Genomic DNA, 55,681 nt, shown 5'->3' on the forward strand with positions numbered 1-55,681 from the left:
CCACCCCGAACACCACCGGCACGATGGGTCGCCCCCAGCGCGCGCACAGATAGCTGCCCTCCGCTCGCGTGAACAAAGCCCCGATCTGATCCGCGTCCATATCCACCCCCGTCTGCTGCCCCGCCCTTAGCGCCGCCCGCCGGTCCTGACAACGCCCCGGCTTTGCACCTTTCCAAAATACTCCTGCCAGAGGCATCCCTACGGCCACACCCCGCGCTGGACTCGGCACACCGAAGACCCGATATAGTACCCATGTCCCTGCCACCCGGATTCCTCGATGAATTGCGCACCCGGATCTCGCTCTCACAGATCGTGGGGCGCAAGGTCACCTGGGACATGCGCAAATCCAACATGGCCAAGGGCGACTGGTGGGCCCCCTGCCCGTTCCATCAGGAAAAATCCGCCAGCTTCCATGTCGATGACCGCAAGGGGTTTTACTATTGCTTCGGCTGCCATGCCAAAGGCGATGTGCTGACCTTCATCAAAGAGTCGGAAAACACCGGCTTCATGGAGGCGGTAGAGCTTCTGGCGCGTGAAGCCGGCATGCCGATGCCCGCCCGCGACCCGAAAGCGGCGGAAAAGCAGGATCACCGCACCCAGCTGGTCCAGGTGATGGAAGAGGCGGTGAAATGGTTCCGCCTGCAACTGAAAACCGGGGCCGCAGCAGACGCCCGCGCCTATATTGCGAAGCGCGGGCTGTCCGATGCGGCGGTCGACCGCTGGGAAATCGGCTTTGCCCCCGATGCCCGGCAATCCCTGTTAACCGCCCTGATCCAGAAAGGCTTCGTCGCCGACCTGATCGTGGCCTCCGGCGTCTGCGCCAAGGCGGATGACGGGTCGATCTACGACCGGTTCCGCGGTCGCATCATCTTCCCGATCCGCGACGCGCGCGGCCGTGCCATCAGCCTTGGCGGCCGCGCGATGGACCCGAACGCCCGGGCCAAATACCTCAACGGGCCAGAGACCGACCTTTTTGACAAAGGCCGCAACCTCTACAACCACGCCCCGGCGCGCGAAGCGGCGGGCAAGGGCCAGCCGCTGATTGTGGCCGAAGGCTATATGGATGTGATCGCCCTGTCCGAGGCCGGGTTTCAGGCCACCGTGGCCCCCCTCGGCACCGCCGTCACCGAAGACCAGCTGCGCCTGATGTGGCGCATCGCGGATGAGCCGGTGATCGCACTCGATGGCGACACGGCGGGCATCCGCGCCGCGCTCCGCGTCATCGACCTCGCCCTGCCGCTCTTGGAGGCCGGCAAGGGCCTGCGCTTTGCCGTGCTGCCGCCGGGGCTGGACCCGGATGATCTGATCAAGAGCCAAGGCGCGCCCGCCATGCAAAAGGTGATCGACACCGCTCAGCCAATGGTCAGCCTGCTGTGGCAACGTGAAACAGAGGGGAAGGTTTTCACTTCGCCAGAAACCCAAGCCGCCCTCGAAGCCAGACTCGAGGCGCTAACCGCGCAGATTCGCGACAGGCTGATTAAGCAGCGATACAAAAAAGTACTCGGTAGACTGACCAGCGATCTATTCTGGTCACAGAATGGCAAAAAATCAAAAACTCCCAAGAAAAAGGGCGCTTGGTCTATCAAGGACGAAAACGGCCCGCCCATGGCCAGCACCAAGCAATCCCTGCTCGCCACCCCCGAAGGTCAGGTGCAGGACACCTTGCGCGAAGCGGTGGTGCTTGCCGCCTGCATCCATCACCCCGGCCTGATCGCCCGCTTCGAGTCGGCGTTGGAGCGGTTGGATTTCGTCGGCCATGGCCATGACACCCTGCGCAGCCTGATCCTCTATCACCAGTCCGCCCCCGATCTGCATGCCGTGTTGATGGAACAGGCCCCGCTGCCCACCGAAACCGTCCTGCTGCACCCCCATGTGCGCATCACCGCCGCCATCAGCGCCAGTGCCCCGGATGACGCCGCCGAACACTGTCTGGCCGAGGCGCTGGCCCGCCTGCAGGCAGATCGCGCGCACAGGCTTGAAATCAGCGAGGCTGAAGACGATGTAACAGGGGTGGCCGATGAAGGGCTGACCTGGCGCGTGTCCAAAGCCGCCGAGGCCCGCCACTCAGCCGCGCGCGGCCCGCAGGATGCCAAGGGCGAATCAGTCATCGCCCCGAACGGCATCGAACTGGACCGGGACGAGCTGAACCGCGCCCGTTCGCTGCACCAATCGATCGATTTCACCCGGGGTGGACGAGGTGGTAAGCAATGAGTAACCCTTTTCCCGACCTATCGGGCAAGAAAAGCCACCTTACGACCTGTAATCCGGTGTGATTCGCGGTATTGATTCGAAAACGAGCGCACCGATTCGCCCTTCGCGCCCTCAAGGAGCACCCATGGCCCTGAAAGACACCGACGACGGCAAACCCGAAGCAGACGAGGCCGATGTCTCCCTCGACATGAGCCAGGCCGCCGTCAAGAAGATGATCGCCGACGCACGCGAGCGTGGGTACATCACTTACGAACAGCTCAATCAGGTCATGCCGCCCGAACAGGTGTCGTCGGAACAGATCGAAGACGTCATGTCGATGCTGTCCGAAATGGGCATCAATGTGATCGAGGATGACGAGGTCGAAGACGGCGAACCGGCTCTGGGCGGCGCTCTGGTCGAAACCTCCTCCAGCTCGCGCGACGTGGCCGTCGCCGGCTCCACCACCGAAACGCTGGACCGCACCGATGACCCGGTCCGCATGTACCTGCGCGAAATGGGCTCGGTGGAACTGCTGTCGCGCGAAGGCGAAATCGCCATCGCCAAGCGGATCGAGGCCGGACGCAACACCATGATCCTCGGGCTTTGCGAAAGCCCGCTGACCTTTCAGGCCATCACCATCTGGCGCGACGAACTTCTGAACGAAGACATCCTCCTGCGCGATGTGATCGACCTTGAAGCCACCTTTGGCCGCAGCCTTGATGGCGAAGAAGACATGGATGGCCCCATCGGCGCCCCCGATCTGGAAGGCGTCGATGTCACCGCCGCCACGGCCCCGCGCCGCGCCGAGTCGTCGGAACCGGAACTGGACGCCGACGGCAACCCGCTCATGCGCAGCGATGACGATGACGATGATGACGAAGCGTCCAACATGTCGCTCGCCGCGATGGAAGCGGCGCTCAAGCCCAAAGTGCTGGAAACGCTTGCCATCATCGCCCGCGACTACGTCAAGCTGGCCGATATGCAGGAAGCGCGGATGACCGCCACCCTGTCGGAAAAGGCCCGCTTTTCTTCGACGGATGAGGCCGCGTACCAGAAACTGCGCTCCGAAATCGTGGTGATGGTGAATGAGCTGCACCTGCACAACAACCGGATCGAAGCGCTGATCGACCAGTTGTACGGCATCAACCGCAAGATCATGACCATCAACTCCGGCATGGTCAAACTCGCCGATGCCGCCCGCATCAACCGCCGCGAATTCATCGACGAATACCAAGGCTACGAGCTGGACCCAAGCTGGTGCGACCGCATGGCCGCCAAGGGCGGTCGCGGCTGGCAGGCGCTGATGGAACGCTCACGCGACAAGGTCGAAGAGCTGCGGGCCGAAATGGCCGTGGTCGGCCAGTATATCGGCGTCGACATTTCCGAATTCCGCCGCATCGTCAATCAGGTGCAAAAGGGCGAGAAAGAGGCACGTCAGGCCAAGAAGGAAATGGTCGAGGCCAACCTGCGTCTGGTCATCTCCATCGCCAAGAAATACACCAACCGCGGTCTGCAATTCCTTGATCTTATTCAGGAAGGCAACATTGGCCTGATGAAGGCCGTGGACAAGTTCGAATACCGCCGCGGCTATAAATTCTCCACCTACGCCACCTGGTGGATCAGGCAGGCCATCACCCGATCGATCGCCGATCAGGCCCGCACCATCCGTATCCCGGTGCACATGATCGAGACGATCAACAAACTGGTCCGCACCGGCCGCCAGATGCTGCACGAAATCGGCCGCGAGCCAACGCCGGAAGAATTGGCCGAAAAGCTGCAGATGCCGCTGGAAAAGGTTCGCAAGGTGATGAAGATTGCCAAGGAACCGATCAGCCTCGAAACCCCGATTGGCGACGAGGAAGACAGCCAGCTTGGCGACTTCATCGAAGACAAGAACGCCATCCTGCCGCTGGATTCTGCCATTCAAGAAAACCTGAAAGAAACCACCACACGCGTTCTGGCCTCCCTCACCCCCCGCGAAGAACGCGTGTTGCGCATGCGCTTCGGCATCGGCATGAACACCGATCACACGCTGGAAGAAGTCGGCCAGCAGTTCTCGGTGACCCGCGAACGCATCCGTCAGATCGAAGCGAAGGCGCTGCGCAAACTGAAGCACCCGAGCCGGTCTCGGAAGCTGCGGAGTTTCTTGGATCAGTGAGCATGCAACGCAAAGTCTCTGCACTCACGAAAGAACGTGCCTTTGCGACAATTAAAATAGTCGCGAAGGCATCGTTAGCTGGTGAACTGGCCCTTACCTATTCCGAACTGGCGCGCAGACTTGGCATGTCGAAAGTCAATGGCCAAGGACTCAGCAGCTATCTAAACGAAGCAGCAGCGCTGTGTGCCGAACACGGGCACCCAAATGTCTCCGTGCTGGTCGTGTCAAAGGATAGCCTCGATAGTGGTGCGCCAATGCCGTCAGAGGGTTCATTCGCTGACGGATTTTACGCCAGCACTGGGCTAACCAGAGATGACATCCCCGCAGAGCAAGATCGCGTCAGAGCATATGATTGGCGGTCTGTCAGATCACTGAACCTCGACTAACTGGCCTGTCAGTGGGTTTTCGGTTGACCAATGTTCACCCTTCCGTAGGGCGGGGTTCACCCCGCCTTTGGTCGCGTGCGGCGGGGTGAACCCCGCCCTACCGCTTTTTGCCCGGCAGCGCCGATTGGGGCAAGGCTGCCGCGCCCGCCCTTGCCTCGCCGTGCAAAACCGACCATTCTTGCCCGACACGCTCGGAGCCGTCACATGACCTCATTTCTCTCCCGCCTGCTCGGCAAATCCGCCGCCACTCCCCCGGCGGCCCCCGAGCCCATCCTGCACAACGATTTCCGCATCTTTCCCGACCCGATCAAAGAGGGCAGCACCTTCCGCATCGCCGCCCGCATCGAGAAAACCATCGCGGGCGAGGTGAAAACCCACCGGCTGATCCGCGCCGACACCCGCGCCACGTTGGACGAAGCGACCGAGGCGTCGGTCACCAAGGCCAAACAGGCCATAGACCAGCTGGGCGACACGCTGTTCGGCTGACCCTGTCAAGGCACGCTGTGGGCTCGCCCGCAACAGACGCACCCGGCACCTGAAACCGGCCAGCCCCCCCCGCCATGCTCACGCCGGGTCGCCCTCCACCACCTCCCAGGCCTCTCCCATCGCCACGATACAGGCCCGCCCGTCGGTGTAGCTTTGCACCAGCGTCCAGTCGCCGCGCGGCGTGGTCCAGACCTCCATCACCATCTCAAGGTTGCGCACCCCCTGCCCGGCCAACTGCGCGCCATAGGTCAGGGTCAGGCGCTGCAACATCTCGGCACGCGGCGCGCAGATCACCTCGGCAATCGGCGACCCGGCAGCCCCGGACGCAGGCAGCACAACCTGCCAAAGCAGGGACAGGCAGACCACAGCGGGGATGATTCTGCTGCTCATGCAGAAAATTGTAACACAGGAATGACGCATACCAAGCATCCTGCCAGCCTGCGCTTAATCTTGTCTTGCCGTCGCGCGCGCCGGTCCCCGGCGCAGCCCGCCGGCGCACAAACGTCATGCGCAAAGCCATACGTCCGCCATACGCAAACCCGACGCACATCAGCCCCCCTGAGTCCGCGCCGCCACACATCCCCCCCCAGATCATGTGCCCACAACTTCGCCCTAGCCCAGATCGCTGGCTTGCCCCTATAGTCTGTGCATATCAACCCGGAGCATACCGGGACCAGAGGCAGGCATATCAACGAACAAGCGAGGAGGGAGCCAATGCGCTGCCCATTCTGCGGCAATATCGACACCCAGGTGAAGGACTCGCGCCCGGCCGAGGATCATGTCGCCATCCGGCGCCGGCGCTTCTGCCCGGCCTGCGGCGGGCGCTTCACCACCTATGAACGCGTGCAATTGCGCGATCTTGTGGTCATCAAATCCAGCGGCAAACGCGAGGATTTCGACCGCGACAAGCTGGAACGCGCCATCCGCATCTCGATGCAAAAGCGCCCGATCGACCCCGAACGGATCGACCAGATGATCAGCGGAATCGTGCGCCGGCTGGAATCCATCGGCGATACCGACATCCCGTCGCGCACCATCGGTGACATCGTGATGGAAAGCCTCGCCCGGATCGACACCGTGGCCTATGTGCGTTTTGCCAGCGTTTACAAGAACTTCCAGGCCGCCGACGATTTTGACAAATTCGTCAGCGAACTCCGCCCGGGTGAGAAACCCGAAGAGTGAGCGCCACCGACGAAGACCATATGGCACACGCCCTCGCGCTTGCCGCGCGGGGGCTGGGCCGCACCTGGCCCAACCCGGCCGTCGGCTGTGTGATCACCCGCAAGGGCCGCATCATTGGCTGTGGCTGGACCCAGCCCGGAGGCCGCCCGCACGCCGAACGCCGCGCGCTGGATCAGGCGGGCGATGCGCGCGGTGCCACCGCATACGTGACGCTGGAACCCTGCGCCCACCACGGCCACACCCCCCCCTGTGCCGGGGCGCTGATCGCGGCGGGCGTCGCCCGCGTGGTAACGGCCCTGACCGACCCCGACCCCCGCGTGTCGGGCAAGGGCCACGCCATGCTGCGCGCGGCGGGCATCGCAGTCACCGAAAATATCCTTGCAGAACAAGCCACTCGCCTGAACGCAGGCTTCCTCAAACGCGTGACCCAAGGCCTGCCCTTCGTCACCCTGAAACTCGCCACCACTCTCGACGGGCGCATCGCAACCGCCAGTGGTGAATCGCGCTGGATCACCGGCCCGCAGGCCCGGCGCTATGTCCACGGACTGCGGCTGACCCATGATGCCGTGATGGTCGGTTCCGGCACTGCGCGCGCCGATGACCCCGACCTCACCGCGCGCGACATCGGGGCCACGCATCAACCGGTCCGCATCCTGCTGGACCGGACCCTCAGCCATTCCCCCGAAAGCCGCCTCGGCCTGACCGCGCAGCAGCATCCGGTCTGGGTTTTGCACAGCCCCGACGCCCTGCCGCAGGCGCAAGCCGCATGGTCAGCCACCGGGGCGCGACTGCTGCCCTGCCCCTTGGCACACGGCCATCTGGACCTGACAGCCGCCCTGAAAATCCTTGCCGCGCAAGGCATTACCCGCATCTTGAGCGAAGGCGGCGGCACCGTCGCTGCCGCGCTGATCGCAGCCGGACTTGTCGATGACCTGATCCACCTGACCGCCGGCAGACTTATCGGCGCCGATGGCACCGCAGCGCTCGGCCCGCTCGCCCTGCCTCGTCTGGCCGACGCCCCCGCCTTCCGGCTGATCGCGCAGCAAAGCCTCGGCCCCGATACGCTGACCCAGTGGTCGCGCCCTTAAGTCATTGCACCTGCTGCAAATACTCCCAGCGGAGTGGCCCCCGCTGCAGGTTCACTGTCGCGCCATCACCTTGGCGATGGCCGCCGGCATCATACCGGTCTGATCGCCGAAAACCCGCACACCCTTGCCTTTCTCCCACAACGCCACCAGCAGCCAGTCGCGGTACATCGCGATAGCCCCTTCCGTGATGTCGCAGGCGTGCGGCTGGCAGCCGCTGGCCACCACCCAATCGCCCACCGTCTCGAAGGTGGTCGCAACCGAGATGATCCGCTGGGCATCCAGCAACCCCTCCGCACCCATCTGAGCCAGCAGCCGCCCGCGTTGCTCGGGGGCCGACAGGAACTCGCCGGGATGGCGGCCCAGCCAGGCCGCTGGCGGCGCGGTCGCCGGGATGCCGCTCGGCGGCTGCGGCAGCGCAACCTCACGGATGGCCGCCGCTTTCCCGTCCCAATGAAACGCCACCGGCCCCTCACCCGGGCGCATCGACGGCAGGGTCACGATCACCGACTCGGCGTCCCAACTGACCTCGGCAAGGTCCGAACAGGTGCCAAACCGGTCGGTTATCCGAACCTTACCCGGCCTTGTGTCCAGCCAGACAAATTCCGCCGGGCAGGCAGAGCCGCCAGAGGAGACGGACAGCAGCACCACATCGCCAAGCCGCTCGCCAAAGGACACATAGGGCATCCCTTCAAACACAAAGCCCTGCCCGCCGATGGTCAGCACAGAATCGACCCCCTGCTGCGTGAGTGTCGCCGTGCCCGACGGCGTCTCGATCCGGTTATAGGTATCTTGCGCCTGCACAGGCCCCGCGACACAGGCCATCAGGCCCAGAACAGGCATACGCATGATCATCCCTACCCTTCTGCAAACAAATCACTTTGTCCCGGTGCCCGTGGTGCCTCCAGCCCCAGATGCCGCCAGGCCTTGGCCCCCAGCATCCGCCCGCGCGGGGTGCGCAGGATCAGGCCCTGCTGCAACAGATACGGCTCGATCACCTCTTCAATGGCATCGCGCGGCTCGCTCAGGGCCGCGGCAATCGTCTCCACGCCCACCGGGCCGCCGCCGTAATTCTCGGCCAGCAGCACCAGATAGCGGCGGTCGGCCCCGTCAAGGCCAAGGTGATCCACCCCAAGCCGCGTCAGCGCCCGGTCGGCCAGCGCCCGGCTGATCCGCCCGCCCTCTTCCACCAGCGCGAAATCCACCACCCGGCGGAGCAGGCGCCCGGCAATGCGCGGCGTCCCGCGCGCGCGCCGCGCAATCTCGCGGCAGCCCTCCGGCTCGGCCTGCACGCCCAGCAGCCGTGCACCCCGGGTCACGATCTCGAACAACTCGGCCTCGGTATAGAATTCCAGCCGTGTCGGAATGCCGAACCGGTCGCGCAAGGGCGTGGTCAAAAGCCCCAGCCGCGTGGTGGCCCCCACCAGCGTAAAGGGCTGCAACTCAATACGAACCGTCCGCGCCGCAGGCCCCTCGCCGATCACCAGATCCAGCGCAAAATCCTCCAGCGCCGGATACAGCACTTCCTCCACCACCGGAGACAAGCGGTGGATCTCGTCGATGAACAGCACATCGCGCGGTTCCAGATTGGTGAGGATCGCCGCAAGATCGCCCGGTTTGGCCAACACCGGGCCAGAGGTCATGCGAAACCCCACCCCCAGCTCGCGCGCCATGATCTGCGCCAGCGTGGTCTTGCCCAAGCCCGGTGGGCCGTGAAACAGCGTGTGGTCCATCGCCGTGCCGCGCATCTTCGCGGCCTCGATGAACACGCGCAGATTGGCACGCGCATCTTGCTGGCCGATGAATTCGTCCAGCCCCTGCGGGCGCAGGGCGCGGTCAGTGTCTTCGGGCAGGCGCTCGGGGCGCAGGGCGGGGTCTGGCTGCAACATGGCAGAACAATCCCCGAACGCCGGGGGTTTTGCAAGCTGTCAGATCAGACCCAAGGACCGGACCTGGGTGCTGATCCAGACATGGGCCGCCCGCCCACACGCGGGATCGAAGACCGTGCCACCGGCTGGCGCGTCACCCGCATCTTCTCCAGCGCGGCAATCCGGTTGGCGGTGTTGGGGTGGGTGGAAAACAGCTTGTCATGCGCATGGGCATGCAAGGGGTTGATGATAAACATATGCGCAATCGCCGGGTTGCGTTCCGCCGCATTGTTGTCGATCCCCTTGGCAAAGCTCTCGATCTTGTGCAGCGCCGATGCCAGCCACGACGGCTCACCACAGATCTCGGCCCCGACCCGGTCGGCCTCATACTCGCGCGACCGCGAGATCGCCATCTGCACCAGCGCCGCCGCAAGTGGCGCAAGGATCATCAGGGCAATCGTCCCGATCATGCCGCCGGGCCGCTCCCGGTCGCCGCCAAAGAACAGGGCGAAATTGGCCAGCATGGAAATCGCACCGGCAAAGGTCGCGGTAACCGTCATGATCAGCGTGTCATGATTGCGGATATGGGCCAGCTCATGCGCCATCACCGCCGCCACTTCCTCATCCGTCAGCCGCCGCAAAAGCCCGGTGGTCGCCGCCACCGCCGCATTCTGCGGGTTGCGCCCGGTGGCAAAGGCATTGGGCTGGTCGGTGTCGATCACATAGACCTTGGGGCGCGGCATCCCTGCCCCGTCGGCCAGCCCGTTGACCATCCGCACCAGACCCGGCGCGCTGGTCTCGTCCACCGCCTTGGCCCCGGTCATCGACAGCACAGCCTTATCAGAATTCCAATAGGCAAACAGGTTCATCGCCGCCGCTACCGCCAGCGCGATCACAGCCCCGCTCGTCCCGCCCAGCATGGCGCCCAACCCCATGAACAGCGCCGTCAGCGCCGCCATCAGCATGAATGTCTTGACGTAGCCGCCCATCGGTCCCCTCACGTTTGCTGCAAAATATATGGGAAACCCACGCCCACTTGAAAAGAGCAACGGGTCAATTCGTCCTGTGAAATACAGCTTTTCCAAATGCTCAGGGGGGAAGCCGCCGGCGGGGGGCAGCGCCCCCTACTTCGGTGCCAGCAGACGCAACGCCTGACGGATGATCGTCGCTGTCTCGGCCTCGGGCTCTTCCCCGGCCACCGTCGCCACCGCCTGCGCGGCGTCGCCATGGCCATAGCCAAGGTTCAGCAGCGCCGACAGCGCATCGGCAGTGGCCCCGGCGCGCCGGGCCGGGCCCGCGTCGGGTTTTGTCGCCTTCTTCGGGGCCGGAACCGGGGCCATATCCTCGATCACAGACTCGTCCGCCTCGGCCCGCGCCGACAGGCTGACGCCTGCGGCCATCACCGCCGGGGCCTTGGCCTTCAGCTCCAGTATCACCCGCTGCGCCAGTTTCGGCCCCACACCCGGTGCCGCCTGTACCGCCCGCGCATCGCCCAGCGTGATGGCCCGCGCCACACCTTCGGCCCCCAATGCGCCCAGAATCGACAGCGCGGCCTTGGCCCCCACACCCTGCACCGTCACCAGCAGCCGGTGCCATTCCTTTTCCAGCATGGTGGGAAAGCCGAACAATTGCAGCAGATCCTCGCGCACCAGCAGCTCGGTATACAGCGACACCGGCTCCCCCAGCAGCGGCAGGCTGGCCATGGTGCGGTCAGACACATGCACGATGTATCCCACGCCGCGCACGTCGATCAGCACTTCGCCCGTACCGCGCCAGTCCAGCCGGCCCGAGATTTTCCCGATCATCCTGCCGCCCTTTTCAATGCCGACTCCAGCCGCCCTGCCGATTGCAGATGATGCGCATGGCAGATCGCAATGGCCAGCGCATCCGCCGCGTCCGGCCCGGCAATCACCACGCCGGGCAGTTGCAGCCGCACCATATGGTCGACCTGCACCTTGGCGGCATGGCCCACACCCACCACGCATTTCTTCACCGCATTGGGGGCGTATTCCCCCACCTCCAGCCCGAACTGCGCAGGCACCAGCAGCGCGATGCCCCGAGCCTGCCCCAGTTTCAGCGTGGCCACCGCATCCTTGTTCACAAAGGTATGTTCGACCGCCGCCGCCTCGGGTTGCCAGAGCTTGATCACCTCGGTCAGTTGCGCGTGCAGACTGCGCAGGCGTTCGGCCAGCGACCCCTCTGCCCCATCGGAATGACAGATGCCATTGGCGACATGCGTGAGGCGCGCGCCGGCCACGTCGATCACGCCCCAGCCAAGGTTTCGCAACCCCGGATCGATTCCCACAACCCGCATCCCTGCCCGCATCCCTGTTTTCCGGTCTGTCTGTTTTGCAAGGGCTAGCACGAAAGGGGAACATTCGCCAAGCCAATTCCCCACGCAGGTCACAATCGGCCCCTTCATCGGGCCCCCGGTTACAGCGCCGTTACACTTCGGGCCTGATTGCGACACCTCGCGTGCGAAAGACGACGACTTGCGCCAAATCCTTAAAATAAAGGCAAAAATTGGCCGATCGCCCATGCGTTTGCTGCATGGCAGCCATGCCAAGCCGTCCTCTTGCTTTGCACATGCAGCATTGTTATCTGGCAAAGCGAGGGCAAAAATGCCTCTCAGTTACGCAGTTTAAAAAGGATCACCGCAATGGCCGCCTATGAGACGACCCGCACGGCGCCGTTCGGCGCCATCTCGATTTTCCGCGCCGTTCAGGGCGTCGGCAGCATGTTCGCCGCCGTTTCCGCCTGGAACGATGCCCGTATTACCCGCAAAGCCCTGTCCAAATTGTCGGACCGTGAGCTTGACGATATCGGCCTGTGCCGCGGCGACATCGAGACCCTGACCCGCTGAACCGGACCCCGGCCCAGGTGCCGCACCGGTCCCGCATAAGGATCAGCCGAATGACATAAGGCCGCCGTGCAACGCTCTGGCGGCTTTCTTGTTGGTCCGCATCGATAACGCTAACCGTCAGCCGTCCAGCCGCCCGAACAGCGAAATCTGCCGCGCAATCGCCGTGGTGACAGGATCGGCCTGCATCAGCCAGCCGCCGATGCGATCAACCCCTTGCCCCGCCATCAGATCGGCCACCCGATCAGCATAGGCCACGCTTCCCAGTTGATACAGGAAGGCCGCCTTCATCAGGGTGCCGACGAAGACCGCGATCAAAAGCGGGCGCAGCACCGGCACATGCATCCGCACCCTGCGTCGGTATCGGGGGTGGGACCGGGTGTAGAACGAACGTCCAAGCGCGCCCTCGGCCTCGAACCCATAGCCAGTGGCATGGGCCTTATGAATGCGCGCAATACGGGTCTTGAATTCAGCGATGCCTGGATCAGACATGACAGTCTCCACACTCAACGCCCCACCCAAGTAACATAGGGCGGAAATGTGGCAGCTTCGGGGCAATAAAGGCGGCTTCCCGGCGACAATCGCCCGGCTTTGTCTCACAAACGCCGCATAACCAGCGTGGACCATTCGCCGTTGTCTTCACGCCCGGCCAAAGCAAACCCGGCGGCGACATAGGCCGCCGTCACAGTCTCGGCCTGCACCACCAGCAGGCCAGACAGAATGCACAGCCCCCCCGGCACCAGATGCGCCGCCATCGGCGGGGCCAGTTCGATCAGCGGGCCTTTCAGGATATTGGCAAAGACCAGATCAAAGGGGGCCACTTCGGCCAGACGCGGATGGGCAAAGCCCGCCGCCTCCATACACTCGATCCGGCCCTCCAGGCGATTGATCGCCACATTGGCGCGGGCCACATCCACCGCCACCTGATCAATGTCACTGGCCAGCACCAGCGCATCGGGCAGTACCGCCGCCGCCGCCATGGCCAGAACGGCAGTGCCACAGCCGATATCGGCCACCTTTGCCGGCGCAAACCCATCGCTGAACAGCCGGTCAAAGGCGCGCAGACAGCCCAGCGTGGTGCCATGATGCCCGGTGCCGAAGGCCACCGTCGCCTCAATCTGCAACGCCACCCGGTCCCGATCCAACGCCGCGACACGGTCTGCATCATGGCTGCCGAACACAAAGAACCGCCCGGCCTCGACCGGGGCCAGCTCGCGCCGCACCTTGGCCACCCAGTCAATTTCCGGCAGTTCCGAAATGGCAAAGGGCTTGGCCCCATGCGCGGTCCCCAAAGCGTCCAGCATCCCGGCATCGGGTGCCTCAAGAAAATACGATCCCACCTCCCACAGCCCGGACTCGTCTTCGATCTCGAACGCACCCACACCGTAGGGGGCCGGTTCCATCGTCTCAATCGCCTCGGCAAGCGCCTTGGCCGCCGCCTCGCCCGGCAGGGTGGTCAGCGCGGTAAAGGTGTGCTGCGCAGTTTCGGTCACCGTGAAGGGGGTCGCGCTAAATGCCTCGGCCAGCACGTCAAGCAGCGTGGCGTCGGGGGCCTTTGCAAACAAGGCAACAACCCGGGCCAGATCCGGCACTTCGGGGTCGTCGTAGATTTCCACTTCCAGCGGTTCGGGCTGCATCCGCTCCAACGCCTGCGCCAGACTTTCGGCGGCGTCTTCGCCTGCAATGGTGGTAAGGGCGGTGAATGTGGGCATGGCGAAAACCTCTGGCAGCTGCGCCATTGGCCCTAGCCGCCGCCGCCGGTGGCGTCAAGGCGACTGGCGGGCGGTGATCGCGTCACCACCGCCCGCCAACGCCGGATCAGGCCGAAACGCCGGTCCCGATCGGGCAGGTCACGCCGGTGCCGCCAATCCCGCAATAGCCGTTGGGGTTCTTTTGCAGGTATTGCTGGTGATAGTCTTCGGCAAAGAAGAATTCCGGCACCGGCACGATCTCGGTCGTGATCTCCCCTTTGCCGGCCTCGCTCAGCGCCGTCTGATACACCGCCTTCGATGCCGCCGCCGCCGCCGCCTGTGCGTCCGTGTAGGTGTAGATCCCCGAACGGTAGGTCGAGCCCACATCATTGCCCTGCCGCATGCCTTGGGTCGGGTCATGCCCTTCCCAGAACAGCTTCAAGAGCTGCTCATAGCTGATCACCGACGGGTCATAAATCACCCGCACCACTTCGTTATGGCCGGTCAGCTGGGTGCAGGTTTCCTTGTAGGTCGGGTTCGGCGTGTAGCCGCCCGCATACCCCACCATGGTCAGCCAGACGCCGGGGGTCTGCCAGAACTTGCGCTCCACCCCCCAGAAACAGCCCATGCCGAACATTGCCTCTGCCATGCCCTCGGGCACCGGCGATTTCAGCGGGATACCGGAAATGAAATGCGTCTCGGCGGTCGGCAGTGGTGTCGTCCGGCCCGGCAGCGCGTCTTTCGGGTCAACCATCTGCGATTTGGCGCGGTTCATGAAGAACATCTTGAAACTCCCCTGAGGTCAGACAGGATATATAGGCGGGCTTGCCCAAATCACCACTCACTCCGCAGGCTGTGGCAGGCCCCGGGCGAAAATCGTCTCATACCCCGGCACCGGGTGGCGCGGGATCAACAGCACCAGCCCCAATGCAATCAAGGCCATCCCGGCCCCCAGCAGGAACACATAGTCCGGCGAGGTCGCCCACAGATACCCCATTCCGGCGGGCAGGAACACCGCTGCGATATGGTTGATGGTGAAGGCCACCGCCGCCGTGGGGGCAATGTCTGCCGGATCGGCGATCTTCTGGAAATAGGTGCGCAGCGCAAAGGACAGGGCAAAGAACATCTGGTCGGCGATATAGAGCGCGCCCGCAATCACCAGCCCCCAGCCGAACCAGTAGATCCCGCCATAGAACAGAAACACCAGCGTCAGCCCGACATATTCGAACGCCATCACCGACCGCTCGCCAAACCGGCCCAAAGCGCGGCCCATGGCGGGGGCGGCCACCATCTGCAGCACATAGTTGATCAGCAACAGCGCCGTCATCTCCGACACTTTCATGCCAAAGCGTTCCACCATCATGAATCCGGCAAAGACCACAAAGATCTGCCGCCGCGATCCCGCCATGAATTGCAGCGCATAGAACAGCCAGTAACGGCGGCGCAGCACGATGGTGTTGCGTTGCTTGATCGGGTTCACAAACTGCGGATAGGCCACAGCGGCAAACACCGTCAGCGCAATCGTGGCCCCACCCGCCACCATATACACCGTGTCATAGGTGAGTTGCCAGCGGTCCCACAGCAGCATCAGCAGCCCGTAGGCCAGCAACGATGCCCCCGACCCCACCGCCACGATCCGCCCCAGCACCTGCGGCGCGCGGGATTTTTCCACCCATTGCAGTTGCAACGACTGGTTCACCGTCTCGAAATAATGAAACCCGATCGATGACAGCAACGTCACGATCAGCAACCCGCCAAAGCTGGGAAACCAGGCGGTAATCACCGTGGCCACCCCCAGCAGCAGCAGGCTGCACAGCGCCAGCATCTGTTCGCGGAACACCAGCAGCAGCGCAATCACCCCCACCGCCAGCAGCCCCGGAATCTCGCGCACCGTGTGCAGCCAGCCGATCTCCACCCCGGTGAACCCGGCCATCTCGATCACGAAATTGTTCAAGACCGCCGACCATGTGGCAAAGGCCAGCGGCATCGCGGCGGCCATCACGTACAGCAGCGCCTCGGGCCTGCGCCAGCGGGGCAAGGTGTGGGCGTCATCAAGGGACATGCGCTCGAACATGCAAATGTCCTACACGCAGATCTGCGGTTCAGCCAGCACGCGATTGTGACCGATACAGCAGCCCGAAACCGGGGCTAGCGCAGACCCGGACGTTCCGGCAGAACCTGCTGCGCGATCCCGGCAAAAGTCAGGTAAAGCGACGTGATGATCAGCCCCCAATGCGCCCAGGAGGCCGGGTGAAAGTCAACAAAAGCCGCCCATCCGGCAAACACCACCCACAGCAATGACATCGGCAGCGACACGCTGCGCCAGCGTTTGGTGCGGGTGGGGTGAATAAACTTCAGGTTGCAGAACATCGCCACTGTCAGCGCGATCACAATCGCCAGCACCATGGCCGTGCCCGGGGCCACGGCAAACAGCACCAGCACCACCATGTTCCAGCAGGCCGGAAAGCCGGCAAAGGACTTGTCCTTGGTTTTCATGCGGGTATCGGCAAAATAGATCACCGACCCATAAACGATCACGATGATCGCAATCCACCCGGTCCAGCCCGGCAACAGCCCGGATTTGAACAGCGCATAGGCCGGAATGAACACATAGGTCAGAAAGTCGATGATCAGGTCCAGCAACACGCCGTCATAATTCGGCCAGTTCTTGTCCACCTCGTAGCGGCGCGCCAATGGCCCGTCGATGCCATCGACGATCAGCGCGAACACCAGCCAAAGGAACATCAGGCTCCACTTTTCCTCGACGGCGGCCAGCATGGCAAACATCGACAAGACCGCACCGGTGGCGGTCAGCAGATGAACGGACAGGGCTTTGTAACGAAGTTGCATCGGGTTTTGATGGCGCAAACCGCCGGTCAGTGCAACCGGTCAGGCGCGCGGATGCGCCTTTTCATAGACTTCCATAAGCCGGGCGGCATCAACTGCCGTATAAACCTGCGTTGTCGACAGCGACGCATGGCCCAGCAATTCCTGTATCGCGCGCAGGTCGCCCCCGGCCGACAGCAGATGCGTGGCAAAGCTGTGGCGCATCGCATGCGGTGTCGCGGTCGCGGGAAGGCCCAGCTGCATCCGCGCCTTTTCCATCACGGCGGATATCAGCCTTGGGTTCAGTGGCCCGCCGCGCGCGCCGCGAAACAGGGCCTGACCGGCGTCCAGATCAAACGGGCACAGCCGCACATAATCCGCCACCGCCGCCCGCGCCACCGGCAGCACCGGCACCAACCGCGTCTTGTTGCCCTTGCCGGTGATGCGCAACACCTCCGGCAACGGATGCGCCGTCCCGGTCAGGCCAAGCGCCTCGGATATCCGCAAGCCGCAGCCGTACAGCAGCGTCACCACCGCCCGGTCGCGCGCGCCCACCCAGTCTTCGCGCCCCTGATCGGCCACCGTGTCGATCATGTCCTGCGCGCCGCTCACCGACAGCGGGCGCGGCAGCTTGCGCTTGAAGCGTGGTGCGCGGGCCGACAACACGGTGGTCGCATCCACGCCCGCGCGGTCCGCCACCCATGCGGTGAAGCTTTTCACCGAACTCAGCGCCCGCGCCAGCGACCGCGCCGACACCCCGCGCGCCCGTTCATGCGCCATCCAGGCCCGCAAGTCCCCCTGCGGCAGGCTGGCAAGCCCCGCCAGCCCTTCGGTCCCGCCGCGATGGATCGCCAGAAACTGCAGATAACCGGTCACATCGCGCAGGTAGGCGGTCACCGTGTTCTGCGCCGCGCCATGGATTGCTGACAACTGCTGGCTCCAGGTCGCCAAAGCCTCACGCACCTGCGGCGAAATCGCGGTCATGCCTGCAAGCTCACGACAACCAGCGGCGCATCGTCCGCTCGAACACGCCCGCGAAATGCGCCAGCAGATCGGTGCCATGGGTCGGCTTGAACTGGTGCGGGTCTTCCGCGCCCAGCACCAGCATACCCGGCAGCCGCCCCTTGCCGAAATCCAGTTTCAGCAGCGCCTCGGACCTTATCCACCCCGCCCGGTCGCCGTAGATCAGGTCCGATGTGGGAATCGTCTGGCGCAGGGTCACCGGGCGCAGCGGCACATTGCGCCCACCCGTCAGATACTCCCCCACAAACCCCGGCTCGGCCACAAACAGCACCTCGCCCAGCTTGCGCAGCGCCGGGTCTTCGGCATCCTGCACCGATTCCAGCACCAGCCGGATGCAGTCGACCCGGAGGGTGGCGGCCACATCGGTGGACAGGTTCTTCAGAAAATCCTCAAAGCTCAGCGGGTCCAGCATCTGCAGAATCGCCCGGTGCACCTGATTGGTCCCGGCAAGGTTTTCATAGGCCGCTGCAATCACCGTGCGGTGGGTGTCTTCCAGCCGGTCCAGCCGGCTTTCCAGCCGCTCCATCGCGATGCCGCGCAGATCGACGATATTGCTGCCCATCGCCCGCTCGTTCGCCCCGATCAGCGCCGCCATCAGATCGCGGTCTTCCAGAATCGTCTCGGGTTGCGCAATGATGCGGTCACGCAGGTCTTGCTCGATCATGGTCACTCTGCCCGGTTCTTTTTTGGTGATTTGGCACTGATGATAGCGGAAAGGGCAATGCAGGGGGAAGGATTTCCACCTGCGTCCTGTGCGCCTGCCCGCATTCCGCTGCGGCCCTGTATCTGATATGTCGCGCCGATGACATGCGCGGGACGTCCATAATGACCAGCCTTCTGATCCTTTACACCGGCGGCACCATCGGCATGGTGCCCGGCCCGGGCGGCCTGCAACCGGGAACCGGCGTGCTCGAGTCCGCGCTCCCCGCGCTGACCCCGGCGGGTGTGACCTTTACGGTCGAACACTTCTCCCCCCTGATCGACAGCGCCAATATCCGCCCCGCCGACTGGAACCACATGCTGGACCGTGTTGAGGCATGGCAGGGTCAGGCGGTGATCATCGTGCACGGCACCGACACGATGGCCTATACGGGGGCGGCCCTGTCCGGCGCGCTGCCCGACCTGCGCCTGCCCGTTATTCTGTGCGGGTCGATGGCGCCGCTGCACACCGGTGGCGATGCCGAAGGCAACCTTGGCCTCGCGCTCACCTCTGCCCTGACTGCCCCGCCCGGTGTGTGGCTGGCCTTTGCCGGCCGCCTGTTGCCCGCCGCCGGGCTGGTCAAGCAGGACAGCCACGCCGCCGACGCCTTCCGCAGCATCGCGCAAACCACCCAACCATCCGCCGCCCGCCGCTTTGCCGACCGCAGGGTGGCCATTCTGTCGCTATCGCCCGGCCTGCCCGCCGCCGCCCTGCGCGGGGCACTGCATGAACTCGACGGCGCGGTGCTGCGGGTCTACGGCGCCGGCACCATGATGAACGACCCCGCGATCATCGACGCCCTGCACAGCGCCATCGCCCGCGGCTGTCGCCTGCGCGCGGTCAGCCAATGCGAAAACGGCGGGCTTGAACCCGCCGCCTATGCCGCCGGGGCGGCACTCTGGTCTGCCGGTGTGGAAAACGGCGGCAGCGAGACGGCCGAACTGGCACTTGCGCGCCTCTGGCTGGCCCTGTCCTGAACCGCCCCCCTCCCGGTGGGAGGGGGGCGGAACCTATCCCGAGATCACAGAATCTTCTGCCCGGTCTGCGCCCAGTCCTTGGTGAACTGATCCAGCCCCTTTTCGGTCAGCACATGGGTCGCCAGCGCCTTGATCACCGAAGGCGGCGCGGTCATCACATCGGCACCGATCAGCGCGCATTGCGTGACATGGTTGGCCGTGCGGATCGACGCGGCCAAAATCTGCGTGTCAAAACCGTAGTTGTCATAGATCTGGCGGATGTCGCTGATCAGCTCCAGACCATCCAGGTTGATGTCATCCAGCCGTCCGATGAACGGGCTGATGAACGTCGCCCCGGCCTTGGCGGCCAGCAGCGCCTGATTGGCAGAAAAGCACAGGGTCACGTTGACCATCAGACCATCATCCGACAGCACTTTGCAGGTTTTCAGCCCGTCCCAGGTCAACGGCACCTTGACGGCGATGTTCTCGGCAATATCGGCCAGCTTGCGGCCTTCGGCGATCATGTCTTCGGCCTTCAGGGCCACCACTTCGGCCGACACCGGGCCAGAGACCATGTCGCAGATCTCTTTGGTGACCTCCAGAATATTGCGGCCGGATTTCAGAATCAGCGACGGGTTGGTGGTGACACCATCGACCATGCCAAGGTCATTGAGCTCGGCAATCGCCGCAACATCGGCGGAATCTACGAAAAATCTCATGGGGCGCGTCCTTCGGGTAAGTGCCGCGGGGGGTTGCGACAGGTTCCGGGGGGGTTTACCCCAAGACCATCAAAAGCGAAAGACAGGTGATGGCGCAAACAGTCACAGACCGGACCTATGCGCCGGGTCAGACCGTGGGGGTGCTGATCACCGAGGCCTTGGGCCGGGCCGGCCCAGGCGTGCTCGACTACCGCGCGCCCGAGGGCGGTTGTGGCGATGGCGATCTGGTCGAGGTGCCGCTTGGCCCGCGCAAGATCCTCGGCGTGGTCTGGGGACCGGGGGAAGGCACCTATGACCCCGCCAAGTTGCGCGCCATTGCGCGCGTGCTCGATGCCCGCCCGATGCGGGCAGAGTTGCGGTCTTTCCTCACCCGCGCCGCCGATTACACCCTGACCCCCCTGCCCGCCATGCTGCGCCTTGCCACCCGCGCGCCGGGGCTGATGTCGGGGGCTGCCACCCGCCGCGTCTACCGGCTTGCAGGGCCCGTGCCCAACCAGCTGACCGACGCGCGCTTCCGCGTGATCGAGGCGCTGCGCGACTATGGCGGTGCCTCGGTAACCCTTGCCGAACTGACCGAAGCGGCAGGCTGCACGGCATCGGTGGTCAAGGGTCTGGTCGCCAAGGGCGTGCTGGCCGAAGAAGACGCACCCAAAGACACGCCCTACCCGCCCCTGAACGCCCATGCCGATGGCCGTCTGGCAGGCGACCAGATCGCCGCAGGCGATGCGCTGGTGGCGGCGGTCGACCGCAATGACTATTCCTGCACCCTGCTGAAGGGCGTGACCGGGTCGGGCAAGACCGAGGTTTACCTGGAGGCCGTTGCCGAATGCCTGCGCCAAAGGCGCCAGGCCCTTGTCCTGCTGCCCGAAATCGCCCTGACGGCCGATTTCCTCACCCGCGTGCAGGCCCGCTTCGGCGCGCGCCCCGCCGAGTGGCATTCCGGCGTGACCATGACCGAACGCCGCCGCCTGTGGCGCATGGTGGCGACAGGCGGCGCGTCCTTCGTCGTCGGTGCACGCTCCGCCCTGTTCCTGCCGTTTCAGGACCTTGGCCTGATCGTGGTGGATGAAGAACACGACACCTCCTACAAGCAAGAGGAAGGTGTCCTGTATAACGCCCGTGACATGGCGGTGCTGCGCGGCGCCATCGTGGGCTGCCCGGTGGTGCTGGCTTCGGCCACGCCAAGCTTGGAAAGCTGGGCCAATGCCGACGCGGGCAAATACCTGCGCCTGAACCTCAGCGCCCGTTTTGGCGCGGCAGAAATGCCCCAAATGCACGCCATCGACATGCGTGCCGAGGCGCTGACCAATGACCGTTTCATCTCCCCCAGCCTCGCCGCCGCCGTCACCGCCCGCGTGGCAAAGGGCGAGCAGTCGCTCTTGTTCCTCAACCGGCGCGGCTATGCCCCGATCACGCTCTGCCGCGCCTGTGGCCATCAGGTCGGCTGCGATGATTGCGACGCGCGCATGGTGGAACACCGCTTCCTCAAACGCCTTGTCTGCCACCAATGCGGGGCGACCAAACCCGTCCCTACCACCTGCCCCGCCTGCAAGGTAGAGGGCAAGATGGCCGCCGTCGGCCCCGGCGTGGAACGGCTGGCCGAAGAGGTCACCGCCCGTTTCCCGGGTGCCCGCGTGGCGGTGCTGTCGTCCGACCTGTTCGGATCGGCCCGCGCGCTGAAAGCGCAGATCGAGACCATTGCGGCGGGTGGGGCCGATATCATCATCGGCACCCAGATCGTGGCCAAAGGCCACAACTTCCCCCTCCTCACCCTCGTCGGCGTCATCGACGCCGACCTCGGGTTGCAGGGGTCAGACCTGCGGGCCGCCGAGCGTACCTTTCAGCTGATGCGGCAGGTCGCAGGCCGCGCCGGTCGCGCCGAGTTGCGCGGCACCGCCCTGCTGCAAACCCACCAGCCCGACCATCCGGTGATCCGCGCCATCCTTGGCGGCGATGAAGAGGCGTTCTGGAAGGCCGAAGCGGCTGAGCGCCAGGCCGCCGGCGTGCCGCCCTATGGCCGGATGGCGGGCATCATCCTGTCCGGCCCCGATGTGGCACAGGTGTTTGACGTGGGCGCCGACCTCGCCCGCCGCGACGCGCCCCTGCGCCGGATCGGCGCGCAGGTCTTCGGCCCCGCCCCCGCCCCCATCGCCCGCGTGCGCGGCCGCCACCGCGTGCGGCTGCTGATCAAGGCCGACAAAGGCACCAGCCTGCAAGCCGCGCTCACCGAATGGGTGGCACAGGTGAAACTGCCCGCCAACCTGCGGCTGGCCATCGACATCGACCCCCAGAGTTTCTACTAGACCGGCCCTTGCGCGGCCTGCACCGTCGGGGGGCCTCCGGCAAGATGCCCCCCTGCAGGATCAGCCCAGAACCGTGTCGCAGCGCTTGCAGACTCCGGGGTGCTTGTGGCTTCCGACATCCGGCAAAATCTGCCAGCAGCGCTGGCATTTCTGGCCCGACGCGGCGGCAAACGCCACGCCGACACCCGGCACATCGGGCAGGGTGAACGCGCCCGCCGGGGCAGACCCGGTTGACAGGGCAAGCGCCGAGGTAATGGCGACCTGTGCCATATCAACCTTGTTCAGCGCCGCCTGCAGCGCGGCAGAGTCGACATAGACCTGCGGCGCCGCCTCAAGCGACGACCCGATCACCTTGGCGGTGCGCTGCACCTCCAGCGCGGCCGTCACAACCCGGCGCACCTGCCGCACCTGCGCCCATTTGGCACCCAATGCATCGTTGCGCCAGCTGGCGGGGGTTTCCGGGAAATCGGTCAGGTGCACCGAAGAGTCCTCGCCGGGGAAACGCTCCAGCCAGACTTCCTCCATCGTGAACACCAGGATCGGCGCAAGCCAGCGCGTCAGCCGGTGATACAAAAGATCCAGCACGGTGCGCGCCGCGCGGCGGGTGACCGCGTCCGGGCCATCGCAATACAGCGTGTCCTTGATCACGTCGAAATAAAACGCCGAAAGGTCGGTGGTGGCAAAGGTGAACACCTCTCGGAACACGCCCTGGAAGTCATAGCGCGCGTAACCGCTCCGCACTTCGGCATCCAGTTCCGCCATCCGGTGCAGCACCCAGGCGTCCAGCTCGGGCATCTGCTCCATCGGCAGCCGTTCGGCTTGGTCAAAGCCATGCAGCGCGCCCAGCATATAGCGCATGGTGTTGCGCAGGCGGCGGTAGCTGTCTGCGACGCCTTTCAGGATCTCTTTGCCGATCCGCAGGTCAACCGTGTAGTCAGACTGCGCCACCCACAGCCGCAGGATATCGGCACCGTATTCGTCGATCACCTGCTGCGGGGCCACCGTGTTGCCCAGCGACTTGGACATTTTCATGCCCTTTTCGTCCAGCGTGAACCCGTGGGTCAGCACCCCCCGATAGGGCGCGCGGCCCTTGGTGCCACAGGCTTGCAGCATCGAGGAATGGAACCAGCCGCGATGCTGGTCGGTGCCTTCCAGATACAGGTCAGCAATGCCATCGCTGGCCCCGTCTTCCCGGTCGCGCAGGACGAAGGCGTGCGTGGAGCCGCTATCAAACCACACATCCAGCACATCGAAGACCTGTTCATAATCCAACGGATCGACGATGCCTTCCAGCACCCGTTCCTTGAATCCTTGCACATACCAGACATCTGCGCCGTCCGCCTCGAACGCGGCCTTGATGCGGGCGTTGACGTCGGCGTTGCGCAGCAGGAAATCGGGGGCAGTCGGCTTGGCCCCCTTTTTCACAAAGCAGGTCAGCGGCACGCCCCAGGCACGCTGGCGCGACAGCACCCAGTCGGGCCGCGCTTCGATCATCGAATGCAGCCGGTTGCGGCCGGTTTGCGGGGTCCATTGCACCAGCTGGTTGATCGAGGTCAGCGCGCGGGCGCGGATGCTCCCGCCATAGGTCGTCATCCCGTCGTCCAGCGGCTTGTCGATGGCGACAAACCACTGCGGCGTGTTGCGAAAAATCAGCGGTGCCTTGGACCGCCAGGAATGCGGGTAGGAATGCTTCAGCTTGCCCTTGGCAAGCAGCGCGCCCTGCGCATGCAGCGCCTTGATGTTGGACACATTGGCCGGGCCTTCCTTGCCCTCCGCCGTCAGGATCGCCTGGCCGCCGAACACCGGCAGATCGGTGCGATAGCTGCCATCGGCCTCAACGTTATAGGTCATGGCAAGGCCGAACTTGAGGCCCAGCTGATAGTCGTCATCGCCATGGCTGGGGGCCGTATGCACAAACCCTGTGCCCGCCTCGTCGGTGACATGGTCACCGGGCAGCATCGGCACGTCATAATCCCACTCGCCATTGCCCTCCGCGATGCCACGATAGGGGTGGGCGAGTGTCATTGAATTGAGTGCGTCACCAGATACATCCCGAACTTCGACCCAACTTGCAATCTTACCTGCAGTTTTCACTGTTTCGGCAAGCTTCTTGGCAACGATAACTCTTTCACCGATGCGAGCAGTACTGCCCTCGATCAGGGTTTCGATCAGATACATTGCATAGTCGATCCCTTGGCCATGGCCGTGCGCGACCGCACGGTTCTGCGGGATAGTCCAAGGTGTCGTTGTCCAGATGACGACGCTGGCACCTTTTAGGTCCATCGAGTTTCCGTCAGTTTTCGGATGGTCGTCCCATCCCTTCAGGACGGCGTCTTTCAGAGAGTCTTGCTCAACGCCGACAACTGGAAACCGCACCCAGATCGTATGGCTGGTGTGGTCGTGATACTCCACCTCGGCCTCAGCCAAAGCCGTCTTTTCCACCGGCGACCACATCACCGGCTTACTGCCCTGATACAGCGACCCGTTCATCACGAACTTCATGAACTCATCCGCGATCACCGCTTCGGCGTGGTAATCCATCGTCAGATAGGGGCGGTCCCATTTGCCGGTGATGCCAAGGCGCTTGAACTCGTCGCGCTGGATGTCGATCCAACCCTCGGCGAACCGGCGGCATTCCTGACGGAAGGTGACGATATCGACAGCGTCCTTGTCCAGACCCTTGGCGCGGTACTGTTCCTCGATCTTCCACTCGATCGGCAACCCGTGGCAATCCCAGCCCGGCACATAGCGGGCATCAAACCCCATCATCTGCTGGCTGCGCACCACCATGTCCTTCAGCACCTTGTTCAGCGCATGGCCGATGTGCAGGTGCCCGTTGGCGTAAGGGGGGCCATCGTGCAGCACAAACGGCGCGCGACCCTTGCCGGTTTCGCGCAGGCGGTCATAAACCCCCAGCCGCTCCCACCGTGCCAGCCACTCCGGCTCGCGCGCGGGCAGGCCCGCCCGCATCGCAAAGGTGGTGTCGGGCAGGAACACAGTGTCACGGTAATCGGGCAGGGCAGTATCAACGGCGGTGTCAGGCGTATCGGCACACATCGGCGAAATCCTTGGAAGGGGGCGTGGAGACAGCGGCCAAGACCGGCCGCGCGCAAGGCAAAGGGCGTCCCGGACGTTTCAACGAAGCCGTCAAAACGCCGGGCGGCTAATTCGCGCTATGATCCGGATCATCCACATGGCCGCCTTATACGCGCCGGATCGGCGGCGGTCCAGATCACCCCGTGCGATCACCGAACAGAGATTGAAGCCTGCGGCACTGCCGCGCGCTGTGCCGCAGGCACGCCCCCAAGCCCGGGGTGGACAGCCCCGCCCCACCGCCTATCATCGACAAAAAGGAACGCGCCATGAAAGAACCATCCGTAAACGTGCTCGGCGGCCCGCTGGAGCCGTGTTCCACCACGCCCATGACCGGGTTTTTCCGCAACGGCTGCTGCGACACCGGCCCGATGGACCGTGGCTTGCACACCGTTTGCGCGGTGATGACGGCGGAATTCCTCGCACTGTCGAAATACCTGGGCAACGACCTGTCCACCCCGCGCCCCGAATTCGGCTTTGCGGGCCTCAAACCCGGTGACCGCTGGTGCCTGTGCGCCGGGCGCTTCCTGCAGGCGCATGAAGAAGGCGCGGCCCCAAAGGTCAACCTTGCCGCCACCCATGCCATCACCCTGCAGGTTGTACCGCTCGATGTGTTGCAAACCTATGCCACCGGCCCCACGGCAGACTGACCGCTGCGACACTGCACAGCCTTGCCCCCGTGCCGGATCTGCGCGATCCCCTTATCATGATCCCCCCGCGCTTTGCCATCACCGCCGCCGCATGGTCGGCACTGGCCCATCGCATCGGGCGCGGCATGCAGATCGCGGTGCACGACCGCGACAGCGCAGGCCCGCCCAGTCTGGGTTAGGCAGCGTCCAGCGGCTGCTTGACCGGACGCACCGCCCCATCATCTCGCATCAGGTCTTCGATGAACAGGCTCAGCAGCTGTGAACGCCCGGTCACGCCGGCCTTGCGGTAGATCGCGTTGGTCTGCGCCTTGATCGTCCCCTCACTGGTGCCGCGCAGCGCCGAGATGTCGGCGGTCGACAAGCCCTTGATCGAAAACAGCGCAACATCGCGCTCGGCCGGGGTCAGGGACCATTCGTCGAACCGCTCGTTCAGCAAATCCATGAAGGCACCCGAAGCCCGACGCAGCCGCTCTTGCGCCTGATTGCGCTCTTGCAGGGTGCGGCGCAACAGCAGCCCGCCCAACCCGAGGCCCAGAAGCAGCCCCGCTGCCGCGCCAAGCTCCATCAACTCGCGCACTTTCCAGGCGACGGGGCCGCTGAAAAGCCCGACATAAGACGACAGGATATCGGCCACGACAAAAATCGCGCAAAGCGCCTGAATCAGCAGAACCGCAATGATGGCGCCCTGCCGTCCCAATACTCAGGCCGCCAGTGTCTGACCGGAACTAGTCATCATCGTCATCCCCATCGTCGTCGTCATCATCGTCGTCATCGTCATCGTCGTCGTCGTCGAGATCACCTGCTCCACCACCGGACTGTCCTGTGCCGCCACCACCGCCCCCCCGGTCATCCACGAGGTCTGCACCGCCCGAGCGGCCGTCTGCCGCAATCCAGAGGTCACGCAGGATTTCGCCGGTCTTGGGGTTCAGGACAACCTCGCGCAAGCCGCCGCCCCGGGTCGCCGTGATCCTGGTTCGGCCCAGCAGTGTTCTTGCAACGACAATGTTGCGATAGCCCTGGCGTCGCAACTGCCGGACCACCTTATCCGAAAACCCCGAGGCAAACGCAGGCAGGGCCGCTGCCAACCCGCCTGCCATCGTCAGAATGAACGCCCGCCGCTTCATGATGTGGTCCCGACCGCAAGGGTGCGGCATCTTTTATCCGTCAAATGCTGCGGCCCGGCAAGGCCGGACCGCAGCTGCCCCTCTGCTCCGTCGGGGGATCAGTCGTCATCCCCATCATCATCGTCGCCGTCGTCATCGTCATCGTCGCCGTCGTCATCATCATCGTCGTCGTCATCATCGTCATCATCGTCTTCATCATCCCGGTCATCATCCCGGTCGTCGTCGCGGTCGTCGTCGCGGTCGTCATCCCAGTCATCATCATTGCTCTGCCCGCCCCGGACAAAGTCCCGATCACGGTCTTCAACACGGACTCCGGTTCGCGTGGAGGGACGCTCAAGCCGGTCCCGGTCACGCTTCAGTACGGCCCCGGTGGAAATGTCATAGACGACCTCGATCTTTTCAGTGCGGCTCGTCGCCTCGACCTTGATCTGGGTCGGGCCACGCTTGACCTCGATCCGGGAATAGCCGGCCGCCTGATACTTCGAAATCAGCGCGTCAGAAGTGACCGCCCCATGGGCGATGCTGCCAGCGACGGCAATCGCTGCGGCAAGCAGTATCAGTCTTTTCTTCATGATCTGTCCTTTCAAAAACCTGAAGGGGTGCCGCCCTTGTGGGGACGACACCCCGGTTCTGTCGGCATTTTCCGCATCACACCATTGGCCGCAGGTTTATTTGAAAGGGTCTGGTCCGCCGGTTTAGCGGCATAAGCCTGAGTTTATGCCCTTGCCACCCTCCGGACAGCAAAAAGCCCCGGCGCATCTGCGCCGGGGCCCGGGGGCCGCGTGCAATCACGCGCCTCAGATCTTCATGTCAAAGCCCAGATGCTTGGCCACGGTAAAGATGTCCTTGTCGCCCCGGCCACACATGTTCATCACGATGATATGGTCCGCAGGCAAGCCGGGCGCGATCTTCATCACATGTGCCAGCGCGTGGCTTGGTTCCAGCGCCGGAATGATCCCCTCCAGCGCGCAGGACAGCTGGAACGCCTCCAGCGCCTCCATATCCGTGATGCTCACATATTTCGCCCGGCCCACATCATGCAGCCAGGCATGTTCCGGCCCGATGCCGGGATAATCAAGGCCCGCACTGATGCTGAACCCTTCCAGAATCTGCCCGTCCTCATCCTGCAACAGATAGGTGCGGTTTCCGTGCAGCACGCCGGGGCGCCCTCCGGTCAGGCTGGCGCAATGCTCCATCCGGTCGTCCACGCCCTTGCCGCCTGCTTCCACCCCGATGATCCCGACCGTCGGGTCATCCAGGAACGGATAGAACAGCCCCATCGCATTCGACCCGCCGCCGATGGCCGCGATCACGGTGTCGGGCAGGCGCCCTTCACCCTCCTGCTCGGCCAGCTGCCAGCGCACTTCCTTGCCGATGATGCTTTGGAAATCGCGCACCATCGCCGGGTATGGGTGCGGCCCCGCCACCGTGCCGATGCAATAGAACGTGTCGCGCACATTGGTCACCCAGTCCCGCAAGGCATCGTTCATCGCATCCTTCAGCGTGCCACGACCGGATGTCACCGGCACCACCTCGGCCCCCAGCAGACGCATGCGGAACACGTTGGGCGCCTGACGCTCCACATCATGCGCGCCCATGTAGACCACGCATTTCAGCCCGAACTTGGCACAGACCGTCGCCGTCGCCACCCCATGCTGCCCGGCACCCGTTTCCGCGATGATCCGGGTCTTGCCCATGCGCCGCGCCAGAATGATCTGCCCCAGCACATTGTTGATCTTGTGCGCGCCGGTGTGGTTCAGCTCGTCACGCTTCATGTAGATCTTGGCACCGCCCAGATGCTTCGTCATCCGTTCCGCATAATACAGCGGCGACGGGCGGCCCACGTAATGCGTCCACAGATCTTCCATCTCGGCCCAGAAATCCGGATCGGTCTTGGCGAACTCATAGCGCTCTTCCAGCTCAAGGATCAGCGGCATCAGCGTTTCCGACACAAAGCGCCCGCCAAAGATGCCAAAGCGCCCGGCCTCATCCGGCCCGGTCATAAAGCTGTTGATTCCGTCCTCGGCCATCGCACCCATCCCTCATATCCCCAGACCATCCCCGGCCTGACTGTTCCAGCCTACCTAGCGCGCTCCCCCGGTCTGGTAAAGCCGCGCGGCAGGCCCGTGATAACGCTTTCGTTATCAGGCCGCCTGAAACTTCACCCGAAATCCTTACGTATCCAGCCCGCAAAGGCCATCACGGCCACCCTGACAAAACGGAGTGACATCATGACACGCATCTTCACCGCCCTTCTGGCGACCGCCGCCCTGACTGCCCCGGCCTATGCCGAAACCGCGCTGGGCCTGACCGGCGACAAGACACTGGTGATGATCGACACGCAAACTGCCGCAGTGACCAACACGGTTGAAGTGCAGGGCGTCACCCGCCTGCACGGCATCGACTACCGCCCCGGCACCATGACCGTGATCGGCGTGACCGACGAACAGGCCATCGTGGTGATTGACCCGATGACCGGTGAAACCACGCCGCTGGCGACCATGAACACCATGATGGACATTGCCGATGGCGCGCCCGTCATCGTCGATGTGAACCCGGCGGCCGACCGTCTGCGCTTCATGTCGGGCACCACCAACCACCGCGTCAACATGGACACCGGCGAAGTCACCGTGGATGGGGCGCTGGCCTGGGACGCGGCGGATGCCAATGCCAGCACCGGGCTGATGGTGGCCGCAACCGCCTATACCAACAGCTACGGCAAGCCAGAGCAGACCGCGATGTACAATATCGACACCGGCATGTCGGCGCTGCTGCAGCAGACTGCCCCGAATGACGGTACAAATGCCACCATCGGCATGCTCGGCGTCACGCTTGAAGGCCCGGTCGCGCTGGATGTCTACACCACCGAAGACGGCACCAACACCGCTTGGCTGGCCGCAAACGGGGGCTTGCACACCGTCGACCTCGCCACTGGCGCGCTGACAGGCACCTGGGCGATCACCGGCACCGATCAGGCGCTGCGCGACCTGACCATCCTGCCCGCCATGTAAGGTTTCCATGCTGGGGAAGTCGAGGAAAGGGGGGCAATTCATTGCCCCCCTTTTCTGTCGGACCCACCTCATCCACCATGCCAGAAATGCTCCCGCAGGGGCACCCCGCTGCCGCCAGACCTCAGCGCAACATCGGCACCGCAGGCGCACGGGTCGCCGCGACAAAAGCCGCAATCTTGCTTGCGTCTTTCACCCCCGGCGATGCCTCAACCCCGGACGACACATCCACCTGCCGCGCATTGGTCAGCCGGATCGCCTGCGCCACGTTGTCAGGCGTCAGCCCCCCCGCCAGCATCCACGGCTTCAACCACCGCCGCTGCGCCACCAGCCGCCAGTCAAACGACAGCCCGTTGCCGCCGGGCAGATCGGCGTTCTTCGGCGGCTTGGCATCGACCAGAATCTGATCCGCCGCCAGCGAATAGTCCAGCACGGCGGCCAGATCGCCCTCGTCCGCCACCCCCACCGCCTTCATCACCGGCAGGCCATAGCGGGCGCGGACCTCGGCCACCCGCTCGGGGCTTTCATGGCCGTGCAGCTGCAACATATCCAGCGGCATCGCCTCGGTGATGGCGTCCAGCGCCGCGTCATCGGCGTCCACCACCAGCGCCACCTTGGCCAGCCCGACGGGTGCCGCCAGCGCCAGCACCCGCGCCTGCGCAATCGTCAGGTGCCGCGGGCTTTTGGGAAAGAACACGAACCCGGCATAGGCCGCACCCGCCGCCGCCACAGCCGCCACATCCTCCACCGTCCGCAGACCGCAGATCTTGACCCGGATATCCACCATAAGAATTCAGCCCGCCTTGCGCTGGTCCAGGATCGCCAGAACATCATCGCGCTGTTCCGGCTTGGTGTCGCGCATCACCGCCAGCTCCCGCTCCAGCTTGGACACTTCGCGGGACTTGGTGCTCATCTCGGCGCGGTACTTGTGCTCGCGGAACCATTCCCAGATGAACCCGATCAGCACCCCCGCCAGAATGCTGGCAAAGATCACCGCGTATAGCGGCAGGTCGATCTGCCAGCCAAAGCCCGCAAAGGCTGCAAGATCATCGGGCAAGGCGCGCAGCGTCACCGGGGCGCGGTTGGCCAACGCCACGGTCAGCAGGGTGATGGCAAGCAGGGCCAGCCACAAATAGCGCAAGTAACGGATCATCGACACACTCCCGGGTGGCAGGTCTGACGCCGAGTATCGGCGCTGGGGCCGCCCGGCGCAAGGGGCGCGCGTGTCACGCCTGCCGGCAGGGCCTCAGCCCTTGCCGTTCAGCCGGTCGCGCAAGAGCTTGCCGGTCTTGAAGAACGGCACCTTCTTGTCCTCGACCTCCACCGCCTCGCCGGTGCGGGGGTTACGACCCACGCGCGCATCGCGCGCCTTGACCGAGAACGCGCCAAAGCCGCGCAGCTCCACCCGGTCGCCCTTGGCAAGCGCCTCGATGATTTCTTCAAACACCGTGTTCACGATGCGCTCGACATGGCGCTGCGTCAGATGCGGATTTTCATCCGCAATTTTCTGGATCAGTTCCGAACGGATCATCCGAAGTGTCCCCCCTGTGGCCGGTTCGCGGTTCGATCACGCAAATGCTGCCGCCACGTTAATTATTGTGATCCGACTATAGGCAAAAAAAATCGCGCCACACAAACGAAAAGGCAGGAATCCCCGTAAGATACAAAAAGGCCCCGCCTTTCGGCGGGGCCTTTCATCAACAATCGAGGGGAAAGCCTCAGTTCTTGTCGCCTTTCAGCGCTGCACCAAGGATATCGCCCAAGCTGGCACCCGAATCGGACGAGCCATACTGCTCAACCGCTTCTTTCTCTTCGGCGATCTCGCGCGCCTTGATCGACAGACCCATGCGGCGGGTCTTGGCGTCGATGTTGGTGACGCGCACGTCAACCTTGTCGCCAACCTGGAACCGCTCGGGGCGCTGGTCGCCACGGTCACGGCTCAGGTCGCTGCGGCGGATGAACGACTTGGCGCCGTTGTACTCCACCTCGACGCCACCCTCTTCGATCGCGGTCACTTCGACCGTGATCACCGAGCCGCGCTTCACGCCGTCAACCGCATCGGTAAAGGTGTCTTCGCCCAAAGCCTTGACCGAGAGAGAAATCCGCTCTTTCTCGACGTCGACTTCAGAAACCGACGCCTTGACGGTGTCGCCCTTGCGATAGTTCGCAATGGCATCCTCGCCGCGCTGGTCCCACGACAGGTCGGACAGGTGAACCATGCCGTCGATGTCGTTTTCCAGACCGATGAACAGACCGAATTCGGTGATGTTCTTGACTTCGCCCTCGATGGTCGAGCCAATCGGGTTGTTCTCGGCGAACACTTCCCACGGGTTGCGCTGGGTCTGCTTGAGGCCAAGCGACACACGGCGCTTGGCGGAGTCGATCTCCAGCACCATGACGTCGACTTCCTGGCTGGTCGACACGATCTTGCCGGGGTGCACGTTCTTTTTGGTCCACGACATCTCAGAGACGTGAACCAGACCTTCGACACCGGCTTCCAGCTCAACAAATGCGCCGTAATCAGTGATGTTGGTCACGCGGCCCTTGTGGACCGAGTTCAGCGGATAGGCGCGTTCCACCGCATCCCATGGATCTTCCTGCAGCTGCTTCATGCCGAGGCTGATCCGGTGGGTTTCCTTGTTGATCTTGATGACCTGCACTTTGACAGTCTCACCAATGGCAAGGATTTCCGACGGGTGGTTCACACGGCGCCAAGCCATGTCGGTCACGTGCAGCAGGCCGTCAACGCCGCCCAGATCAACGAACGCACCGTATTCGGTGATGTTCTTGACCACGCCGTCGACCGTCTGGCCCTCGGTCAGGTTGCCGATGACTTCGGCGCGCTGCTCGGCACGCGATTCTTCCAGGATGGCGCGGCGCGACACAACGATGTTGCCACGGCGACGGTCCATTTTCAGAATCTGGAACGGCTGCTTCAGCCCCATCAGCGGGCCAGCGTCACGCACGGGGCGCACGTCTACTTGCGAACCGGGAAGGAAGGCAACAGCGCCACCCAGATCCACGGTAAAGCCACCTTTGACACGGCCAAAGATCGCGCCATCGACGCGGGTCTCGGCGGCATAGGCTTTTTCCAGACGGTCCCAGGCTTCTTCGCGCTTGGCCTTCTCACGGCTGATCTGGGCTTCCCCGCGCGAGTTTTCCACGCGGTCCAGATAGACCTCGACTTCGTCGCCGACATTGATGTCAGGCTGCTCGCCGGGGTTGGCAAATTCTTTCAGATCGATGCGGCCTTCCATCTTGTAGCCGACGTCGATGATGGCCTGGCCCGCTTCAATCGCGATGACCTTGCCTTTGACAACCGAACCCTCTTCGGGGGTGTCAATTTCGAAGCTTTCCTTCAACAGGGCTTCAAAGTCTTCCATGGTAGCTTTAGCGCACATATGCAGTTTGTCCTTTTTCGTGGTTTTCTGGCCATGCGGTTGGCTCCGCCGGTCTTTGATCCGCCTGCAGGACAAAGGCACGACCCTTGAAAACGGCCATGAAGACTCCTGTCAGGATGCGCGGCCTATATCCAAAGATGCGGCCAAGGGCAAGACAAAGCGGGCGCGCTCAGCCCATATCGGCGCGGATGCCCAACCTGTCCGGCGGAAATCCGGCGCGGGCAAAGATCGCCAGCACCTTTTCCCCGAACGCCGCCCCCGCCACGTTCAGACAATTGCGCGCGAAATACCAAAACAGGAACCGCGCATAATCGGGCTCCGGCCCGGCCAGCACCCTCGCCAGCGCCCGTGGAAAGTCTTCCGGCTGGCGGACCGTTTCGGCCAGATGGTGAAAATCCGACGGGCCGAACAGAATGGCGGGCGTAGCTTGCAAAAACCCTTCCATCGCACAGGCAGAATTGGCACTGACCGTCGCCACCGATGCGGCAATCATGTCATTCACATTCGCGTTCGTGGGGGTCACCGGCAGCCCGTCGGACATGACCCGGGCGATCACCCCGGCATCATGTTCCACCGCCAGCGGATGCGGCTTGACCAGCACCGCCCGCCCGCCTGCCCCAAGCGCCACCGCGCGCAGCATCGCCTCTCCGCCCGCATAGGCCAGCCCGTATTCTTCCGGCAGCGGGCCTTGCAGGAACACCGAAATCGCCCCCGCCGGAAACCGGGTCACCTCCGCGTCCTGCTCCCGGCGCGACCTTCGCTGCGCCGGAAACCGCGCTTGCATCCGCTCGTAAAACGCCTTTGCCGGCTTGGTCCTGACCCTTGATGCATCGAAAACGCGCGCCCCGATGCTGCTTTCGGCCAGCACGCCCACAGAGTCCAGATGCCAGAACGGATGCAGATAGGCGACCGAAGCGTTCAGCACCCCCGGCCCACGCGCCCGCCCCGTCTCCAAGATATGCAGATCCCCGTCGTCATAGGCCGGGGTATCACCGCCCTGAAACGGCCCGTCCTGCCGGTCGCGCACCACGATCGCAGCGCCAAGCGGGGCAAACACCTCTTCGATCCGGCGGAACAACAACAGATGGCGCGCCGCGCGCCAATCGTCATGATGACGGGCGGGCAGATGAAACACGATGCGCGCCTGCGCCATGGCCGGTCATTCCCTTGCCGCAATCCCTGTCGGGCAAGCAGTAGCGCAGATGGGGTGGTCCTGCACAGCCCAAACCGCCCGACAGGTGCCCCCGACAAGACACAGGCGCGACACCCTCTGGATGCCGCGCCTGTGAAAATCAAAGCGTCGCAGGCGGCCCGATGGGCCAACCGGCTCAGGCGACTTCGGTCACCATCTCTGCCAATGGCTTGCGCACCTTTTTCATGCCCTGCAGCCAGTCGCCCTCCGCAGCGCGGTAGCCCAGCGGCAACAGCGTGACAGACCGCAGACCGCGCGCGCGCAGGCCAAGGATCTCATCGACGGCTGCCGCATCAAAGCCTTCCATCGGGGTCGAATCGACCTCTTCAAAGGCGGCGGCGGTCAGGCCGATGCCAAAGGCGATATAGGCCTGGCGTGCCGCATGTTCGAAGTTCACGTCGGCGTCGCGGGGCAGCAGCATCGACTTGAGGTTGTCATAGTAGTCCGACACGGCAGACCGCGGAATGCCACGCTCTTCCACCAGCTGGTCCACCACCGCATCAACGCGCTCGGCGGTGTAATTGTCCCAGGCGGCAAACACCAGCACATGGCTTGCGTCGGTGATCTGCGCCTGATTGTAGCCCACGTCGCGCAGCTTGGCCTTGATGTCCGGATTGGTGACCACGATCACCTCAAACGGCTGCAACCCGCTTGAGGTGGGGGCCAGCTGAATCGCCTCCAGAATGCGGTCGACCTTGTCCTGCGCCACGGCCTTGGACGGGTCCATCTTCTTGACGGCATAACGCCAGTTCAGTTTTTCGTTCAGCATGGGACAAGCCTTCTTTCTGATCGGCCCTTGACCGGACCGTCTTGTGATATTCAGAACTTGATGTAAGTCCCAAGTCCTTACAGAACCATACTGCACCCGCGCACAGGTCCTGTTCAGCCGCGCAAGGCCAGATCCAGCCGCGCCCGCACCACGGCCACCGCGCGGTCAATCGCCGCCGCCACCGCCAGGTCAGATGTATCCAGCATCACCGCATCCGTCGCCGGTTTCAGCGGCGCATCGGCGCGGTTCATGTCGCGGTCGTCGCGCTCGCGCACCTCGGCCAGAACCTGCGCCGCGTCTCCGCCCAGCTCCAGCCAGCGCCGGTGCGCCCGCACCTGCGCACTAGCGGTCACGAACAGCTTCACCTCTGCCTCGGGGCAGATCACCGTGCCGATATCGCGCCCGTCCAGCACCGCGCCCCCGGCCCTCCGGGCAAAGCGGCGCTGAAAATCCAGCAATGCCGCCCGCACCTCCGGTATCACCGCCACCCGGCTGGCAGCCTGCCCGGCCCCCAGCGTGCGCAGGTCGTCACGCACCAGATCCTCGGGCACAAGGTTTCGCGCCGCCAGCACCGGATCGCCCCCCATGGCCCCCACCGCCCGGTACAGCGCCCCGGTGTCCAGATGCGCAAACCCGAAGGCATCCGCCACCGCCCGGCTGATCGTGCCCTTGCCCGCTGCCGCAGGCCCGTCAATCGCGACTGTAAAGATCATGCGTGCCCTCTTGTCCTGTCAGGCCGGGATGGACCGACATCCGGAACGCCTCCGGTCACCCGCGCCGGATCGCCGCGCCAAGCCCGTTCATCAGATCCTCAAAAATCGGAAAGGACGTCACGATGGGCGAGGCATCATCCACCGAAACCGCCGCTTTCGCCGCCATCCCGGCAATCAGGAACGACATCGCGATCCGGTGGTCCAGATGGGTGGCGCAGACAGCCCCGCCCGGCATCCCACCGGCCCCCATGCCATGCACGATCAGCGTGTCCTCGTCTTCCTCGATGGTCACGCCGCACGCCTCCAGCCCGCGCGCCATCGCGTCGATCCGGTCGGATTCCTTGACCCGCAACTCCTTGACCCCGCGCATCACCGTGCGGCCCGTGGCAAAGGCCGCGACAACCGACAGAATGGGGTATTCGTCAATCATGCTGGGCGCGCGCTCGGGCGGCACCTCGATGCCCTGCATATTGTCCGAAAACCGCACCCGTAGGTCGGCCACCGGCTCGCCACCCTCGGTCCGCGGGTTCAGGAACGCGATCTCAGCCCCCATTTCGGCCAGCGTGATATACAGCCCGTTGCGCGTCAGGTTCTGGCTGACACCGGGCACCGTGATGTCGGACCCTTCCACGATCAGCGCCGCACAGGTCGGAAACGCGGCTGACGACGGGTCGCGCGGCACTGCCACCGTCTGCGGGCGCAGCTCTGGCCGCCCCTTCAGGGTAATCACATGGCCCTCGGCGGTCTGCTCCACCGACAGGTCCGCCCCGAACCCCAGCAGCATCCGTTCCGAATGGTCCCGCGTCGGTTCGCGCTCGATCACCACCGTCTCGCCCGGCGCATTCAGCCCGGCCAGCAGCACCGCCGACTTCACCTGCGCAGACGCCACCGGCAGCGCATAACGCACCGGCACCGGGTTGGCGGCCCCCACCACCGTCATCGGCAGACGCCCGCCCTTGCGACCGTAAGACTGCGCGCCAAACAGCGCCAGCGGGTCCGTCACCCGCGCCATCGGGCGCTTGCGCAAGCTGGCGTCGCCGGTAAAGGTCACCGTCATCGCCGTGGTCGCCATGCAGCCCATGATCAGCCGCACGCCGGTGCCTGAATTGCCGCAATCAATCACATCAGCCGGTTCCGAAAACCCGCCCACGCCCACGCCATGCACCGACCAGTCGCCCGCCCCGTGCTGCACCACCTCGGCCCCGAAGGCGCGCATCGCCCGCGCCGTATCCAGCACATCCTGCCCTTCCAGCAGCCCGGTGATCTTCGTCTCCCCCACCGCCATCGCGCCGAACAGCAGCGCCCGGTGCGAGATCGACTTGTCGCCCGGCACAGCCGCCGTCCCCCGCAAGGGCCCGCATTTTGCGGAAGTCATCGGTTGCGCATCGCCATGGCCGGACATCATCATCTCCCGAATGTGAACGCCCGCCTGATAGCGCAAGCAGCAGCGGCGGTCCATGGGGGGTTGATGCCAGTAGCACGCAGCGCTTGGCCTGATGCGTCACCGCTTGGCCGCCCCCTGCGCCAAAACGGGTCAGCCGCCAGAAACCGCACAGACGTCATGACGTAAGCCATACGCAAACCAGACGCGGATCAGACCCAAACCATACCAAAAATTTAGCCCGTTTTCAAATACTTGAACCCGGATCACGCGCCCCTCGCGGGGTCAGGGTCTGTCCCCAACGGCTGGGGCACGTCAGCCCGCCCAACCTCAGCCATGCGGCCATCTTACCCCAGTCGCCGGAAGGTCAGGTAATGCGGTGCGCGCCCCTCGCGCAGCGCCTTTTGCTCATAGCGGGTGGAAATCCAGTCGTCCCACGCCGCACCCTCCCCGGTCTGGGCAATCAATTCAAACCCGGCGACCGGCACCTCTTCCAGCGTCTGGCGCACGTAATCGGGAATGTCGGTCGCCACGCGGAACTCGGCCCCCGGTTTCATCACCCGCGCCAGCAACTCCAGATACCCCGGCGTCACAAAACGGCGGCGATGGTGGCGGGCCTTGGGCCAGGGGTCGGGGTAGTTCAGAAAAACCTTGTCCACACAAGCAGTTGGCAGCACATCGAACAGATCGCGCACATCGCCGGGATGAATGCACAGGTTCGTCACCCCCGCCTGACGGATCTTGCCCAGCAGCATGGCAATGCCGTTCACAAACGGCTCACAGCCGATGATGCCAACCTGCGGGTAGCGCGCCGCCATATGCACCAGATGCTCGCCGCCGCCAAAACCAACCTCCACCCACAGCGGGCGCGGGGTGGGAAACAGCGCGGCCACATCCAGCGGTGTCCGCTCAGGGTTCTCTTCGCGGACCACACCCTGCAACCGCAGCGCTTCCAGATCGTTTTCCAGATAATCCTTCTGGCTCGCGCGCAGGGTCTTGCCATGCACACGGCCATAAAAGTTGCGACGTATCCTTGGCTCGGTCATGCAGCGTGATCCTGTTCCCGGTTCTGGCGCGCCTGATGTCAGGCCGGGCCGTTCGGGTCAAGGCTTGGCACCACGTGCTATCGCCCTGTGCGCGCCCGGAACGCCCGGGCGCGCACAGGTCTTTGGTCAGACGGCGTTCTTCAACGCCTCAACCAGATCGGTTTTTTCCCAACTAAATCCGCCATCTGCGTCCGGCGTGCGGCCAAAATGGCCGTAAGCGCTGGTGCGGGCATAGATCGGGCGGTTCAGGTTCAGATGCGTGCGGATGCCGCGCGGCGTCAGGTCCATGCAAGCGGCCACGGCGCGCTCGATAGCCGCCGCCTCCACCTGCCCGGTGCCGTGCGTATCGACATAAATCGACAGCGGCTCGGCCACACCGATCGCATAAGACACCTGCAGCGTGCAGCGGTCGGCCAGCCCTGCGGCCACCACATTCTTGGCCAGATAGCGCGCGGCATAGGCGGCCGAGCGGTCCACCTTGGTCGGGTCCTTGCCGGAAAACGCGCCGCCGCCATGCGGGGCCGCCCCGCCATAAGTGTCCACAATGATCTTGCGCCCGGTCAGCCCGGCATCTCCATCGGGCCCGCCGATCACGAAAATACCCGTGGGGTTCACGTGCCATTTCGTCGCCTCGGTCAGCCAGCCATCCGGCAAAACCTCACGAATATAAGGCTCTACAATGGCGCGGATATCGGCCGAGGTCTGGCTTTCCAGCGCATGCTGCGTGGACAGGACGATAGAGGTCACCTCAACCGGCTTGCCATCCTCATAGCGCAGGGAAAGCTGCGATTTGGCATCCGGGCCCAGAGTCGGCTGTTCGCCCGATTTGCGCACTTGCGCCAGACGGCGCAGGATGGCCTGGGCATATTGCAGCGGTGCCGGCATCAGCTCGGCCGTTTCGCGGCAGGCATAGCCGAACATGATGCCCTGATCGCCGGCACCGTCCTTGTCAACGCCCTGCGCGATATGGGCCGATTGCCCGTGCAGATAGTTCTGCACCTTCAAGGTCTTCCAGTGGAACGCATCCTGCTCGTATCCGATGTCGCGCACACAGTCGCGCACGATGCCCTCGACACGCTCCAGCATGGCATCGGTGGCTTGCTTGCTTGACAACCCCACCTCGCCACCAACCACCACGCGGCCTGTCGTCGCAAAGGTCTCGCAGGCGACGCGCGCATTTGGCTCTTCGGTCAGAAAGGCATCGAGGATGGCATCCGACACACGGTCACAGACCTTGTCAGGATGCCCCTCGGAAACGGATTCCGAGGTAAATACGTAATTCTTGCGGCTCATTGGGGTAGTGCTCCATTTGAATGATCCCTGCCACGCCAGGAAGCCGTTGTGGCAGTTCACCTTGGTGCGTAAGCCCAATGGCGCAAGGCGTCAAGCAACGCGGGGTCTGCGGCGCAGCAAAGACCCTCCAATTAGAGCAACCAGCATCAGAAGCACCGGCCCCTCGCCCCACGCCGCATAAGGCGTCACCGCCAGCGCACCGGGCACCTGCGCCACATCCAGATACCCCGCGGTGCCAAAGGGCAGCGATTGCACCACCCGTCCCCGCGCATCAATCACCGCCGTGACCCCGGTATTGGCCACGCGGATCAGCGGCAGGCCCTGTTCAACTGCCCGCAGCCGCGCCTGCTCGAAATGCTGGAACGGCCCGGTCAGCGTGCCGAACCACGCGTCATTGGTGATCTGCAGCATCCAGTCCGGACGCTCCGGCGCGCCGCGCGCAATCTGCGGAAACACCGCCTCATAGCAAATCAGCGGCAGCACCTTGCCAAGTGCAGCCCCCAGATCAATCACCTGCGGCCCGTTTCCCGGCGAATAGCCATTGCCCACCTGTGCGGCGAAGGCCCCGATCCCGAACCAGTCCTGCAACAGATCGCCCATTGGCATGTATTCGCCAAACGGCACCAGATGGAACTTGTCATAGGTGGCACTCACGCGCCCCTCGCCCTCCAGCAACCGCAAGGAGTTCCAGCCCCGGTCACCCTCAACCCGTTGAATCCCAATCGCCACCTTGTTGCCGCCAGAGGCCCCGGTGATAATCGGGGCCACTTCGGGCGAGTATTCCAGCAGGTACGGCACCGCCGTTTCCGGCCAGATCGTCAGATCGGCGGGCGTGCCCGCACTGGTAAACTCCAGCTGGCGCTGAAACAGGATGCGCGCCTGATCGGGGTCCCATTTCAGATGCTGTTCGGCATTGGGCTGAACCAGCCGCAAAGACGCCTCTCGCGCCGCAGGCTCGGGCTGCTCCAACTGCCACAGGCCAAAGCCCGTACCCGCCAACAGCAAGGCGACAGCCCCCACCGCACCCCGCCAGCGGTGCAGCAAGGGCAAACTGGCCGCCGCCAGCGTCACCACCGTCAGCCCCGTCGCCCCCCACAGCGCCACTGTCTGCACCACTGGCCAACCATGCCACATGTGCCCGACCAGCGCCCAGGGAAACCCGGTGAAGATGTGCCCGCGCACCAGTTCCACCGCGCCAAGGCTTGCGGCAAGCGCCAACGGTCTGACCGGAAAGCGATACGCCACCGCAGCCGCCCCGGCCCAGAACAGCCCAAAGCCAAAGGCCATCAGCACCACCGCAAACGGGGCCATCCAGCCATAGACCACGGGGTCAATCAGAAACGGCGACACAATCCAGTTGAGCGAGGCCCCGAAATACCCGGCACCCACCAGCAGCCCTGCCCAGCCCGCTCCTGCCGCCGACACAGGCCGCACCATGCGCGACATCGCCCAGATCAGCGCCGGAAAGGCCAGATACCAGGCCGAAAGCGGCGCCTGCCCCAAGGCAACCGCCGCCCCCGCCAGCAGATCAAGCCCTGCCTGCCGCCGGACCGGCACCTCAGCAAACAGCCTGCGCCGCAGGCTCAAGACGCGACCTTCTCCATGATGGAAGACACAGGCGCGGCAGATGCAGGCGACTCGGCCTCGATCACCGGGTCGCGCTTGCTGCCCGGCAGGCGGACCCGCAAGCGTTTGATCCGGCGCGGATCGGCATCGACCACCTCGAACTCGGCCCCCGATTCATGCGGCACAATCTCACCCCGCACCGGCACCCGGCCGATGCGCACAAACACCAGCCCGCCCAGCGTGTCGATCTCGTCATCATCCTCGCCGTTGCGCAGCTTCATCCCGATGACAGCCTCGAACTCCTCCAGCGGTGCTGTGGATTGCGCCAGGAACACGCCCGGCTTTTCCTCTTTCCACAGCACGCTTTCGTCTTCGTCATGCTCGTCCTCGATCTCGCCGATCACCGTCTCGATCAGGTCCTCGATGGTGACAAGGCCATCCACCCCGCCGTATTCGTCGATCACCAGCGCCATATGCACGCGCTCGCGCTGCATCTTCTGCAGCAGAACCCCGATCGGCATCGACGGAGGCGCATAAAGCAAGGGGCGAAGCAGCTTGCGCAACGAAAACCGGCCCGACGTGCCAAAGCCGTGCTGCAACGCCAGATCCTTCAGCAAAACAAGGCCCTGTGGATGGTCCAGCGTGCCCTTGTAGACTGGCAGGCGCGAAAATCCCTGCTCGCGGAACACTTCGACCAGATCATCGCGACCAATGTCGACGGGCACGGCAACAATATCCACCTTGGGAATCGCCACATCATCCACCCGCAGCCGCCGCAGGTTGCCAAGCCCCGGCACCGATGCGCTGCCGCTTTGCACCACTGGCGCGGGGGCATCCGATCTGCCCCCCGGCGGGCTGTCGGCCCCCGAGAACACGCCCATCAACCGCCCGAACAAACTTCTACTCGGAGGTTGATCGTCTTCGGCCTGCACATCAGACGGCGCGCCCTGCGCCGCCATAGACCCGTCGTTACTACTGCCCATCAGTCCTTATCCAGAAAAGCACCCTGTTTCGGGTACGGTTTCAATATGGGTCATCAACCCCAAGCGTGGCAAGTATCGCCACCTCATGTTTTTCCATCAGCGCCGCATCGGCATCATCAATGTGATCATAACCCAGCAAATGTAACACTCCATGAACCACCAGATGCGTGACATGATCGGCCAGCGGCTTGCCCGCCGCCTCCGCCTCGCGCGCACAGGTGTCATAAGACATCGCAATATCGCCCAGGGACCAAGGCTCGTCCGCCTCGCCCGCCAAGGGCCGCGCAGGCGCTATCCCCGGCACACCCTCGGACAGCTCCTCCGACGGCCAGCTCAGCACATTGGTCGGCGTGGGCTTGCCCCGGAAGTCTGCATTCAGCACCGAAATCCGCGCATCATGGCAGCCCATCACGCACAGCGTGAACCCCTGCAGGGGCAGCCCCAGCGCCACCAGCACCGCCTCGGCTGCGCGCAAGGACAGGGCTTCAAGCCCCAACGCTTCCCAACGCACATCCTCGATTACACAATCCACCAGCGGTTCCATAGCCGCGCCCTACCCCAAGCAACAAGATCGGGCAAGCCATTCCAAAGCCCGCCCCATTATCTGTTCTCAAATATCCTCGGGGGGTCCGGGGGGCAGACAGCCCCCCGGCGCGTTCAGCAGGCCCAAATCTCAGGCCTGTGGCGCTTCATCCGATTCGTAAGCCTCGATGATCCGCGCCACCAGCGGGTGGCGCACCACATCTTTCGAGGTAAAGTAGTTGAACGTCACGCCGCGCACACCGGCCAGAATACGCTCGGCATCGGCCAGCCCCGATGGCATGCCGCGCGGCAGGTCCACCTGGGTGCGGTCGCCGGTGATCACCATGCGGCTGCCCTGCCCCAACCGGGTCAGGAACATCTTCATCTGCATGGTGGTGGCGTTCTGCGCCTCGTCCAGCACCACAAAGGCATTGGCAAGCGTCCGACCGCGCATGAATGCCAGCGGCGCGATCTCGATCCGCTTTTCCTCCATCAGCTTCTGCACCTGCTTGGCGGGTAGGAAATCGTTCAGCGCGTCATACAGCGGCTGCATGTAGGGATCGACCTTCTCCTTCATGTCGCCTGGGAGGAAGCCCAAACGCTCCCCCGCTTCCACCGCAGGGCGGCTCAGGATGATCTTCTCGACCGCCCCCGACACCAGCATGGTCACGCCGACCGCGACCGCCAGATAGGTCTTGCCGGTGCCCGCAGGCCCGATGCCGAAGCCAAGCTCGTGACTGAACAGGTTCGCGACATAGGCCTTCTGCGCCTCGGTCCTGGGCTCCACCGGTTTCTTGCGGGTGCGGATTTCCATTCCGGGGTTGAACAGTTCGATCTGTTCGCCCTCGGCCCCGATCGTGCCCTGACCCAGACGCATCGCACCGTCAATGTCGCCCGCGGCGACCGTGCGACCGGATTCGAGCCGGGCATACAAGCTGCGCAGCACGGCTGCCGCCTGATCCCGCGCTCCCTTGTCCCCGATCACCGCAAGGCGGTTGCCACGCCGCAGAATGTGAACGCCCATCTGGTGTTCCACCTGTGCCAGATTGCGATCAAACTCGCCGCACAGGTCAATCAGCAAACGATTGTCCGGAAATTCGAGAACAGACTCGATCATGTCCTCGGGTTTGGTCGGGGGGGTCAGCGCGCTGATGCCCAATGAGGTCTCCTTATTGCTAGGGCCTGTATGTATCGTGCGCCGCGTCACATGATCTGGCAAGCACCGATTTTGTATCGATCAGAGTTTATATCCAGCCACCGCACGGATTTGTGACATCCGCCCAAAACCCGGGCAAAACCTGATCTGACCCAGAAACCAACAAAAAGGGGCCACGGTTCCCCGTGACCCCAAAATATCGTACCGCAACCGACCGTCAGTTCGCGCGACGCACCACGGTGCGGATGCCCGGACCGGACACGCGGTCGGCAATACCAGGAGAACTGCTCTGGTAATTCTTGAGCACAGTCCCCGGCGGATAGTGGTTGTTGCAGACCGGCAGGCCCGACACCGGATCGTAGCGGGGGCTGGAATAGCCTTCCAGACCATCATCGATGATCCAGTTCTGGCAACCGTCGGGGTCATAGGCAATGGCCGCATGACCATTGCGCAGCACGCCCGAATCGTGGCCCTTGTCCAACCCGGTGGCAATGACAGAATTCGGCCCGGAATAGGGCCGGGTGCCTTCAAAACCTTCGGTACAGCCGCTCAGTGCCAATGCTGCAACGGCGACGCTCATTCTGACTATGTTGTTCATGCTGATCACCACCGGTAGCAGACGACTTCAACCCGACGGTTCTTCTGCATACCGGCTGCAGAAGCGTTCGAGGCGACAGGCTGGCGCTCGCCATATCCGATTTCGCGTTCCACATGCGCCCCGACCGACCGGGCGACATTGGCCACGGCAGCGGCTCGGCGCTTGGACAGGCCCATGTTGTATTCATCAGATGCGCGGCTGTCGGTATGGCCATAAATGGCATAGCCAAACGCCCCGGCACCGCGGAAGAACGACTGCAACCGTGACCGCCCGTGCGACGTCAGCTGGGCGCTGTCGGTCGCAAACAGCTGATCGGTGTTTTCCACCAGACAGGTGTTGCGCTTGAGGCAGACCGGCTTTCCATCCTTGGGGTTACGGCGCGGCACCATATAGCCTTCAACCCCGCCATCCGCCCACCAGTGCATGCAACCGTCATCGTCGATCCACACGCCCCATTCGATCTGGCCGACAATTTCGGGGGCCCCCTGTGCCATGGCCGGCGTCACACCCGACAGCCCGACAGCAAGCGCCGCGCCCCCAAGGATCATCCGCACCGCTTTGGAAATCCGTTCCACAGCCGCAACCCCCTTCTTACCTGACAATTCACACACAAATTATCCGACAAGGATTGACGTCGAGGAAAAGTGAAGTAAAGCGAAATTTGAACAATTCAGGGCATTTATGCGGCAGAATCTGGGCAAATACCCCACATCCGCTGCGCCAGTCCGTGCCATTGTCCCCGCTGCGCAGGCAAAACGCAGCCTCAACCCAAACTGTTCACGCTCAGGAAATTCTGACCGCCGACAACGAGTTGGCCGCCGAAGCCACCACCCGCACCCGCGCCAGCTCGCCCACCTGCCCCGTCGCATCGTCGACGTGCACCGCATGAAGGTGGTCAGACTTGCCCACCATCTGTCCCGGCTGGCGTCCGGCCTTTTCATACAGCACCGTCACCTCACGCCCGACCATCGCCTCTTGCCCCGCGCGCTGCTGGTCAAGGATCAGCGCTTGCAACTCCTGCAACCGGCGGTCCGCCACTGCTGCCTCCACCGGGGGCTTTTCCGCCGCAGGCGTTCCGGGCCGCGCCGAGTACTTGAACGAATAGGACTGGCCGTACCCCACCCGCCGCACCAGATCCAGCGTGTCGGCAAAATCGGCATCGGTTTCACCCGGAAAACCCACGATGAAATCGGACGAAAACAGCGTGTCGGGCCGCACCGCGCGGATACGGTCGATCACCCGGAAATAATCGTCCCGCGTATGCTTGCGGTTCATCGCTTTCAATATCCGGTCAGACCCGGACTGCACCGGCAGGTGCAGATAGGGCATCAACTGCGGCACATCGCCATGGGCCGCGATCAGATCGTCGTCCATATCATTGGGATGGCTGGTCATGTAGCGCACGCGCTCCAGCCCCTCGACCTGCGCCAAAGACCGGATCAACCGGCCCAGCGTCCAGGCCCCGCCCTCGCCTGCACCGTGATAGCCATTCACGTTCTGACCCAGCAACGTCACCTCACGTACCCCGCGCGACACCAGATCGCGCGTTTCGCGCAAGATGCGGTCCACCGGGCGGCTGACCTCGGACCCACGGGTATAGGGCACCACGCAAAACGCGCAGAACTTGTCGCAGCCTTCCTGCACCGTCAGAAACGCCGTCGGCCCGCGCAGGGCGCGGCGCTCGGGCAGGTGGTCAAACTTGTCCTCGGCCGGAAATTCGGTGTCCACCTGCGGTCCGGTCGCCCGCGCAAGCGCAGGCAAGCGGTGATAGGCCTGCGGCCCGACCACGATATCCACAAGCGGCATCCGCCGCTGAATCTCCGCCCCTTCGGCTTGCGCCACGCAGCCCGCCACCCCGATCTTGAGGTCCGGCCGCGCGTCCTTGAGCGGGCGCAACCGGCCCAGATCGGAAAACAGCTTTTCACTGGCCTTTTCGCGGATATGGCAGGTGTTCAAAAGCACCATGTCGGCATCTTCCACCACATCGGTCAGCGTATAGCCGTCCGCGCCCATGGCCTCGGCCATGCGCTCGCTGTCATAGACGTTCATCTGACAGCCATAGGTCTTGATGAACAGCTTCTTGGCATCAGACATGGGCTACCCCGCCGTGGATCAGCGCGTGTTCTACCGCGAACAGCAACCGGGCGCAACGCGAAGCCCCCCCTTGCAAAACGCCCCCCCATCGCCGAGTCTGGTGACATCAGCGGGGAAGGACAGAGGGGAAACATGCGCCACAGCGGACTGACCTCCTTCCTGACCACGGCCCACGCCATCATCGGCAAAGGCCCGGTCGCCGTGATCATGGCCGAAGACGAGGTTGAGGTGGACACCACCCTGCGCCACCACCAGACCGCCGGCTTCCCGGCGATTGTGCTGCTTGCGCCACCCGAAATCACCCTGCCCGCCAGCATCGAGGGCAAGATTCACCGCGTCGATCACGACGTGCATGCCGAAGGCGCGCTGGTCACCGCCGTAAACCGCATCATCGCTGCGGTGCCGGGTGTCTGGCTGTTCTACGGCTACAACGCCGAATACCTGTTCTACCCGTTCTGCGAGACCCGCAATGTGCTGGAACTGCTGGCCTTTCATACCGAAGAGCGCCGCGACGCCATCCTGACCTATACCATCGACCTTTATGCAGGCGATCTGGACCGCTTTCCCAATGCGGTCTCGCTGTCCGATGCGCATCTGGACAGGTCGGGCTATTACGCCCTTGGCCGCCCCGATCCGCTGAACCACAATTACCCCAAGGAACGGCAGCTGGATTTCTTCGGCGGGTTGCGCTGGCGGTTCGAAGAACACGTCTCGCCCCAGCGGCGCAAGATCGACCGGATCTGCCTGTTCAAGACCCGTCCGGGCCTGACCCTGCGCCCCGATTTCACCCTGTCGGATGAAGAGATGAACACCTACGCCTGCCCGTGGCACAACAACATCACCACGGCGCTGGTGTCGTTCCGAACCGCCAAGGCCCTGCGCACCAACCCCGGCTCGCGCTTTGACATCCATGATTTCCGCTGGCGCAACTCCACGCCCTTTGATTGGCACAGCCAGCAACTGATGGACCTTGGCCTGATGGAACCGGGGCAATGGTTTTGACCGCCTGAAGGTGGGGGCGCGGCACAAGCCCCCCAAAGATACCCTACACAGGGCGGAACCATTTCCAGTTTCATGCGTTTGTGACGTGGGCGGGCCCGACGAAATTCCTGCGTCGTTACAGTCGCTTCGTCCGAAAGGAACCACGCCATGCGCACTTTGACTTTTCCGCTTCTGCTGATCGCCGGTCTCGGCGCCGCCGCCCCCGCAACCGCGCAGGATTTCGGCGACATCCTGTCCGGTGTCGCGAAATCACTTGTCACCCAAGAAATGGACAAGAACGCCTTTTCACAGGCGCAAAGCCAGAACACCGTTACCGCCTATCGCAGCTATCTGTCGCAATATCCGCAGGGTGCCTATCGCATCAATGCGGAACGCGCGCTGCAACGGCTGGGGGCTTCTGTCACGCAACCCGCCCCGGTTGAACCGGCGCAGCCCGTCAGCGCAGCGGCCCGCGCCGCTGCGGCCGAGGCCGCCCTTGGCCTGACCCGCACCCAACGCGTGCAGCTGCAAACGCAGCTCACCAAGCTTGGCTACCCCACCGGCGTGGCCGACGGGCTCTGGGGGTCGAACACCCGCACAGCGATCCGCCGCTGGCAAACCGCCAACAAACTTACCTCGACCGGCTATGTCACCCAGGCGCAGGTCACCCTGATCGCCCGGCAGGCCGGCCCCGTGGCAGGCCCGGCCCCCGTGACACCCGACCCTGATGCCGTCGATGACCGCACCGAAGAACGCCTGCTGGGCCTGACCGTGGCCGAACGGCGCGAAATCCAGCGCCGGCTTACAACTTTGGGCTACCGCACCGGCGGCGTCGATGGCGTCTTCGGGGCCAACACGCGCAGCGCCCTGTCGGCGTGGCAGCGCGACGAAGGCCTGCGCGCCACCGGCTACATGACAGCCGACCAGCTGCGCGAATTGCGCCGCCAGACCGGCATCTAACCCTGCCGGCGGGCCATACCAGCGGTCAAAGGCCCGCCGTCCTCTGGGCGGTTGCCAAGCGCATAGCACCATCACCCACCCCAAACCCCCGATACGCAACCGTACGAAGATCAGCCCCGCCCAAAGACCGGCAGGCCCCTCATACCTTGCCGCTTCGCATCGCTGCAATCATGGTGCTGAGGTCGTCAGACCGGGTCTTGAGCGAAGCGCTGGTCTGGGTTGCGGAGTTTGCCGTGGCTGCACTGTCCTGGATAACCCGGTCCAGGTCGCGGATCGCCTGATTGACCTGCTCGCCGCCCACCTGTTGTTCACGGGTGGCCGCCGAGATCTCCCGCACAAGATCAGCCGTCCTGGCGATTTCAGGGACAAGGGCAGCAATCTCTCGCCCCGCCTCTTGTGAGGCTTTCAGCGTCTCTGAAGACAGCCGGACGATTTCAAGGGCTGCGGCATTGCTTCGTTCGGCCAGCTTGCGCACCTCAGAGGCCACGACTGAAAACCCCTTGCCATGGCTCCCCGCCCGCGCGGCTTCGATGGCCGCGTTAAGCGCCAGCAGATCGGTCTGGCGCGAGATTTCCTGCACGATCCGGATCTTCTCGGCAATTTCCGCCATCGCCTGAACCGCGCGGGACACAGACTCACCGGCGCATTGCGCATCCTTGGAACAGCCTGTCGCGATCTTCTCGGTTGTTGCGGCATTCTGTGCGCAATTCCGCAAAGAGGCGGTGATCTCTTCCATCGCAGCTGATGCAAGTTGCGCAGACGACGCCTGACGCGCTGCGCCCTCGCTGATCGTGGTCGAAAGGTCGGCAACCTTTTCGCAATCCACCACAACCAGATCAACGCTTGTGCCGGCGCGATCAAGAATGTCGTTGCGCGTCGCAATCTCCTTGGACATGTCCCGGATGAAAGCGGCATAGACCCAGGACCCCCGGACTTTCATCTTCGACAAGGCCAGACTTGCAGGCACAGTCGAGCCATCCTTGCGGGGAATGATGACCTCGCGGCTGGTTCCGACGATCTTGTTGATCCCGGTGGTGCGGTTGGCGTCGATCAGGGCGTCATGATTGTGCCGGTGGGCTTCGGGAACCAGCATCGATACGTTTTTCCCCAGCACCTCGGCGCGACGGTATCCCCACAGCGCTTCAGCCGCATCGTTGAAGTATGTCACGGCGTTCGACACATCAATCAGGACCACGGCATCGATCGCCTGCGCGACCGCACTTTGCAACAGCGCGGCCGAAGGAATGCCCCCTTTGCCCTGCCCAAACCCTTTCAACATTTTGATAGCCCCATGACCTGCGCATCTTCCGTGCAAGATAATCAGCGAGGCATGAAAAAAGGTTTATCGGTGGCGCACATCAAATCGCTGGGTTGGATCTGTCACAGTGCCGGGGCAACCCATCCCGCACCCGCAGTGCGCAGAACCGCAGGACGATGACGGTCAAAACCGGTGCGCGCAGCGGGCGCGCGGTGTCAAGCCTTCCTCCAGAAGCGCCAATAAGGCGACACCCGAAGACGAAACCAGCGCAACGATTTGGTGAATTTAAGTGGTGCCCGGAGACGGATTTGAACCGCCGACACGCGGATTTTCAATCCGCTGCTCTACCAACTGAGCTATCCGGGCACCGGACCTTGCAGCACCGCTGCTTTCGGTTGGCGGGTGATACGTCAGGGCGGCGGGGCTGTCCAGAGGCTTTTTCGGCTTTTTGCCCGCAGCCCCTCTCCCCGCTCAATGACGCGGCAGACGGTCCTCGTCATCAGCGTCGGGCGGGGTCTCTTCCTCACCCTCGGGTGCGGGAATCACATAGCTTTCGGTCAGCCAGCGGCCCAGATCCACATCGGCGCAGCGGCGCGAGCAGAACGGACGGTAGTTCGCATCGGTGGGCTTTTTGCAGATCGGGCAGCTCATGCGAACAGCCCCCCCGCCACCTCGGCCAGCGGCAGCCGGTCGCGCTTGCGGGTCAGCTCGTACAGGCCCAGCGTGGTCCAGCCCGCCAGATTGGCCTCGCCGTCGCCCTTGAAGGCGGCCTTGATCACCTGATCCAGAATGGCGCGGTCTTTCTTCGACATCGGCGCGAAATCCACCACCACCTGCCCGCCAAGGCCGCGCAGCCGCAATTGGCGCGGCAAATCACGTGCGGCGGCGATGTTCACCTTCAGGCTGGCGGCGGGGCTGGTGTCCGGCCCGGTGTTCACATCCACCGCGACCAGCGCCCGCGTCGGCTCCACCATCATGTGCCCGCCGCCCACAAGGTCAACGCGCGGGGTCAACAGGTCCGCCACCATGGCATCGACGCCATGTTCTGCAAAACCGCCGGGTTCCGTCACCACGTCATCCGGGGCCGGGTCCAGCCAGTCGCGGAACGCAATGTCATGCGCGCCCGGGCCATCGACCAGCAGTTCGGCGTCGCCCTTGATATCCACCAGCACCGCCTCGGCCAAGCCCCGCATCGCGGCGATGTCCTCGGCTATGGCATCGGCTTCGGCCCCGTCACAGGACGACCGCAGGATCAGGCCCAGCGTTTCCGCCGCGCCCGCCATACCGGCGCTGGCAAGCTCCGCCAACTCGGCCCGCAGGTCTTCGTCACGGATGCGGCGGCTGATGTTCAGCCCCGGCGCGTCCGGCGTCACAATCGCAAAGCGCGACTTGAACAGCAGCCGCGCCGTCACCGGAATGGCCTTGCCGGCCTCTGCCGGCCCCGTCACCTGCACCAGAATGCGCTGACCGGGGGCAATGCCGCTGATCTGGCGCAGAAAGCCAGACCCGCCCGGCAGCTTCACGAAAATCCCGCCCTGCCCCTTTACGGGCCTGTCGGCAATGGCGCGGTAGATCGCACCCGGCAGCACTGCTTCGGCCCCCGGGTCCACCGACAGCTCTTGCAACTGCCCGTCCACCACCAGCGCCGCCATCTGCCGGTCGCCCACCTCGTCCAGTATCACCACGCGACCGATCATGCCTGCCTCCAGACCGGATAGCCGATGGCCTCCAGCAAAACTGCGGTTTCCGCCACCGGCAAACCCATGATGCCGGTAAAACTGCCCTGAATCCAAGGGATCAGCGCGCCCGCAAGCCCTTGGATGCCATAGCCGCCCGCCTTGCCCTGCCAGTCGCCCGACGCAAGATACCCGTTCAACTCGGCATCCGACAACCGCTTCATCTTGACCGTGCTCACCGACTCGCGGGTCAGAATTCGGCCCCCCCGGCGCACGGCCACTGCGGTGATCACCTCATGCCGCCGCCCGCCCAGCAGCGTCAGGAACGCCGCAGCCTCACCCGCGTTCGCGGGCTTGCCCAGAATGCGGCGGCCAAGCGCCACCGTGGTATCGGCGCAGATCACCACGTCGTCGGGCCCGGCCTCCACCGCCAGCACCTTTTCCCGCGCAATCCGCGCGCAATAGGGCCGCGGCAATTCGCGGGGGCGCGGATCTTCGTTGATGTCGGGGGGAAGGATGGCATCCGGCACCAGCCCTATCTGCGCCAGAAGCTCTTTCCGGCGCGGGCTGGCAGAGCCTAAAATCAGCCGCAACTTACTTGAAACGATAGTTGATACGGCCCTTCGACAGGTCGTAGGGGGTCATTTCCACCTGTACCTTGTCGCCTGCCAGAACGCGGATGCGGTTCTTGCGCATCTTGCCTGCCATCACCGCAATCAATTCATGGCCATTGTCGAGTTCAACCTTGAATGTCGCGTTCGGCAGGAGTTCCTTGACGACACCGGGGAATTCGAGAATGTCTTCCTTGGCCATGGTCACTCCAATAAATATGAGCCCGCGGGAACCGCAGGCCATGTGCGGCGCATATGCGCCTGATTCCCCGGGTTTTCAAGAGGATTCTCCGCCACTCGCCCCACGCAGCGGCGCAGACGCGCCGCGCCCGAAGCGATCCGCGCCGTCAGGCAGGCAACGCAGCCCGCGTTATCCTGCGGTGCGCGCCGCCTGTTCGCCCCAATGCAGATGGTTCAACACCCGTCCATCGCGCCGCACATGGCGGATCGCCTCAAGGCTCACCTCTGCCACTGCCCAGCCCGGCACATTCAGCGTGGTTTCGGCCAGAATCCCCGTCGGCGGAAAGCCGGTATCGGGCGGGCCATAGATCGACGCCGACCCCGTGTTCATATCCACCGCCGGGCAAAAATCGCAGGGGCCAACCGTGGGGGCATGGGCCACAACACATTGATTTTCCAGCGCCCGCGCCATCGACCCGATCCGCACCCGGGAAAACCCGGCCAGAGATTCGGTGCAGGACGGGGCCAGCAAAATCTCAGCCCCCTGATCCACCAGATGCCGCCCCAGCAGCGGAAATTCACTGTCATAGCAGATGATCACCCCGATGCGGCCCAGATCGGTGTCAAACGGCGTCAGGCCCTGCCCGGCCACCACATCCCACTCCTCACGCTCGAACCGGGTCATGATCTGCTTGTCCTGATGCCCGATAATCCCGTCCGGCCCATAGAGCGTGGCCCGGTTCACCGGGCGGGGGCCCGCGAAAAACGGCCGCGACGCGCCAAGGATCAGGCAATCATGCGCCCGCGCCAGGTCCAGATGCAGCGCATCGGTGGCAGGCCCGTGCCGCGCCACCTCATGCAACCCCGCCTCCAGATCCGCCGCCACCGCGCGCCCGCCCAGACTGCACAGCTCCATCGCGCCATATTCGGGGAACACCAGCAGCTTTGCCCCCTGCGCCGCCGCATCCGCAACCCACCTGCCCAGCTTGGCGGCATGGTCGTCGAAATGGTCAAACCAGGTCAGATCGTAGGCGGCAGCGGCCAAGGTAAAGGTTGTGGTAAAGCTGGTCATAAGGCGCGCATCCAGAATTGCAGGGGTTTCTTGGTCTCGACATCATGGCCCACATCGCGCCATGAAAATTCAGCAATCACGCCCGGCAAGGGCGCATAGCCGCGCCCCAGCCAGAACGCATCATTGCTGCGGTGAAGATCAGGCCGCAACGGGTGATCAACAGGCCGCTGAACCGAGCAATAGGCCACATGACTGCGCCCCAAGGCGCGGGCATGATCTTCGCGCAGATCAAAGAACCTGTGCCCCAGCCCCAGCCCGCGATACTCCGCCAGCAGCACCGATTCCGCACCGTACAGGATAGAGGTCAGCGGCAGCCCCAGCCCGGCAAGGGGGGCGGCGAATTCCGCCGCATGATCCTCCATCGGGGTCGAGGTCGAGGCCCCGATCAGCCGATCGCCATCAAATGCCCCCACCAGCAGGGCCTGCGGCGCATCGCGGTAGGTCTGCAGATAATCGCGCTCATATTCCAGCGCGCCGTCGTACAGATAGGGCCAGTCGCGGAATACCGCGATCCGCAGGCCCGCCACCGCATCCAGATGCTGCTCCAGCTCTGCCCCCTGCAGGGCGCGGACACGGAGTCCCTCCGGCAGGTCGGGCCGCGCTGCGGCAGCATCGCTCATGCCGACACCATCGCCACCCAATCCGACAGGTTGTAAAACGTGGTGATGCGGGCGATTTTCCCCTCCCGCAGATCAAAGAACGCCCCCGCCGGCAGCACATAGCGCTGCCCCCGCGCCTCGGGCAATCCGGGGTCGGTCTTCAGATATTCGCCATGCACGGTAAATTCCGCCGCGCCGCGCGTGCCGTCGGGCGAGGTGAAAATCACCAGATCGTGCAACTGCTCGCGGTAGCTGACGCCCATATGCGCACAAAACTCCGCGAACTTTTCGCGCCCGCGCCGGATGCCCCCCTCATTCACCCGATGTTCCACATCATCGGTGACCAGCGCCAGCATTCCGGTGGGGTCGCCCGCATTGAAGGCGGCGTAATAGGCGGCAAGGGTGATTTCGGCTTGGGACATGGGACAGCTCCGGGTTCTGACCGCACGATAGCGGCATTAAACCGGATGGCCAGTCCTTTTGGCCAGCGGTGGAGTGGGGGCCAGCCCCCACTCCACCGGGGTATTTGGAAAAGCCGCAAATATCAGAAACTTGCCAGCGCCTGCGCGATTCCCTCTGCCATCGGCGTGGTCGGGCGACCAATCAGGCGCGACAGGGTGCCGCTGTCATCGTGCAGTGCGCCCTGTGCCGCCTTGGCATCGCTGTCGGCCAAGATGCGGGCAAAGCCTTCGGGCAGGCCAAAGCCGATCAGGATATCGGCATAGGTCGCCTCGGGCAGGCTGTCATAGCGCATCGCCTTGCCGGACTGGCGGCCCAGTTCGGCCGCGAACTCCGCCATGGTAAAGGCAGTATCGCTCGCCAGTTCATAGACCGCATTGTCATGGCCTTCGGTTGCGGCGGTGACCGCAATCGCTTCGGCAAAATCCGCGCGCGCAGCGGCAGAGAACAGGCCCTCGCCAGCGGACCCGATGACCGCGCCATGCGCCAAGGCTGCTGCCAGCGATCCGGTCAGGTTTTCCAGATACCAGCCATTGCGCAGCAGCGTATAGGTCAGACCCGACGCCTTCAGCGCCGCTTCGGTCGCACAATGATCCTGCGCCAGCATCATGGGGGACGCATCGCCCTTGAGGATCGAGGTGTAGATCACCCGCTCCACCCCCGCCGCCTTCGCCGCCGCAATCACATTGCCATGCTGCCCGGCGCGGTCGTTGAAATCATTGGACGAAATCAGCACCAGCACATCGACCCCCGCAAGCGCGGCGGCATCCGGGGCGGTGTAGTCAAAGGCGCGCACCTCCACCCCCAGATCGGCGGCCTTTTCCGGGCTGCGGGCAAGGGCGATGGGGCGTTCCCCCCGGGCG

At 64.1% G+C, this 55,681-nt stretch carries 59 protein-coding genes, 1 tRNA gene and 1 riboswitch (2 of these 61 only partly in view); of the genes, 13 read left to right on the forward strand and 47 right to left on the reverse strand.

The genetic code is table 11. The features are described 5' to 3' along the window. Positions 1 to 100 carry the start of a hypothetical protein gene (locus EEB11_RS05095; RefSeq protein ID WP_135429350.1) on the reverse strand. The gene continues 518 nt to the left of window position 1, outside the view, so the window shows 100 of its 618 coding nt (coding positions 1–100); its start codon is at positions 98 to 100; the stop codon falls past the left edge of the window. Between the two features lie 152 nt (positions 101 to 252). Between EEB11_RS05095 and dnaG the strand changes: the two genes are divergently transcribed. From dnaG to EEB11_RS05110, 3 genes are all read left to right on the forward strand, one after another. Continuing rightward, complete coding sequence (gene dnaG, locus EEB11_RS05100; protein WP_135429351.1) at positions 253 to 2,211, forward strand: DNA primase; 1,959 nt, start codon at positions 253 to 255, stop codon at positions 2,209 to 2,211. A 124-nt stretch (positions 2,212 to 2,335) separates the two neighbouring features. Then, positions 2,336 to 4,348, forward strand: a complete 2,013-nt coding sequence (rpoD, locus tag EEB11_RS05105; protein WP_135429352.1) for an RNA polymerase sigma factor RpoD — start codon at positions 2,336 to 2,338, stop codon at positions 4,346 to 4,348. Positions 4,349 to 4,938: 590 nt separating this feature from the next. Further along, positions 4,939 to 5,220, forward strand: coding sequence for an HlyU family transcriptional regulator (locus EEB11_RS05110; RefSeq protein WP_135429353.1), 282 nt, complete (start codon positions 4,939 to 4,941; stop codon positions 5,218 to 5,220). Positions 5,221 to 5,298: 78 nt separating this feature from the next. On the opposite strand, the gene EEB11_RS05115 is transcribed toward EEB11_RS05110, so the two are convergent. After that, the gene (locus EEB11_RS05115; RefSeq protein WP_245298778.1) at positions 5,299 to 5,610 is read right to left on the reverse strand and encodes a hypothetical protein; all 312 of its coding nucleotides are present in this window, start codon (positions 5,608 to 5,610) and stop codon (positions 5,299 to 5,301) included. Between the two features lie 324 nt (positions 5,611 to 5,934). On the opposite strand from EEB11_RS05115, the gene nrdR reads away from it, so the two are divergent. Continuing rightward, positions 5,935 to 6,402, forward strand: coding sequence for a transcriptional regulator NrdR (gene nrdR / locus EEB11_RS05120; RefSeq protein WP_103332883.1), 468 nt, complete (start codon positions 5,935 to 5,937; stop codon positions 6,400 to 6,402). Continuing rightward, positions 6,399 to 7,490: a bifunctional diaminohydroxyphosphoribosylaminopyrimidine deaminase/5-amino-6-(5-phosphoribosylamino)uracil reductase RibD gene (gene ribD, locus EEB11_RS05125; RefSeq protein ID WP_280950252.1), complete on the forward strand. Its 1,092-nt coding sequence runs from the start codon at positions 6,399 to 6,401 to the stop codon at positions 7,488 to 7,490. Before nrdR ends, ribD begins: the two co-directional genes overlap by 4 nt. 51 nt (positions 7,491 to 7,541) lie before the next feature. On the opposite strand, the gene EEB11_RS05130 is transcribed toward ribD, so the two are convergent. The 5 genes from EEB11_RS05130 to ruvC all read right to left on the reverse strand — a co-directional run bounded on the left by EEB11_RS05130 (position 7,542) and on the right by ruvC (position 11,669). Further along, on the reverse strand, positions 7,542 to 8,336 hold the full coding sequence (locus EEB11_RS05130) for an Ivy family c-type lysozyme inhibitor (RefSeq protein ID WP_135429355.1): 795 nt from the start codon (positions 8,334 to 8,336) through the stop codon (positions 7,542 to 7,544). Positions 8,337 to 8,344: 8 nt separating this feature from the next. Beyond that, entirely contained in the window at positions 8,345 to 9,376 is a 1,032-nt protein-coding gene (gene ruvB, locus EEB11_RS05135; protein ID WP_135429356.1) for a Holliday junction branch migration DNA helicase RuvB, read from the reverse strand. Positions 9,377 to 9,420: 44 nt separating this feature from the next. Beyond that, on the reverse strand, positions 9,421 to 10,344 hold the full coding sequence (htpX, locus tag EEB11_RS05140; protein ID WP_135429357.1) for a zinc metalloprotease HtpX: 924 nt from the start codon (positions 10,342 to 10,344) through the stop codon (positions 9,421 to 9,423). 135 nt (positions 10,345 to 10,479) lie between these two features. Next, positions 10,480 to 11,160: a Holliday junction branch migration protein RuvA gene (gene ruvA, locus EEB11_RS05145; RefSeq protein ID WP_135429358.1), complete on the reverse strand. Its 681-nt coding sequence runs from the start codon at positions 11,158 to 11,160 to the stop codon at positions 10,480 to 10,482. After that, a complete protein-coding gene (gene ruvC, locus EEB11_RS05150) occupies positions 11,157 to 11,669 on the reverse strand; it encodes a crossover junction endodeoxyribonuclease RuvC (protein WP_135429359.1) in 513 nt (170 codons plus the stop codon). The genes ruvA and ruvC overlap by 4 nt, the downstream gene beginning before the upstream one ends. A gap of 345 nt (positions 11,670 to 12,014) precedes the next feature. Between ruvC and EEB11_RS05155 the strand changes: the two genes are divergently transcribed. Further along, a complete protein-coding gene (locus EEB11_RS05155; protein WP_135429360.1) occupies positions 12,015 to 12,218 on the forward strand; it encodes a DUF1127 domain-containing protein in 204 nt (67 codons plus the stop codon). A 117-nt stretch (positions 12,219 to 12,335) separates the two neighbouring features. Here EEB11_RS05155 and EEB11_RS05160 read toward each other — a convergent pair whose 3' ends face one another. The 7 genes from EEB11_RS05160 to EEB11_RS05190 form a co-directional block, all read right to left on the reverse strand. Next, a complete protein-coding gene (locus tag EEB11_RS05160; protein WP_135429361.1) occupies positions 12,336 to 12,707 on the reverse strand; it encodes a hypothetical protein in 372 nt (123 codons plus the stop codon). Between the two features lie 104 nt (positions 12,708 to 12,811). Next, on the reverse strand, positions 12,812 to 13,708 hold the full coding sequence (locus tag EEB11_RS05165; protein ID WP_245298796.1) for a 50S ribosomal protein L11 methyltransferase: 897 nt from the start codon (positions 13,706 to 13,708) through the stop codon (positions 12,812 to 12,814). A 325-nt stretch (positions 13,709 to 14,033) separates the two neighbouring features. Then, a complete protein-coding gene (gene msrA, locus EEB11_RS05170; RefSeq protein WP_135429362.1) occupies positions 14,034 to 14,690 on the reverse strand; it encodes a peptide-methionine (S)-S-oxide reductase MsrA in 657 nt (218 codons plus the stop codon). A 57-nt stretch (positions 14,691 to 14,747) separates the two neighbouring features. Continuing rightward, positions 14,748 to 15,980 carry an MFS transporter gene (locus EEB11_RS05175; RefSeq protein ID WP_135429363.1) on the reverse strand — a complete coding sequence of 411 codons (1,233 nt, stop codon included), beginning with the start codon at positions 15,978 to 15,980 and terminating at the stop codon, positions 14,748 to 14,750. Between the two features lie 74 nt (positions 15,981 to 16,054). Beyond that, positions 16,055 to 16,756, reverse strand: a complete 702-nt coding sequence (locus EEB11_RS05180; protein ID WP_135429364.1) for a CDP-alcohol phosphatidyltransferase family protein — start codon at positions 16,754 to 16,756, stop codon at positions 16,055 to 16,057. Between the two features lie 39 nt (positions 16,757 to 16,795). Continuing rightward, on the reverse strand, positions 16,796 to 17,716 hold the full coding sequence (locus EEB11_RS05185) for a tyrosine recombinase XerC (protein WP_135429365.1): 921 nt from the start codon (positions 17,714 to 17,716) through the stop codon (positions 16,796 to 16,798). 10 nt (positions 17,717 to 17,726) lie between these two features. Further along, positions 17,727 to 18,419 (reverse strand): DUF484 family protein, encoded by a 693-nt coding sequence (locus tag EEB11_RS05190; protein ID WP_135429694.1) that lies wholly within the window; start codon positions 18,417 to 18,419, stop codon positions 17,727 to 17,729. 161 nt (positions 18,420 to 18,580) lie between these two features. Here EEB11_RS05190 and EEB11_RS05195 point away from each other — a divergent pair, with 161 nt between their 5' ends. Then, on the forward strand, positions 18,581 to 19,432 hold the full coding sequence (locus tag EEB11_RS05195; RefSeq protein WP_245298779.1) for an asparaginase domain-containing protein: 852 nt from the start codon (positions 18,581 to 18,583) through the stop codon (positions 19,430 to 19,432). 44 nt (positions 19,433 to 19,476) lie between these two features. Here EEB11_RS05195 and fsa read toward each other — a convergent pair whose 3' ends face one another. Continuing rightward, positions 19,477 to 20,130 (reverse strand): fructose-6-phosphate aldolase, encoded by a 654-nt coding sequence (gene fsa / locus EEB11_RS05200; RefSeq protein ID WP_135429367.1) that lies wholly within the window; start codon positions 20,128 to 20,130, stop codon positions 19,477 to 19,479. A gap of 89 nt (positions 20,131 to 20,219) precedes the next feature. Between fsa and EEB11_RS05205 the strand changes: the two genes are divergently transcribed. Next, the gene (locus tag EEB11_RS05205; RefSeq protein ID WP_135429368.1) at positions 20,220 to 22,433 is read left to right on the forward strand and encodes a primosomal protein N'; all 2,214 of its coding nucleotides are present in this window, start codon (positions 20,220 to 20,222) and stop codon (positions 22,431 to 22,433) included. A gap of 60 nt (positions 22,434 to 22,493) precedes the next feature. Here EEB11_RS05205 and ileS read toward each other — a convergent pair whose 3' ends face one another. Continuing rightward, on the reverse strand, positions 22,494 to 25,490 hold the full coding sequence (gene ileS / locus EEB11_RS05210) for an isoleucine--tRNA ligase (RefSeq protein WP_135429369.1): 2,997 nt from the start codon (positions 25,488 to 25,490) through the stop codon (positions 22,494 to 22,496). Between the two features lie 305 nt (positions 25,491 to 25,795). On the opposite strand from ileS, the gene EEB11_RS05215 reads away from it, so the two are divergent. Both EEB11_RS05215 and EEB11_RS20225 read left to right on the forward strand, forming a co-directional pair. Then, positions 25,796 to 26,176: a DUF2237 family protein gene (locus EEB11_RS05215; protein ID WP_135429370.1), complete on the forward strand. Its 381-nt coding sequence runs from the start codon at positions 25,796 to 25,798 to the stop codon at positions 26,174 to 26,176. A gap of 56 nt (positions 26,177 to 26,232) precedes the next feature. Further along, positions 26,233 to 26,355: a hypothetical protein gene (locus EEB11_RS20225; RefSeq protein ID WP_280950253.1), complete on the forward strand. Its 123-nt coding sequence runs from the start codon at positions 26,233 to 26,235 to the stop codon at positions 26,353 to 26,355. Here EEB11_RS20225 and EEB11_RS05220 read toward each other — a convergent pair. From EEB11_RS05220 to trpB, 4 genes are all read right to left on the reverse strand, one after another. Continuing rightward, on the reverse strand, positions 26,352 to 26,873 hold the full coding sequence (locus EEB11_RS05220; RefSeq protein WP_135429371.1) for a helix-turn-helix transcriptional regulator: 522 nt from the start codon (positions 26,871 to 26,873) through the stop codon (positions 26,352 to 26,354). The two genes, EEB11_RS20225 and EEB11_RS05220, sit on opposite strands and share 4 nt — an antisense overlap. Positions 26,874 to 26,901: 28 nt before the next feature. Then, positions 26,902 to 27,300 (reverse strand): hypothetical protein, encoded by a 399-nt coding sequence (locus EEB11_RS19495; protein WP_167852660.1) that lies wholly within the window; start codon positions 27,298 to 27,300, stop codon positions 26,902 to 26,904. 98 nt (positions 27,301 to 27,398) lie between these two features. Beyond that, positions 27,399 to 27,872 carry a PepSY domain-containing protein gene (locus tag EEB11_RS19770; RefSeq protein ID WP_210134378.1) on the reverse strand — a complete coding sequence of 158 codons (474 nt, stop codon included), beginning with the start codon at positions 27,870 to 27,872 and terminating at the stop codon, positions 27,399 to 27,401. A gap of 225 nt (positions 27,873 to 28,097) precedes the next feature. Further along, positions 28,098 to 29,330: a tryptophan synthase subunit beta gene (trpB, locus tag EEB11_RS05240; protein ID WP_135429373.1), complete on the reverse strand. Its 1,233-nt coding sequence runs from the start codon at positions 29,328 to 29,330 to the stop codon at positions 28,098 to 28,100. 201 nt (positions 29,331 to 29,531) lie between these two features. On the opposite strand from trpB, the gene EEB11_RS05245 reads away from it, so the two are divergent. Next, a complete protein-coding gene (locus EEB11_RS05245) occupies positions 29,532 to 30,311 on the forward strand; it encodes a DUF4394 domain-containing protein (RefSeq protein ID WP_135429374.1) in 780 nt (259 codons plus the stop codon). A gap of 121 nt (positions 30,312 to 30,432) precedes the next feature. On the opposite strand, the gene EEB11_RS05250 is transcribed toward EEB11_RS05245, so the two are convergent. The 17 genes from EEB11_RS05250 to miaB all read right to left on the reverse strand — a co-directional run bounded on the left by EEB11_RS05250 (position 30,433) and on the right by miaB (position 47,022). Continuing rightward, entirely contained in the window at positions 30,433 to 31,095 is a 663-nt protein-coding gene (locus EEB11_RS05250; protein WP_135429375.1) for a phosphoribosylanthranilate isomerase, read from the reverse strand. A gap of 6 nt (positions 31,096 to 31,101) precedes the next feature. Further along, positions 31,102 to 31,461, reverse strand: coding sequence for a LapA family protein (locus tag EEB11_RS05255; RefSeq protein ID WP_135429376.1), 360 nt, complete (start codon positions 31,459 to 31,461; stop codon positions 31,102 to 31,104). A gap of 93 nt (positions 31,462 to 31,554) precedes the next feature. Next, entirely contained in the window at positions 31,555 to 31,839 is a 285-nt protein-coding gene (gene ihfB / locus EEB11_RS05260; protein WP_135429377.1) for an integration host factor subunit beta, read from the reverse strand. A 187-nt stretch (positions 31,840 to 32,026) separates the two neighbouring features. Continuing rightward, complete coding sequence (gene rpsA / locus EEB11_RS05265; RefSeq protein ID WP_280950259.1) at positions 32,027 to 33,769, reverse strand: 30S ribosomal protein S1; 1,743 nt, start codon at positions 33,767 to 33,769, stop codon at positions 32,027 to 32,029. 109 nt (positions 33,770 to 33,878) lie between these two features. After that, on the reverse strand, positions 33,879 to 34,862 hold the full coding sequence (locus EEB11_RS05270; protein ID WP_135429379.1) for a hypothetical protein: 984 nt from the start codon (positions 34,860 to 34,862) through the stop codon (positions 33,879 to 33,881). Positions 34,863 to 35,037: 175 nt separating this feature from the next. Continuing rightward, positions 35,038 to 35,670: an NAD(P)H-dependent oxidoreductase gene (locus EEB11_RS05275; RefSeq protein WP_135429380.1), complete on the reverse strand. Its 633-nt coding sequence runs from the start codon at positions 35,668 to 35,670 to the stop codon at positions 35,038 to 35,040. Positions 35,671 to 35,783: 113 nt separating this feature from the next. Beyond that, a complete protein-coding gene (locus EEB11_RS05280) occupies positions 35,784 to 36,383 on the reverse strand; it encodes a (d)CMP kinase (protein ID WP_135429381.1) in 600 nt (199 codons plus the stop codon). A 55-nt stretch (positions 36,384 to 36,438) separates the two neighbouring features. Next, the gene (gene aroA, locus EEB11_RS05285) at positions 36,439 to 37,785 is read right to left on the reverse strand and encodes a 3-phosphoshikimate 1-carboxyvinyltransferase (RefSeq protein ID WP_135429695.1); all 1,347 of its coding nucleotides are present in this window, start codon (positions 37,783 to 37,785) and stop codon (positions 36,439 to 36,441) included. Between the two features lie 326 nt (positions 37,786 to 38,111). Then, entirely contained in the window at positions 38,112 to 38,810 is a 699-nt protein-coding gene (gene trmB / locus EEB11_RS05290) for a tRNA (guanine(46)-N(7))-methyltransferase TrmB (RefSeq protein WP_135429382.1), read from the reverse strand. A gap of 126 nt (positions 38,811 to 38,936) precedes the next feature. Then, positions 38,937 to 40,103 (reverse strand): methionine adenosyltransferase, encoded by a 1,167-nt coding sequence (gene metK / locus EEB11_RS05295; RefSeq protein WP_135429383.1) that lies wholly within the window; start codon positions 40,101 to 40,103, stop codon positions 38,937 to 38,939. 8 nt (positions 40,104 to 40,111) lie between these two features. After that, a riboswitch (SAM-SAH riboswitch) is annotated at positions 40,112 to 40,161 on the reverse strand. A 32-nt stretch (positions 40,162 to 40,193) separates the two neighbouring features. Next, entirely contained in the window at positions 40,194 to 41,690 is a 1,497-nt protein-coding gene (gene lnt, locus EEB11_RS05300; protein ID WP_245298780.1) for an apolipoprotein N-acyltransferase, read from the reverse strand. Further along, positions 41,687 to 42,652, reverse strand: a complete 966-nt coding sequence (locus EEB11_RS05305; RefSeq protein WP_135429384.1) for a transporter associated domain-containing protein — start codon at positions 42,650 to 42,652, stop codon at positions 41,687 to 41,689. Before EEB11_RS05305 ends, lnt begins: the two co-directional genes overlap by 4 nt. A 40-nt stretch (positions 42,653 to 42,692) precedes the next feature. Next, complete coding sequence (gene ybeY / locus EEB11_RS05310) at positions 42,693 to 43,196, reverse strand: rRNA maturation RNase YbeY (RefSeq protein ID WP_135429385.1); 504 nt, start codon at positions 43,194 to 43,196, stop codon at positions 42,693 to 42,695. A 129-nt stretch (positions 43,197 to 43,325) separates the two neighbouring features. Next, positions 43,326 to 44,333, reverse strand: a complete 1,008-nt coding sequence (locus EEB11_RS05315) for a PhoH family protein (RefSeq protein WP_435531096.1) — start codon at positions 44,331 to 44,333, stop codon at positions 43,326 to 43,328. 214 nt (positions 44,334 to 44,547) lie between these two features. Continuing rightward, the gene (locus EEB11_RS05320; RefSeq protein ID WP_135429386.1) at positions 44,548 to 44,910 is read right to left on the reverse strand and encodes a hypothetical protein; all 363 of its coding nucleotides are present in this window, start codon (positions 44,908 to 44,910) and stop codon (positions 44,548 to 44,550) included. A 23-nt stretch (positions 44,911 to 44,933) separates the two neighbouring features. Beyond that, on the reverse strand, positions 44,934 to 45,503 hold the full coding sequence (locus EEB11_RS05325) for an OmpA family protein (protein WP_321187553.1): 570 nt from the start codon (positions 45,501 to 45,503) through the stop codon (positions 44,934 to 44,936). 208 nt (positions 45,504 to 45,711) lie between these two features. Next, entirely contained in the window at positions 45,712 to 47,022 is a 1,311-nt protein-coding gene (gene miaB, locus EEB11_RS05330; RefSeq protein ID WP_135429387.1) for a tRNA (N6-isopentenyl adenosine(37)-C2)-methylthiotransferase MiaB, read from the reverse strand. Positions 47,023 to 47,154: 132 nt separating this feature from the next. On the opposite strand from miaB, the gene EEB11_RS05335 reads away from it, so the two are divergent. Together EEB11_RS05335 and EEB11_RS05340 are read left to right on the forward strand one after the other, a co-directional pair. Beyond that, positions 47,155 to 48,024 (forward strand): hypothetical protein, encoded by an 870-nt coding sequence (locus EEB11_RS05335; protein WP_135429388.1) that lies wholly within the window; start codon positions 47,155 to 47,157, stop codon positions 48,022 to 48,024. A 147-nt stretch (positions 48,025 to 48,171) separates the two neighbouring features. Beyond that, entirely contained in the window at positions 48,172 to 48,963 is a 792-nt protein-coding gene (locus EEB11_RS05340) for a peptidoglycan-binding domain-containing protein (protein WP_135429389.1), read from the forward strand. Positions 48,964 to 49,102: 139 nt separating this feature from the next. On the opposite strand, the gene EEB11_RS05345 is transcribed toward EEB11_RS05340, so the two are convergent. The 10 genes from EEB11_RS05345 to EEB11_RS05390 form a co-directional block, all read right to left on the reverse strand. Then, a complete protein-coding gene (locus EEB11_RS05345; RefSeq protein WP_210134379.1) occupies positions 49,103 to 50,242 on the reverse strand; it encodes a methyl-accepting chemotaxis protein in 1,140 nt (379 codons plus the stop codon). 269 nt (positions 50,243 to 50,511) lie between these two features. After that, positions 50,512 to 50,587: transfer RNA gene (locus EEB11_RS05350), tRNA-Phe, on the reverse strand. A gap of 105 nt (positions 50,588 to 50,692) precedes the next feature. Beyond that, on the reverse strand, positions 50,693 to 50,872 hold the full coding sequence (locus tag EEB11_RS05355) for a DNA gyrase inhibitor YacG (protein ID WP_135429390.1): 180 nt from the start codon (positions 50,870 to 50,872) through the stop codon (positions 50,693 to 50,695). Then, positions 50,869 to 51,918 carry a ribonuclease E/G gene (locus tag EEB11_RS05360; RefSeq protein WP_135429391.1) on the reverse strand — a complete coding sequence of 350 codons (1,050 nt, stop codon included), beginning with the start codon at positions 51,916 to 51,918 and terminating at the stop codon, positions 50,869 to 50,871. The genes EEB11_RS05355 and EEB11_RS05360 overlap by 4 nt, the downstream gene beginning before the upstream one ends. Next, positions 51,915 to 52,490 (reverse strand): Maf family protein, encoded by a 576-nt coding sequence (locus tag EEB11_RS05365; protein WP_135429392.1) that lies wholly within the window; start codon positions 52,488 to 52,490, stop codon positions 51,915 to 51,917. The genes EEB11_RS05360 and EEB11_RS05365 overlap by 4 nt, the downstream gene beginning before the upstream one ends. Before the next feature lies 1 nt (position 52,491). Further along, a complete protein-coding gene (gene infA, locus EEB11_RS05370; protein WP_054005112.1) occupies positions 52,492 to 52,710 on the reverse strand; it encodes a translation initiation factor IF-1 in 219 nt (72 codons plus the stop codon). Positions 52,711 to 52,878: 168 nt separating this feature from the next. After that, positions 52,879 to 53,760, reverse strand: a complete 882-nt coding sequence (locus tag EEB11_RS05375; protein ID WP_135429393.1) for a carbon-nitrogen hydrolase family protein — start codon at positions 53,758 to 53,760, stop codon at positions 52,879 to 52,881. Next, positions 53,757 to 54,380, reverse strand: a complete 624-nt coding sequence (locus tag EEB11_RS05380) for a GNAT family N-acetyltransferase (protein WP_135429394.1) — start codon at positions 54,378 to 54,380, stop codon at positions 53,757 to 53,759. The genes EEB11_RS05375 and EEB11_RS05380 overlap by 4 nt, the downstream gene beginning before the upstream one ends. Continuing rightward, positions 54,377 to 54,781, reverse strand: coding sequence for a ketosteroid isomerase-related protein (locus tag EEB11_RS05385; protein WP_135429395.1), 405 nt, complete (start codon positions 54,779 to 54,781; stop codon positions 54,377 to 54,379). Before EEB11_RS05385 ends, EEB11_RS05380 begins: the two co-directional genes overlap by 4 nt. A gap of 122 nt (positions 54,782 to 54,903) precedes the next feature. Beyond that, positions 54,904 to 55,681, reverse strand: partial view of an SDR family oxidoreductase gene (locus EEB11_RS05390; RefSeq protein WP_135429396.1) — the 3' portion only. 65 nt of this gene lie beyond the right edge of the window; the window shows 778 of its 843 coding nt (coding positions 66–843); its start codon lies off the right edge, out of view; its stop codon occupies positions 54,904 to 54,906.

This window comes from Pseudotabrizicola sediminis (genome assembly GCF_004745575.1).
Lineage (GTDB): Bacteria > Pseudomonadota > Alphaproteobacteria > Rhodobacterales > Rhodobacteraceae > Pseudotabrizicola > Pseudotabrizicola sediminis.

Bases quoted from the DNA above. Each gene is read 5' to 3' on its own strand.
- dnaG (WP_135429351.1), top strand. From the start codon at position 253: ATGTCCCTGCCACCCGGATTCCTCGATGAATTGCGCACCCGGATCTCG.
- rpoD (WP_135429352.1), top strand. From the start codon at position 2,336: ATGGCCCTGAAAGACACCGACGACGGCAAACCCGAAGCAGACGAGGCC.
- EEB11_RS05110 (WP_135429353.1), top strand. From the start codon at position 4,939: ATGACCTCATTTCTCTCCCGCCTGCTCGGCAAATCCGCCGCCACTCCC.
- EEB11_RS05115 (WP_245298778.1), bottom strand. From the start codon at position 5,610: ATGAGCAGCAGAATCATCCCCGCTGTGGTCTGCCTGTCCCTGCTTTGG.
- nrdR (WP_103332883.1), top strand. From the start codon at position 5,935: ATGCGCTGCCCATTCTGCGGCAATATCGACACCCAGGTGAAGGACTCG.
- EEB11_RS05130 (WP_135429355.1), bottom strand. From the start codon at position 8,336: ATGCGTATGCCTGTTCTGGGCCTGATGGCCTGTGTCGCGGGGCCTGTG.
- ruvB (WP_135429356.1), bottom strand. From the start codon at position 9,376: ATGTTGCAGCCAGACCCCGCCCTGCGCCCCGAGCGCCTGCCCGAAGAC.
- htpX (WP_135429357.1), bottom strand. From the start codon at position 10,344: ATGGGCGGCTACGTCAAGACATTCATGCTGATGGCGGCGCTGACGGCG.
- ruvA (WP_135429358.1), bottom strand. From the start codon at position 11,160: ATGATCGGGAAAATCTCGGGCCGGCTGGACTGGCGCGGTACGGGCGAA.
- ruvC (WP_135429359.1), bottom strand. From the start codon at position 11,669: ATGCGGGTTGTGGGAATCGATCCGGGGTTGCGAAACCTTGGCTGGGGC.
- EEB11_RS05155 (WP_135429360.1), top strand. From the start codon at position 12,015: ATGGCCGCCTATGAGACGACCCGCACGGCGCCGTTCGGCGCCATCTCG.
- EEB11_RS05160 (WP_135429361.1), bottom strand. From the start codon at position 12,707: ATGTCTGATCCAGGCATCGCTGAATTCAAGACCCGTATTGCGCGCATT.
- msrA (WP_135429362.1), bottom strand. From the start codon at position 14,690: ATGTTCTTCATGAACCGCGCCAAATCGCAGATGGTTGACCCGAAAGAC.
- EEB11_RS05175 (WP_135429363.1), bottom strand. From the start codon at position 15,980: ATGTTCGAGCGCATGTCCCTTGATGACGCCCACACCTTGCCCCGCTGG.
- EEB11_RS05180 (WP_135429364.1), bottom strand. From the start codon at position 16,756: ATGCAACTTCGTTACAAAGCCCTGTCCGTTCATCTGCTGACCGCCACC.
- EEB11_RS05185 (WP_135429365.1), bottom strand. From the start codon at position 17,716: ATGACCGCGATTTCGCCGCAGGTGCGTGAGGCTTTGGCGACCTGGAGC.
- EEB11_RS05190 (WP_135429694.1), bottom strand. From the start codon at position 18,419: ATGATCGAGCAAGACCTGCGTGACCGCATCATTGCGCAACCCGAGACG.
- EEB11_RS05195 (WP_245298779.1), top strand. From the start codon at position 18,581: ATGACCAGCCTTCTGATCCTTTACACCGGCGGCACCATCGGCATGGTG.
- fsa (WP_135429367.1), bottom strand. From the start codon at position 20,130: ATGAGATTTTTCGTAGATTCCGCCGATGTTGCGGCGATTGCCGAGCTC.
- EEB11_RS05205 (WP_135429368.1), top strand. From the start codon at position 20,220: ATGGCGCAAACAGTCACAGACCGGACCTATGCGCCGGGTCAGACCGTG.
- ileS (WP_135429369.1), bottom strand. From the start codon at position 25,490: ATGTGTGCCGATACGCCTGACACCGCCGTTGATACTGCCCTGCCCGAT.
- EEB11_RS05215 (WP_135429370.1), top strand. From the start codon at position 25,796: ATGAAAGAACCATCCGTAAACGTGCTCGGCGGCCCGCTGGAGCCGTGT.
- EEB11_RS20225 (WP_280950253.1), top strand. From the start codon at position 26,233: ATGATCCCCCCGCGCTTTGCCATCACCGCCGCCGCATGGTCGGCACTG.
- EEB11_RS19495 (WP_167852660.1), bottom strand. From the start codon at position 27,300: ATGAAGCGGCGGGCGTTCATTCTGACGATGGCAGGCGGGTTGGCAGCG.
- EEB11_RS19770 (WP_210134378.1), bottom strand. From the start codon at position 27,872: ATGAAGAAAAGACTGATACTGCTTGCCGCAGCGATTGCCGTCGCTGGC.
- trpB (WP_135429373.1), bottom strand. From the start codon at position 29,330: ATGGCCGAGGACGGAATCAACAGCTTTATGACCGGGCCGGATGAGGCC.
- EEB11_RS05245 (WP_135429374.1), top strand. From the start codon at position 29,532: ATGACACGCATCTTCACCGCCCTTCTGGCGACCGCCGCCCTGACTGCC.
- EEB11_RS05250 (WP_135429375.1), bottom strand. From the start codon at position 31,095: ATGGTGGATATCCGGGTCAAGATCTGCGGTCTGCGGACGGTGGAGGAT.
- EEB11_RS05255 (WP_135429376.1), bottom strand. From the start codon at position 31,461: ATGATCCGTTACTTGCGCTATTTGTGGCTGGCCCTGCTTGCCATCACC.
- ihfB (WP_135429377.1), bottom strand. From the start codon at position 31,839: ATGATCCGTTCGGAACTGATCCAGAAAATTGCGGATGAAAATCCGCAT.
- EEB11_RS05270 (WP_135429379.1), bottom strand. From the start codon at position 34,862: ATGGCGCAGGCGCGCATCGTGTTTCATCTGCCCGCCCGTCATCATGAC.
- EEB11_RS05275 (WP_135429380.1), bottom strand. From the start codon at position 35,670: ATGCTGAACGAAAAACTGAACTGGCGTTATGCCGTCAAGAAGATGGAC.
- EEB11_RS05280 (WP_135429381.1), bottom strand. From the start codon at position 36,383: ATGATCTTTACAGTCGCGATTGACGGGCCTGCGGCAGCGGGCAAGGGC.
- aroA (WP_135429695.1), bottom strand. From the start codon at position 37,785: ATGTCCGGCCATGGCGATGCGCAACCGATGACTTCCGCAAAATGCGGG.
- trmB (WP_135429382.1), bottom strand. From the start codon at position 38,810: ATGACCGAGCCAAGGATACGTCGCAACTTTTATGGCCGTGTGCATGGC.
- metK (WP_135429383.1), bottom strand. From the start codon at position 40,103: ATGAGCCGCAAGAATTACGTATTTACCTCGGAATCCGTTTCCGAGGGG.
- EEB11_RS05305 (WP_135429384.1), bottom strand. From the start codon at position 42,652: ATGGGCAGTAGTAACGACGGGTCTATGGCGGCGCAGGGCGCGCCGTCT.
- ybeY (WP_135429385.1), bottom strand. From the start codon at position 43,196: ATGGAACCGCTGGTGGATTGTGTAATCGAGGATGTGCGTTGGGAAGCG.
- EEB11_RS05320 (WP_135429386.1), bottom strand. From the start codon at position 44,910: ATGAGCGTCGCCGTTGCAGCATTGGCACTGAGCGGCTGTACCGAAGGT.
- miaB (WP_135429387.1), bottom strand. From the start codon at position 47,022: ATGTCTGATGCCAAGAAGCTGTTCATCAAGACCTATGGCTGTCAGATG.
- EEB11_RS05335 (WP_135429388.1), top strand. From the start codon at position 47,155: ATGCGCCACAGCGGACTGACCTCCTTCCTGACCACGGCCCACGCCATC.
- EEB11_RS05340 (WP_135429389.1), top strand. From the start codon at position 48,172: ATGCGCACTTTGACTTTTCCGCTTCTGCTGATCGCCGGTCTCGGCGCC.
- EEB11_RS05345 (WP_210134379.1), bottom strand. From the start codon at position 50,242: ATGTTGAAAGGGTTTGGGCAGGGCAAAGGGGGCATTCCTTCGGCCGCG.
- EEB11_RS05355 (WP_135429390.1), bottom strand. From the start codon at position 50,872: ATGAGCTGCCCGATCTGCAAAAAGCCCACCGATGCGAACTACCGTCCG.
- EEB11_RS05360 (WP_135429391.1), bottom strand. From the start codon at position 51,918: ATGATCGGTCGCGTGGTGATACTGGACGAGGTGGGCGACCGGCAGATG.
- infA (WP_054005112.1), bottom strand. From the start codon at position 52,710: ATGGCCAAGGAAGACATTCTCGAATTCCCCGGTGTCGTCAAGGAACTC.
- EEB11_RS05375 (WP_135429393.1), bottom strand. From the start codon at position 53,760: ATGACCAGCTTTACCACAACCTTTACCTTGGCCGCTGCCGCCTACGAT.
- EEB11_RS05380 (WP_135429394.1), bottom strand. From the start codon at position 54,380: ATGAGCGATGCTGCCGCAGCGCGGCCCGACCTGCCGGAGGGACTCCGT.
- EEB11_RS05385 (WP_135429395.1), bottom strand. From the start codon at position 54,781: ATGTCCCAAGCCGAAATCACCCTTGCCGCCTATTACGCCGCCTTCAAT.